Genomic DNA, 44,003 nt, shown 5'->3' with positions numbered 1-44,003 from the left:
CGACGGTGACGCGGCCGGCCCCGAGCGTCAGGGTGGCGTGGGCGACGGCGGCGCCGGCGCCGCCCGCGCCGAGCTGCACCACGCGCTCCAGCGGGGCGTCGGGCAGGCCGCGCGCGAAGGAGGCGGCGAAGCCGGTGACGTCGGTGTTGTGACCGGTGGCCCGGCCGCCTTCGAAGACGACGGTGTTGACCGCGCCGAGCGCCTCGGCCTGCGGGGAGAGGGCGTCCAGGTGTTCCAGGACGAGCTGCTTGCAGGGGTGGGTGATGTTGAGCCCGTCGAAGCCGAGGTCGCGGGCGGAGCGCACCAGGTCTCCGACCGCCTCGGGCGGGGCGCCGAGGCGGTCGATGTCGATGAGCCGGTACAGCAGGCGCAGGCCCTGCCGGTCGGCCTCCCGCTCGTGCAGCGCCGGACTGAGCGACGGGCCGATGCCGGAACCGATCAGTCCGACGAGATACGAGTCCTTGGCCACCGGGGGTCCTCCTGAGCGGGTTCTGCGGGCTGCGGGTTCTGCGAATTCTGCGGGCTCTAATGTACGAACCAGTACGTTAGCTATATCAGCCCCTCCGGCGGTTCGGGAAGTCCCGGCCTCTGCTTCTACAATCACGAGCCAGATACGCGCCCCATGCCCGAAGGACCGTGATGACCAGCGTCGAGGAACCGGCACGACCCCGCGGGCGGATCCGCGACGCCGCCCGCACCAGGGCCGAGATCCTCGACGTGGCCACCCGGGAGTTCGCCCGGGCCGGCTACGACGGGGCCCGCGTGGACGAGATCGCCGCCCGCACCCGCACCACGAAGCGGATGATCTACTACTACTTCGGCGGCAAGCAGCAGCTGTTCACGGCCGTGCTGGAGCGGGCCTACGGGGTGATCCGTGACGCCGAGCAGCAGCTGGACGTCGACCACCTGGACCCGGTCGCGGCCATCCGGCGCCTGGCGGAGCTGACCTTCGACCACCACGAGCAGCACCCCGACTTCATCCGCCTGGTGAGCATCGAGAACATCCACGAGGCGGAGCACATCGCGGCCTCCGGGAAGCTGACGGCGATCGGCTCCCCGGCGCTGGACGTGATCCGCCGGATCCTCGCCGCCGGGCAGGAGTCCGGCCTGTTCACGGCCGACGTGGACGCCGTCGACCTGCACGCGATGATCAGCTCGTTCTGCTTCTTCCGGGTCGCCAACCGGCACACCTTCGGCGCCCTGTTCGGCCGCGACCTGACCGACCCCGCCCGGCGCGAGCACTACCGCGCCATGCTCGGTGACATGGTCATCGCCTACCTGACGGCGGACCGCGCGGAGGACTGAACACCAGTCCGGTCATCAGTCCGGCATCAGTCCGGCTGATCGCACTCCACCCCTTGACAGAAGGGGAACACGGGCCGCAGCATCCCTGCGCAACCACTGCTAACTAACCAGTGGGTTAATTACCTGGCTCGCACCCCCGAAGGAGCCCCCGTGTCCGTCCCCGCCCCGTCCCCCGACGCCGCCGCCCCACCCAGCCAGCCGAAGAAGGCCGCCGCGGCCGCCTGGGTCGGCAGCGCGCTCGAGTACTACGACTTCTTCATCTACGGCAGCGCGGCCGCGCTGATCTTCCCGAAGGTCTTCTTCGACGACTCCGACCCGGCCACCGCGACCCTGCTGTCCCTGGCCACCTTCGGTGTCGCCTACGCCGCCCGCCCCATCGGCGCGCTGTTCCTCGGTCACTTCGGCGACCGGCTGGGCCGCAAGAAGATCATGGTCTTCACGCTGATGCTGATGGGCGTGTCGACGTTCCTGATCGGCTGTCTGCCCACCCGCGCCCAGGTCGGCACCCTCGCCCCGACGCTGCTGGTGCTGTGCCGGGTGCTGCAGGGCATCTCCGCGGCCGGTGAGCAGGCCAGCGCCAGTTCGATGAGCCTGGAGCACGCGCCGGGGCACCGGCGGGGCTTCTTCAGCAGTTTCACGCTCAGTGGCACTCAGGGCGGGCAGCTCATCGCCACGCTCGCGTTCATCCCGATCGCCGCGCTGCCCGAGGAGCAGTTGCTGTCCTGGGGCTGGCGGGTGCCGTTCTGGGCGAGTGTCATGGTCGCCGTCGTCGCCTACCTGATCCGCCGCAGACTGGCCGAGACGCCGGCGTTCGCGCAGCAGGCGGCCGGCGAGGGAGTGGTGAAGCTGCCGCTGGTCGTGCTGGTGCGCGAGCACTGGGCGGATGTGCTGCGGGTGGTCGCGGGCGCGCTGATCGCCTCGGTGAGCACCATCTTCACCGTGTGGGCGCTGGCGTACGCCACCAGTGACGCGGTCGGCATGTCCCGCTCGTCGATGCTGTGGGTGGGCGTGTTCGCCAACGTCGTCGCACTGGGCGCGATCCCGCTGTGGGCCGCCCTGTCGGACCGTATCGGCCGGCGCCCGGTGTTCCTGGTCGGCGCGGTGGGCAGCGCGATCACCATGTTCCTGTACCTGTGGGCGATCTCCACGGGCTCCTACCCGCTGATCCTGCTCCTCGGGATCGTCACCTTCGGTGTCGTCTACAGCGCCGCGAACGGTGTGTGGCCCGCCTTCTACGGCGAGATGTTCTCCACCCGGGTCCGGCTGTCGGGCATGGCGGTCGGCACCCAGATCGGCTTCGCGGTGGCCGGCTTCGCGGTCACCTTCGCCGCCGAGATCGCCGGCCCGGACGGCAGCGGCTGGACGGCGGTGGCCCTGTTCACGGCGGCCCTGTGCGTCCCGCCGGTGATCGCCGCCCTCTCCGCCCGCGAGACCCACAAGGTCCCCACGGAGCTGCTCGGCGAGCGCGGCGGCCGGCGGTCGTCACAGCCGCAGACGGTCTCGGCCTGACCTCGCACCCCAGGCACCGGCCCTGCACCCGCGGCCCATGTCAGGGCCGCGGGTGCGGTGGTTCGTACAGCGTGCCTCAGCCGTTGTTGGCGCCCTTCGGGATACCGTACGCCCGCTCCACCCCCAGCCGCAGCACCAGGCGCCGGTCGCGGACCATCGCGGCGCGGAAGTCGTCCCAGTCGGGGTGCTCGCCGAGGACGTCCCGGTAGAGACGGACCAGCTCCTCGACCGTCTCGTCGTGCGGGTCCTGCGCGACCGGCGAGAGGTCCGCGGTGCCCTCCGCGACCGTGTAGGCGCGGCGGTCCGGGCTGGTGACGTGGTACGAGGCACGCGGGTCCCGACGCAGATTGCGGGTCTTGGCGCGGTCGTCGGTGATCGAGACGCGGATGACCCGCTCGTCCGGGTAGTAGGCATGGCCGACGTTCGACAGCTGGGGCCGTCCGTCCCGCTTGAGGGTCACCAACACTCCTCCGTGCCCCTCGGAGAGCAGCGTGAGCAGGGCGTCCTGTCCGGGGTCGTGCGCTGTGTCCTGAGTCATACCCTGGTCAACCCTCCCGACCGGAGCATGCATTCCGCGCCGACCCGGGTCCCTGCGTCAGGACAGGTGGGCCACCGCGTCCAGGTGGGGCAGGTGGTGGTCCAGCCGCTCCCGCTTGGTGCGCAGGTAGGTGATGTTGTTCTCGCACGGCGGGATCAGCAGCGGAACCTGCTCGGCGACCTGGATTCCGTGCCGTACCAGCGACTCGCGCTTGCGCGGGTTGTTGGACATCAGCTTCACCGAGCGCACGCCCAGGTCGCGCAGCATCTCCGCGGCGGCGCCGTAGTCGCGGGCGTCCACGGGCAGGCCGAGGGCGAGGTTGGCCTCGACGGTGTCCAGGCCCTCCGCCTGCAGGGCCATCGCCCGCAACTTGGCGAGCAGGCCGATGCCCCGGCCCTCGTGCCCTCTCAAGTAGACGACGACGCCGCTGCCTTCGGCGACGACGGCGCGCAGGGCCGCGGTGAGCTGGTCGCCGCACTCGCAGTGCTGCGAGCCGAAGGCGTCCCCGGTCAGGCACTCCGAGTGCAGCCGGACCAGAACCCGGTCGGTGCCGATGTCGCCGTGGACCAGGGCGACTTGTTCGTCACCGCGGTCGTGGTCCAGGTAGCCGACCGCCTGGAATTTCCCGTACACGGTGGGCAGAGGGGCATTCACGACGCGCTCCACGCCCGTTCGCCGGGGGGACTTCTTGCCGAGTACACCGAGGTTTTCTGTCATGATCTGGTTCCTAAGCAGAGACGAAAGGCCGGAAAACAATGAGTGGTTCGGGAACGCGGCCGACGGCATACGGGGTGTTGCCGGCGGACACGACGCAAGACGTACGGACGCGGGGAGCGGACCTCTCACGGCAGGTGGCGGTCCTGCCGGTGGGCAGTTTCGAGCAGCACGGCCCGTTCCTTCCGCTGGCGACCGACACGCTGGTCGCCTGTGCCCTTGCCCGCCGGATCGCCGACACGTACCCGGTGCACCTTCTCCCACCGGTGACGATCTCCTGCTCGCACGAGCACGCGGCCTGGCCGGGGACCGTCAGCATCTCTTCCGTGACCCTTCATTCGGTGGTGCGGGACATCGCGGACTCACTGCGCCGCTCCGGTGTCGAGGCCCTGGTGGTCGTCAACGGTCACGGCGGGAACTACGTGCTGGGCAATGTGGTTCAGGAGTCCTCCGCGCGCGGTGAGCGCATCGCGCTGTTCCCGGCCGTGGAGGACTGGGAGACGGCCCTCGAACGGGCCGGGGTGCGCACCTCGCTGCTCACCGACATGCACGCGGGGGAAATCGAGACCTCCATTCTTCTGCACGCTCATCCGGAAATGGTCCGGGCCGGTTACGAGTCCGCCGATTTCACCGCGGACGACCGGCGTCATCTGCTCACCGCCGGAATGTCCGCCTATACCGAATCGGGCGTCATCGGCCGTCCTTCCCTGGGGTCCGCGGAAAAGGGGAAGGAACTGCTGGACAGCCTCGCGGCGTCCTTCGCACCGTATTTCTCGCTGCTCACGTCGGAGGACGGGAAGCTGCCGGAGAGCGGGCGCGGGTAGTCGTCGTCGGGTGCGCCGTGATGTGCGCCGTCGGGTGCGCCGTGGGATGCGCTGCCGGGTTCCGGGGCCGGTTCGGCGGTACGGGTGGGGGACCCGGCGCGCATCCCGGTGTACCAGCGGGCGACGAGGACGAGCGCGCCCGGCAGGCTCGCCACGAGGCACAGCACCCCGTACACCACCGCCACGGCCAGTCCGGTGCTCGCGCCGAGCCCGGCCGCGCCGAACGCCCAGGCGGTGGCGCCCTCCCGGGGGCCGAACCCGCCGACGTTCAGCGGCAGTCCCATCGCCAGCAGCGCGAGGACCGCCAGCGGGAGCAGCACGAGCACCGGGGCGGTGGAGCCGGCGATGTGCGCGGCCACCACGAACATCGCGACATGCCCGGTCAGGACGGTGAGCGAGGACAGGGCGACGCCCGGCCCGTTGCGGCGGGACAGCAGACCCTCGCGCGCCTCGCCGAGGGTACGGCGCAGGGCCCGGCCCCGGCGGGAGGGCGCCCGGTTCATGCGCAGGGCGAGGACGACGGCGAGCGCGCCGGCGGCCCCGAGGACGAGCAGCGGCGCGAGGTTCCGGGTCTCCTCGCGCACCGGCGACGGCAGGGTGAGCAGCACGATGACACCGGTGACGGCGAGGGCGACCTGCCCGGCGACCCGTTCGAGGACCACGGTCCGCACGCCGCGTCCCATGTCACCGGCGCTCTGCCCGTGCCGCACCGCCCGGTGCACATCGCCCAGCACCCCGCCGGGCAGCGCCGCGTTCAGGAACAGCGCACGGTAGTAGTCGGCCACGGCCGGGCCGAGCGGCAGCCGGATGCGCAGGCCGCGGGCCACCAACTGCCAGCGCCAGGCGCTGAACACGGTGGTGACCAGGCCGATGCCCAGTGCCGTGAGCAGCGTGGGCGCATCGATCCGGCGCAGCCCTTCCAGGAAGACGCCCGTGCCCAGCCGCCACATCAGGACGGCGAGGATGGCGACTCCGGCGACGGTGCCGAAGTGGGTGCGCAGGGCCGGGGTGTTGAGACGGGAGAGCAGCGCGAGCAGCTTGTGCCCGCGGCCGGACGTGCCGGTGGCACCGGTCGTACGGGACTCCCCCGCATCGGCGCGCACCCTCGGCACGTCCACCGTCTGCACGCTCATACGGCGCCGCCGGTCGGCCGGGACAGCGCCAGCAGGTCGCTGTGGTGGACGACGACGCTCAACTCCCCGGCGGCGCAAGCCTCCAGACGCTCGGTGAGGTAGCGGTCGGCGCGCTGCTTCAGCTCGGGGCGCTGTTCGACGGCCGCGCCGACCCAGCCGCGCAGCCACTGTGCGGTCAGTTCGCGCCGGTCGGGGCCGAGCCGCCAGGGGCTCGGGTGCGTCCGTACGGTGGCGCCGTGCGCGGCGAAGGCCTCGCAGGCCACGTCGACCGCGTCGGGGCCGAGCAGGCCGGTGCGGCGCTGGTGGGCGTTGAACGCCTCGGTGATCTCGGCGTCCAGCGGATCGGCCGGGGTGATCTCGACCCGGCCCACCACCGACAGGGTCAGCAGTGCCGGGCAGCCGGCTCCGGCGCAGGCGGCGGCGAGGGTGTCGATCTCCTCGCGGGTGAGCACGTCCAGCAGTGCGGAGGCCGTCACCAGCGAGGCGCCGGCCAGGGCGTCCGGGGTCAGCCGGGCCACGTCGCCGCGCCGTGTCTCCACGGTGACCCTGCTGCCGTCGGCGGCGGCGCGCGGGGAGGCGACGGCGGCGAAGTGCAGCAGGTAGGGGTCGCGGTCGTGCAGGATCCAGTGCTGGGCGCCGTCCAGCCGGGGGGCGAGCCAGCGGCCCATCGAGCCGGTGCCGCAGCCGAGGTCGTGCACGACGAGCCCGCCGTGCCGGTGGGGCAGGTTGGCGAGCCGGATCCGCAGCGGATCGAGCAGGTCGGTCGCCCGCGCGGCGGCGTCGGCCACCTCCCTGAGCTGCAGCCACTCGGGCGCGTACCGGGGTGGTTCCTCGTCCTCGTCCTCCCGGAGCCGCACGGTGGTCCGCTCCCCGGGCCGCTGCGCGGGTCCGGCGCCCGGGATCACCTCCGCGCCCCCGGAACCGGCGCCGACCACGATGTGGGGCTCGCGGTCGGCGCCGGAGACTGCGGGGTGGGGCGCCGGGGAGGCGGTGCCCTGCGGGGGCTGCGGGGGCTGCGGCATCTGCTGGGTCTGCTGGGGGAACGCGGTGGATTCCGTCATGGCCGACGGGTCCTTTCCTACGGGCGGGGACACCGACGAGGCCGGCTGCCCCGGCGCGACCGGTGCGGGGTCGGACGGCTGGTCCCCCAGGCCCGTGCCCGCCGCCTCTGCCGCCTCCGCGGCGTCGCGCGGGCCCGGCTGGGGCGGGATTCCGCCGGTCAGCCGGTCGGTCCCCGTGGAGGGCATCGCGGAGGTCGTCGCGGAGGCCGTCGTGGGAGCGGTCGTCTTCCTCATGCCGCCCTCCGGGGTTCCTTCGGCAGCCGGCCGAGGACGCCGGCCAGGCTGCGGGCGGTGTTCGCCCAGCCGTCGAGGGCTGCGCGGCGGCCGCGGGCGGCGGCCTTGAGGCGGCGCCGTACGTCGGCCTCGCCGAACCAGCCGCGCAGCTCGGCGGCGAGGGCGGCGGGGTCCTCCGGGGGGACGAGGATGCCGGGCACGCCGCCGTCGGGGGCGCGGCCGACCGCCTCGGGGACGCCGCCGACGTCCGTGGCGAGCACGGGGATGCCGCGCGCCAGGGCCTCGGTGACGGCCATGCCGTACGTCTCGGCGTAGGAGGCGAGGACCATGAGGTCGGCGGTGGCGTAGCTGGCGTCGAGTTCGGCTCCGGCCTGCGGTCCGGCCAGGTGGAAACGGTCCTGCAGGCCGTGCTTCCCGATCAGGTCGCGCAGCTCGGCGACGTAGGCCGGGTCCTGGGTGAGCGCGCCGACGCATGTGCAGGTCCACGGCAGGTCGGTGACCCCGGCCAGCGCCTCCACCAGCCGGTGCTGGCCTTTGCGCGGGGTGACCGCGGCGACGCACAGCAGCCGCGAGATCCCGTCGGTGCCGGGGGCGAGCGGCGCGATGTCGGCGCCGGGGGTGGCGGCGTGCACCCGGTCGGGGGCGAGCCCGTGGTGGGAGACGAGTCGGCGCACGGCCCAGTCGCTGGTGGCGACGACGGCGGACACCGCCCGCAGCACTTCGCGTTCACGCGCGTCCAGCTCCGCGGCCACGGCCGGGTCGAGCCCGGTCTCGTCGCCGAGCGGCAGGTGCACGAGGACGGCCATGCGCAGCCGCTCGGCCTCCGGTACGACGATCTCGGGGACGCCGCAGGCGACCAGCCCGTCGAGGAGGACGACGGCGCCGTCCGGCAACTCCCTCAGGACGCGGGCGAGTTCCGTACGGGCCTGGGCTTCCGGCCGGGGCCAGTTGCCGTCCACGGCGTGGCCCTGGACCTGCCAGCCGAAGCCGGGCAGGTCGAGGGTGACGCGGCGGTCGTAGGCGTTGCCGCCGCTCGGTGTGGCCGGGTCGTCGACGCCGCCCGGCAGGACGAAGTGCACGGTGCGCAGGGACATGGGGATGATCCCGGAGTTCTCGGAGGCCGCGCGCTGGGCGGGCACGTAGGCGAGGGACGGGCCCCGGCGGATGGTCATGGCGGTCGGCTCGGTCACAGCGCACGCTCGTAACTCGCCCACGCGATGTGCGACTCGTGGAGCGTGACGGTGAGGCCGGCCAGGCCCTTGGCGTTCTCGCCCAGGGCGCCCTTGTGGACGCGTTCGGCGAGCCGGTCGGCGATGACCTTGGCCAGGAACTCCGTGGAGGTGTTGATCCCGGCGAAGTCGGGTTCGCTGTCGAGGTTGCGGTAGTTCAGCTCGCTCACGACCGCGCCCAGCTCCTGCGTGGCCAAGCCGATGTCGACGACGAGGTTGTCGTCGTCCAGCTGCTCGCGCCGGAAGGTGGCGTCCACGAGGTACGTGGCTCCGTGCAGCCGCTGCGCGGGCCCGAAAACCTCGCCGCGGAAACTGTGGGCGATCATGAGGTGATCACGGACTGTGATGCTGAACAACGGACGACCCTCCAGGTGCGGCGCGTCTGGCTCCTCCGGCTGATCCCTGCCGGGGGATGCCGTGTAGTACGGCTCTTTGCTTCCCGTTGTTCAGCCGCCTCTCACTCTTTTCTGAGGTCAGGCGCTCTTGTCGTACCTCGCTGAACGGGCAGCCACGGTCATTCGGCGTACCTGACCCGGTGGCACAACGCCGGGATTTCCCCGGAGGCGAGCTTCGACATGACCTCCGGCAGGTCCTCGAACGCGCTCTCCCCGGTGATGAGGGCGTCCAACGCCGGGTCGGCGAGCAGTTCGAGGGCGAGGGCCAGCCGGCCGGCGTAGCCGCGGCCGGTGCGGCGGGCCGGGGAGACGGTGCCGACCTGGCTGCTGCGGATGACCAGCCGTCGGGAGTGGAAGGCCTCGCCGAGCGGGAGGGCGACGCGCCGGTCGCCGTACCAGCTCAGTTCGAGGACGGTGCCCTCGGCGGTGAGCAGTTCCAGCGCGCGGGCGAGCCCTTGCTCGGTGGCGCTGGCGTGCACGACGATGTCGCACTCGCCGAGCGCGTCCCCGGGCAGGGCGAAGCCGACGCCGAGCGCGGCGGCGACCTCGGCGCGGGCGGGGTCGGCGTCGACCAACTGCACGCGCACGCCGGGGAACCGGGCCAGCAGGGCGGCCACCGAGCAGCCGACCATGCCCCCGCCGACCACGGCGATCCGGTCTCCGATCAGGGGCGCGGCGTCCCACAGCGCGTTGACGGCGGTCTCGATGGTGCCGGCGAGCACGGCCCGCTCGGCCGGCACGTTCTCGGGCACGCGGGTCACGGCGCTCGCCGGGACGACGTAGCGGCTCTGGTGCGGGTGGAGGCAGAAGACGGTCTGCCCGGCCAGTTCCTCGGGGCCCTGTTCCACCACGCCGACGCTGAGGTAGCCGTACTTCACCGGCCCCGGGAAGTCGCCCTCCTGGAACGGCGCCCGCATGGCGCTGTGTTGGCTCTCGGGCACCTGTCCCCGGAACACGAGCGTCTCCGTGCCGCGGCTGACTCCGGAGTACAGCGCGCGGACGACCACGTCGCCCTCCGCGGGTTCCGGAAGGTCCACCTGGCGTATCTCGCCGTGGCCCGGCGAGTCGAGCCAGAAGGCACGGGCGGAGTTTTTCATCGGGCGTCCTCCTGAACGATCGGGAAGTTGCTCACGTACCGAGGTGTGCACAGGCCGCGCACAACGTACGCGGCGTTGATCGACTCTGTCACTCGGCCGGAGGGTGTGCGGTGGCCCTGAACAACCATTACGACGCGAGGCTGGTCCAGCAGGAGACCGCGGTGGGAGCGGGCGTACAGGTCCTGTTGCTGGCCTTGCTCGGCACGGCGATCGGCATGGGGCCGGTGGGCTGGGTGACCGGCCTGGTCTTCGCCATCGCAACCTGGGCGGTGCTCTCCCGGGCACTGCACCGGTCGCGGCTGCGCTCCTTCGGCGCGGCGAACCGGGTCACCCTGGGCCGGGCCACTCTCGTCGGCGGTGTGACGGCGCTGGTCGCGGACTCCTTCGAAAGCGCACCTCCGGTGTCGCTGCTGGTGGGTCTGACGGCGGTGGCGCTGATCCTGGACGGCGTCGACGGCAAGGTGGCCCGCCGCACGGGCACCTCCACCGCGCTCGGCGCCCGCTTCGACATGGAGGTCGACGCGTTCCTGATCCTGGTGCTCAGTGTGTACGTCTCGATGAGTCTCGGCCCGTGGGTGCTGCTGATCGGCGGCATGCGGTACGTCTTCGTCGCCGCCGCCCGCGTACTGCCCTGGCTGAACGCGCCGCTGCCGCCGAGCACCGGGCGCAAGACGGTCGCCGCGCTCCAGGGCGTCTGTCTGCTGGTGGCCGGCTCCGGCCTGCTGCCCCTGGTGGCCAACTTCGGTGTGGTACTGCTGGCGTTGGGCCTGCTGGTGTGGTCGTTCGGACGGGATGTGCTGTGGCTGTGGCGGACCTCTCGGGTGCGGGTCGGCACCGCCGGGATCGGCAGGGTGCTTCAGGCCGCCGCCCCGGTCGAGGACGTACTGGAGACCGCGCGCGCCGCGTGACGTCACCCGCCCTTGGGGAGCCAGGATCCCGGTGGATGTGATCCCGGTCCTGCGGGAGCTGCGGAACTGCCGCCCAGGAGGGCCGATCGGCTACTCGACGCCCGCCGCGTCGAGCAGCCGGACCAGATCCTTGCGCCCGTACCCCAGCAGCGAGGCACGGTGAGCGGCCATCAGCAGCAGGTGCGCCACGATCTGCGCCGCGTAGCCGTTCTTGTCGGCGCCGAGCCACTCCTGGGGTTTCTCGATGCCGAGGCTGTTCATCACCAGCCCGTGCTCACGGCGGATCTCGGCGACGGTGCCGGTGACGGCGTCCAGAAGCGACTTTCCGGGGCGCTCGCATTCAAGAGCGAAGCGCCCCCAGTCAGCCGGAAAGCATCCCGCGGGCGGACGCTCCCGCAGACCCGCGTACCGCTCGTCCCCGAACCCGCCGGCGTCGAACGCGTCGTCCACCAGGGAGAACCGGTGATACCCCGGCGGAACGGGAGGCGGTGGGGGCGTGTACTCCCAACCGGCGTCCTCATGCAGCAGCCGCTTGACCTCTTCCTCGTCGGCGAGGGTCACGGTGAATCCCGACTCCTCGTTCCGACCGGTGGTCGTGCCGTCCTCGTTGCGCCGGAAGTACAGCCCCATGTCGCGTCTCCTTCGATGTCGTTGTGCCGGAAGATCCCGTCACCCGTCGAACGAGCCGCCCCCACCGCCCGTGCCCACCACGCCCAACATCACCCGATCGAGCGAAACAGTCGGGACGGGTGCCTCAGACAGCCTCCCGCCCCGGTGCGCGCGCACGATCTCCGCGTACCGGCTCCCACTGCCCTCCGCCGTACGCCCGGTCGAAGTTGTCCAGCAGCAACCAGGCGAAGCAGCCCGTCGGCGGGGCGCCCTTGCGGGCCGCGGCGCACGCGGCCAGGTAACTGGACCGCCAGGCCGTACCCCAGCAGCAAGTGGCAGGAAGCACGGGCCGAGGGAGCCCGTCGTGAGTTGCTGCAAGGGGGGATCACACCGGTTGGGTGCCGACGACCGAGTCGCACATAACTCGCAAAAGGTATGAATAAGGTCACCCCGCCGGGGGACTCGTTCCCTTGACCTCCCTCACGGAACGGAGACCCATCGAATGATCATCAAGAAAATGCACGAAATGGGCATCCGTAGCGAGCACGCCTACCTCGCCGGCATCGTCTCCATCGGATTCAGCGTGGCTGCCTGGGCGGGCAGCCTGAAGATGGAGCCCGGCGCCGGTCTCGACCGCGCCGACCGCTGGGGCATCTTCGTCGGCGAATGGGCACCCACCTTCTTCGGCCTCGGCCTCGCCCTCTCCCACTACGAACAGCAGGACGGCACCATCACCGCCGCCAACGTCCACGAACTCCGTGAACGGCAGAAGGCACAGGCCGTCTGACAGAGACGGAACCAGCACCACCTCCGGCGGAAGAAGCGGGCGCAACGCACAGAACGCTCCCGCGACCGGTGTCGTGAGAGCGTTCGTGCCCAGGACTGCCGGCGATCAACGGTCAGGACCGGTCCCTCCCGAAGTGGCGCGGGAGGGACCGGCGTACGGCTAACCGGCCGGGCTGGGAGCCGGGGCCGGGCTCGGCACAGGAGCGTATCCCGCGGGGCGGGTCGTGAAGATGCCCCGGCCCCGGGTCCGGCTGCGCAGCCGGGTCGCGTAACCGAAGACCTCGGCCAGCGGAACGGTCGCGGTGATCACCGTCGTACCGGCGCGCGTGACATGATCCGAGACCCGGCCGCGCCGTGCGGCGAGGTCGGCGAGAACACCGCCCACGGCGTCCTCGGGAACGGTCACCGTCGCCTCGACGACCGGTTCCAGCAGGCGCATCGCACAGGCACGCAGCGCCTCACGGAGACCGAGCCGCCCGGCTGTGCGGAACGCCATCTCGGAGGAGTCCTTCGGATGGGTCGCCCCGTCGGTCAGCGTGACGCGCAGCCCGGTCACCGGATGACCGCCGAGCGGCCCTTCGGTCAGGGCGTCACGGCAGCCGGCTTCGACCGCACGGACGTACTCCTGCGGCACGCGGCCACCGACGACGACCGACCTGAAGGCGAAGCCGTTCCCGCTGTCGCCGGGCGCCACCGGCTCGACGTCCAGGACGACGTGGGCGAACTGCCCTGCCCCGCCGTCCTGTTTGACATGCCGGTGGAGCACGCCGGACACCCCGCGCACCACCGTCTCCCGAAAAGCCACCCGAGGCTGGCCCTCGTTGACGTCGATCCGGTGGGCCTGACGCAGCTTCTCCACGGCCACCTCCAGGTGCAACTCCCCCATGCCCGACAGCACCGTCTGCCCGGTCTCGGCGTCGGTCCGCACGACCAGCGAGGGATCCTCCTCGGTCAGTCGTGCGAGGGCGGACGCCAACCGGTCGACGTCCGTTCGCGTGCGCGCCTCGACGGCCACGGAGACGACGGGCTCGGCCGCACCGGGCGGTTCGAGGACGATCGGAGCCCTGGGATCGCACAGGGTGGAACCCGCGTGGGCTGACTTCAACCCGACCACGGCGACGATGTCCCCGGCGAGCGCGCGTTCGAGTGGCACCTGCCGGTCGGCCTGCACGCGCAGGATCCGCCCGATGCGCTCGGTGCACCGCGCGGTCGGGTTCCACACGGTGTCTCCTTTCTCGATCGAGCCCGAGTACACACGGAGGTAGGTCAGCCGCCCGGTGGCGGTGGCGTTCACCTTGAAGGCGAGCGCGGCGAAGGGAGCCGCCGGATCGGCGGTCCGCTCCTGCCCCTCGGGCCCGTCCTGCGTGCCGTACACGGCGGGAACGTCGAGCGGCGAGGGCAGGTAGGCCACGACGGCGTCGAGCAGCGGCTCGATCCCCCGGTTGCGGTAGGCGGAACCGCACAGCACGACGACACCGTCACCGGTACGGGTCAGATCGCGCAGCGCGGTGACGAGCGTGGCCGGGGACAACGTCTCCAGCTCGCAGTACTCCTCGAGTGCGACCGGATGTCGTTCGGCCACCGCCTCCTCCAGGACCCGCCGCCGGCGTACGGCCTCCTCGCGCAAGGAGCCGGGCACCGGAACGACGTCGCTGCCGTCGCCGCCGTCGTCCCAGAGCAGGCCACGCATACGCACCAGATCGACGACACCGCGGAACCCGCTCTCCGCCCCGATGGGCAGTTGCACGACCAGCGGGACCGGGTGCAACCGCTCCCGCACGGATGCCACGGCGGCGTCGAGATCCGCCCCGACCCGGTCCATCTTGTTGACGAACGCGATCCGGGGCACCCCGTGCCGGTCGGCCTGCCGCCACACCGACTCGCTCTGCGGCTCCACACCCGCTACGGCGTCGAACACGGCGACCGCTCCGTCGAGCACGCGCAGCGACCGCTCGACCTCGTCGACGAAGTCGACGTGCCCCGGAGTGTCGATCAGGTTGAGCCGGTGCCCGTCCCAGACACAGCTCACGGCCGCCGAGGAGATGGTGATGCCCCGCTCCCGCTCCAGCGGGTCGAAGTCGGTGACGGTCGTCCCGTGGTGCACGTCCCCCCGCTTGTGCGTGGTCCCGGTGGCGAACAGGATCCGCTCGGTGACGGTGGTCTTGCCGGCGTCGACGTGGGCGAGGATGCCGAGGTTGCGGAGAGCGGCGAGAGGGTTGACGGTGTTGCGCACAGCCCGTGGCCTTTCACTGATGCGGAAAAAGGGCAGCGCTATTTCCCGGACGAGGAGAGACAGACGTGCCTACTCGACCCACCCGGCCGACAGTTCGGCAGTTGGTCGGGCCGTCCTCAGCGGTACTGGCGTACTGAGTCAGATCCTCGGCAGGGACATCCGGTACCGGCCGCGCAGCGAGCACCGGACGGACCGAGACACCAGGATCACCTCGGAACGCGACGGGGGAACGACGACAGCGACGCGGTCACGCACGGCCGGGCTCCCCTCTCTGATCGCGGTGCGCGCCGCCACGGACCGGGCTACGCGCAAGGTGTGGCGACCCTAACAGCTTCGACTGCGCGAAACGTATCGAATTCCGCGTCTCTTCAAGGCACTTCCCTCGTCAGCGCTGGTGATACGCCCGGTCCCGGCGAATGACGTCGCCCGCCCGGACCGGCATCAGTACCGTGCGCTCTTCATGCGCCGCCTCCGTCGAGTCGACGTCGAGTCGACCGCGAACGCCGCCGGCAATGCGTCCAGCGTGAGACCGGAATCGCAGCCACGAGCGGCTGGTGCATGTCCGCAGGCGCCGCTCATGCGCACGGTGCCCGCTCAACGCCCGGCAGCCGAGCAGGTGCCCGCCGGCGACCGACCCGTGCAGCGAGACAGGACGCGGAACCCAACGTCGCGTCGATGTAAGTTTCTTTCATCGAATGCTAGCGATTTGGTAACTATTTTCACCCCACTCGTTGACCAGGCACGGCGCGCTGGGAACGGTAGGCCGATCAAGCCGCTCCCGTCTCTCTCCAGGAGTCCGCGTGACCGACACTGCGAACCACGGCTCGGCCGCACGTCGCCCCACCCGCCGCGTGCTGCTGCGAGCCGCAGGACTGATGGCCGGTCTGGCCGCCACGGGGTTGCCCGTCCCTACTGCCGCGGCAGCCACCGTCGACGGCACCGCGACCGCGTACCGCGACCGCGAACTGCGTGGCGAGTGGATCGCCACCGTCGCCAACATCGACTGGCCCTCACGGACCGGACTGAGCCCCGCCGCACAGCAGGCGGAGTTCATCGCGCTGCTCGACCACGCCGGATCGATCGGGCTGAACGCGATATTCGCGCAGGTCCGCCCGACGGCCGACGCCTTCTGGCCGTCACGCCACGAACCGTGGTCGCAGTACCTGACCGGCACTCAGGGCCAGGATCCCGGCTACGACCCGCTGGACTTCATGGTCGAGGCCGCGCACGAGCGCGGACTGGCCCTGCACGCGTGGTTCAATCCGTACCGCGTCTCGCAGCAGTCCGACGTCACCAGGCTCGTGCCCAGCCACCCGGCGCGGCTGCATCCGGAATGGATCGTCTCCTACGGCGGCCAGCTGTACTACAACCCCGGCATCCCAGCCGTCCGCGCCTTCGTCGAGGACGCCATCATGGACGCGGTAGAGCGCTACGAGATCGACGGCGTCCACTTCGACGACTACTTCTACCCCTACCCGGTGAGCGGCCAGGACTTCCCCGACGACGACGCCTTCGCCGCGTACGGCGCGGGCTTCACCGACCGGGCCGCCTGGCGCCGGCACAACGTGGACCTGCTGGTGCAGGAGATGCGCGACCGGGTACGCGAGGTCCGGCCCGAGGCGGCGTTCGGCATCAGCCCTTTCGGCATCTGGCGCAACGCCTCGAGCGACCCGCGGGGCTCGGCCACCAACGGCACCCAGTCCTACGACGCGATCAACGCCGACACCCTGGGCTGGGTGCAGAAGGGCTGGGTGGACTACATCGCCCCGCAGCTGTACTGGAACATCGGTCTCCCGGTGGCCGACTACGCCGTCCTCGCTCCGTGGTGGGCGCAGGCGGTCCGCGGCACCGACGTGCAGCTGTGGATCGGCCAGGCCGTGTACAAGGTCGGCAACCCCGCCCAGCCGGCCGCCTGGCAGGACCCGGCCGAGCTCTCCCGGCACCTGACGATGGACAAGGGGCTGCCGGAGATCAACGGCGAGATCCTCTTCAGCGCCACGGACGTGACCGCCGACCCGATCGGCGCGATCACCCAACTGACCGCCGACCACTGGCAGCGGCCCGCGCTGCCACCGGTCCTGCCGAGGCTCGCCCGTGGGCCCGCGCCACTGCCCCCGCTCGCGTCGGCCGCCCGGACGGCCGACGGCGGGCTCCGGATCGAGGTGCGCTCCCGCGGCAACCACGTCCCCGCGCTGTACGCACTGCGGCAGCACACCGCCGGCGACGACGGCCTCGTGGCGGTGCTCCCGGGCGCCCGCCACACCCAGTGGACCGTTCCGACGGCCCCGGAAGGCGCGACGTACACGATCACGTCAGTGGACCGCGCCAACCGCGAGAGCTCCCCGATCACCGTTCGAATGCCCCGCCGCTGACACGGCATCACCACCCGCAGCCCGGCCCGGTCCCGGCCGCTCAGGGCCGGGCCGGGCTGCGGAAGAACCTCGGAATCCGGGAGGCACACCGCCGCACCTGGGCGGCCCACGGGCGGCTTGCTCGCCGAACCGCTACGCCTTCGACCGCCGCCCGTGCCACCTCCGCGACCGCTGATGACCAGTCCAGGACGCACCCCGGACGAGCCCGTGAGCGAGCGTCAGCAACCCTCCGGCATCAACGGGGCCATGACACTCATCGCGAGATCGCGATACGGCAGATCCACTGTCGGGCAGTCCGTGATACCCAGTTCCTTCTCGACCCGCTCCACGACCGCCGCCGCGGCAACCGGGTCCGCGCTCAGCACCTCGGTCTCCACGAACACGCCGAGGTCGGCCACGGTGTCGATGCTCACCGTCACCTCCGACTCGTCCTGGTGCCTGAAGGACGTGCGGTGCTTCTCGACACGCACCAGCAGGCGCATGCCGACCGCCTCCAACAGTTGGTCTGCCATCGCGGCCTGTCCGGCGTCGGCGAGCAGCAGGTTCGTCTCCGGTTTCGAGATCACGTCGTCCGCGCGGTGCGTGGCCGACGTCGACGGCGGCTTGTACGTGACCTCCGCGAAGTCCCCGCGGCGCCGGACCCGAAGGCACTCCACGGTCTCCATGAAGTCCACGTCCGGGCGGCTGTAGTACGTGTCGACCTCAGTCACCGTCTCCGCGGCCTGCCAGCCCAGCTTCATCAGCAGCTCGGTCAGACGCCCCCCGGTACCGGGCAGTCGCCGCTTCCGCTCCACCTCGATCACTTTGCCGTCCATCTCATCCTCCGTTGATCGCCGAATACACCCGCGCCAGGCTCGACTTGCTGCACCACTGCTGCAGGCACTGCATCCCCTGGCTCAACGAGTCGGAGTCGTCGACGGAGACGTTCGTGAAGAGCACCAGCTGCTTGGCGTCCCTGAGCGGGTTCGGGATCGCGCGCCGTAGATAGCGCTGGTAGTACGCCCGGTCCCGGCGAATGACGTCGTCCACCCGGACCGGCACCAGTACCGTGCGCTCTTCCAACGCCGCCTCCGTCGAGTTGACCGCGAACGCCGCCAGCAACGCGTCCAGCGTGAGATACGCGTAGGTCTCACGCCCTTCTCGCGTAACCCAACTCCGCCAGACTTCGCCGCACACGCCGTCATCGCGCTCCGCCAGCTCGAGGAACGCGTTCAACGCGATGTCTGTGCATTCGTCGAAGACATCCCCGTCCACGGTCCAGTGGTCCATGTACTGCTCGCTCAGCGCGAGCAGCATCCCTTTCTGCGAGGCCGGCAACCAATCGGTGTCCGTCAGGAAGAAGTGGACCCGCTTGTGCCCGTACCTCGCGTCGATCCAATCCCCGGCCAACGGGCCCTCGAGGAACGGCGTGAATCCGAGCACACCCGACCGCCACACGTGATCCCGCAACGTTATGTAGTGGCGCTGCACCTCCCGGAATACCCCCACTGGCGCCGAAGCGACCACACCCGTCCGCTCGCACAACCGCTCCACCGGCACGATCCGCGAATCCTGCCGGAACACGACCAGGTCGGAGGCACTGTGGTACGGGTGCGTGCCCTCGCCGAGATACTGCGGGACGAACATCCGCAGGAACCGCAACCATGAGCGGCTGGTGTACGTCTGCAAGCAACGATCGTGCAGTGACGGCGCCTTCACCGCGTACACGTCCCGGTAGGCGAACATCCCGCCCGGGCGTAACACCGTGGGAATGGTGCGGATCATCGAATGAAGTCCGTTGTAGCCACCCCCGTACGAGTACACCTCGTGCAACAGCGCCGAGGCGCTGACCACATCCACCGGTCCGTTGAGAATGTTCGCGATGTCCTGGGCGAAACCGGTGACGAGCTCACACCGGCCAACCCGGCTGAAGTCGTCCATCGCCTGCTCCAGCGATGTCGACACCACCCCTGGAACCTCTACCAACGTGAGGCGGACGTCCCGAGCCCGGTCTTCACCGGCGGCCAGTTGGGAGGCCAAGAACGCGACTGAGGAGCCGCCGCCCGGCCCGATCTCCACCAGGTGTGGGCGATCGGACCGGACACGCTCAAGTGCCCGCAGCGCCAGGTGTCCCTTCTCCTCGCCATGCGCGTTCGCCGCGACGTCGATGTAGCCAGCCGCCGTCTTCAGGCTCGTCGAGAACGTGGCTCCAGCCATGTCCTGCACCAGCCTCAGATCTCGGTGGTGACGAACGGCGCCGACAGTGGCATGTCGACATCGAAGACCTGGGCGAGGAGGTAGCGGGCCATCGTGTCGTGCTCCAGCTCGCCGCGCCCGGCCGGCACGGTCGACAGCCGGTCGCCGTTCTTTCGCCGGTTGTTCTCAGGTGCGAGACATGTACTCTTCTGCATGAGCAGTCCTTTCGTGATGGTGAGGACTCACTGATCGCGAGTGGCGACTCGCGATTGGCAGAACAGGCCGGGCGTGGCGACGCCTGGCCGTTCGTTTTCTCCTGCTCGGCCGCCTTGCTCTCTTCTTCTACGAAGTTGAAGGGCATGGCGCTCCTCACTGAGTGTGTGGCCTCGGCCACCCTCGCGAGCAACTGTAAGAGGTTTGTTGAGGAGTTCGCAATGCTCGTGTCTGCGCCGAACACACGCAAGCCCCGGCGCGTGGTCGCCGGGGCTTGCGATTGGCCTGGTCAGAACTCGTACTGCACCTCATACAGATGACCCGCCTTGGCCATGATCTCCGCCTGGATCGGCTTGTCACCCACGCTGTACGTCACGCGGAGCTGGCGCAGCACAGGCAACTTCGTCGGCATCCGGAGCGCCCGTGCCTGCTCCGGGGTAGGCCAGCGCGCCGCCACCTTGTCCACGCAGCGCAACGGCGGGAAGCCCGCCTGCAGAAGGACACGCCCGGCGCCCCCCTTGATCTTCCGGTTCTCCGCGATCGGCGTGCCCCGCGCCAAATCGAGCGGGAAGTAAACCTCGACCAGCTCGCACGGCTGGTCGTCCAAGAACAGCACCTGACGTCGCAGCAACGCCTTCCCGTTCTCCTCCAGCCCGAACACCTCGCGGACGGCGGCTGGCGGAACGACTTCTTCTACGGCCAGCAGCTCGGACCTGCCGGTCACCCCCTTCTGCTCGACAGCTGCGATCCACTGGTACTTCCCGCCATCTGTCGGCGGGTTCTTGTAGTTGGCCGGGGCCATCGTGCGCTGTCGATGCTGCCGCGCATACACACCGGCTCCTTGCCGCGTGTAGGCCAGCCCTTCTTTCTCCAGGATGGTGACGGCGTTCCGGATCGTCTGGGCTGCGGCGCCGAACATCTCGGTCAGCTTGCGGCTGGATGGGAGTTTCTGGCCTGGTGGGAAGTCGCCGTTGAGGATGCCGTCGCGCAGGTAGGCGGCGATCTGGTCCTGGACCGGCCAGACGCTCTCTTCCTCATGCAGATCTGCCATGTCAGTCGACCTTCATTGAGTAGTGGAGCCGCCCAATGCGGCCAGGGCTGACCATGACCGACACCTCATAGGGGCGGCCGCCGGCAGTGCTGATTGTCCGAGTGAGGGTGAGCACCCATTCACTGTCGTCGGGGAGGTGCAGGGCTTCCGCTTCCTCATTCGTGGGCCGCCGGGTCTGGATCTCCTCGGTGACCTCGCCGGGGCGGTGGCCGAGTTCGGCGAGCAGGGATACGGTGCCGCCGCGGATCCTGCCGGTTCCCGCCAGAGGTGTTCCGGCTGCGACGGCCGTTGGCCAGTAGGAGTTCGCCAGCTCGATCGGCTGCCCGTCGAGAAGGATCAGGCGCTGCCGCGCTATGACACTGGCCCCTGCTGTGAGCCCCAGCGCGTCCGTGACGGCTCGAGGTGCCGGGGTTTCCTCCGCCTTGAGGATGCGTTGCGTGCCGGTGCGGCCCTGGTCTGCTGCTTCTTTGCCCCAGGTGTCACCTTGGCCGCTCTGGATGTAGGGCGTTGAAGATCCGGTCCAGCGGTCGTCTGTCACTCGCGCTCCTCCAGTTGCCGACTTCTCTTGAGATGTACATCAGCTTTCCAACCATAAGCCGACGTTACGACGGGCGGCGGAGTGCACGAGAGCCCTTGGACCGGGCGAAAACGTTGCCCGGCCATCCACTTCGGCCGGCCCAGGCGGGAGGGGGCGTTAGGCATGGGAAGCCATCCGAATCCTGTTGGATGTCGTCGTAGCGCTCCGCATCACCGACCTCGGCAACTGGACATCCACGACGTGACCACCCCTCAGGCTGTGCATGCGGATGCGGGCCGCCGACTACGACCCGGACCTTCCGCACTCCATCGGCACCCTGGCCTGCGTGGCCGGTATTGACACCTGGCTGACTGCCGTCCTGCCGTACGAGGAGGCAGTGAGGGCCGCCGAGACGCACCGCGTCCAGCACGATGCGGACCTGCTCGTAGAACGCTGCTGTCGGCGGTCACGTAATTACGTGACCGCCGACGCTCCGAAGCGGGGTGGCACGGTGACCTCCTCGATGGAACAGGTCGGGGAACGGTCAGCGGTGGCGCCAGAACTGGTAGGCCTGGAAGACCTCCATCCGCCAGTGCATTTCGAGAGACACGTCCGGCACTCGGGGTCGGCCGAGGCTGTAACGGATGTGACGATACAAACCGTGGGGCGAAAGGTCCGCACCGGCGACCAGCGCGGACAGCAGGGGCTCGTCAGCCGACGTGTTCCGGTCGACGGCCACGAGGATCTCCCCTTGGTCGTCCGGATGGAGGTAGGGCAGCGCCCCTTCCATCCGGCGGCGCAGTTCTCCCCACGTGATTGTGGTCCCCGCGCGCGCCGCGTCCTCGAGAATGGTGCGCACGCAGTCGGCCAGTGAACGGATGACAGTCGCGTCCAGGCGAGAAGCGGCCCGACTGTCGTCTTGCGGGGTCAGGAGGTCGTCGGCGTTGCTCTCCTTCGTCTGCAGCCGATGCCGGAGGTTGCCGCGCCAGCGTCCCAGCCGTTTCTTCTCTGCCTCCGGCAAGGGGCTGGAGAGGCGGTGGCGCAGCCGGTCGATCTCCGCCAGGGCAGAAGCGAGTTCGTCGGCTGTCAACGCGGCCCTTCGGATCCCGAGATCCTGGAGGACGCTCCGGATGGCTCGCAGCGAGGGGTCCACCACGGGCTTCGGTTCCTGGTCGCGAACCCATTGCTTGAACTCGCGCACTAGTCCGGTGGCCGCTTCACGGTCCTGGGGCGAGAGACGCAGGGCGTAGACGGGTCCCATGCTGCTGCGGATGCGCTTCGCCCGCACGAGGTCTCCTGCGTCGCGTGCGGCACGAAACTCGGCGACCATCCCGTCGAACACCCGACGAGCCTCGGCGTCACGCGCTTTGGTCTGCTCGGGATCCTCCCGGTTCTCCTGCTCCCGCAAGGAAGGAACCTCCTTGCGGGAGCTGAAGACAGTGCGCCAGTGCTGCAGTCGATCCTTGGTAAGCCTCGGCAGGAAAGGATCCCCGATCCGCGACACCAGATGGTCCGCCTCATGCATGATCCGATAGAGATCCAGGAACGGGAGCTCGGCGCCCTGGTCGTCGAGATACCGGAGGATGACTCTGAGACGCACTCGCGGTTCCTCACCCGGACGGGCGGGGGGCAGATCTGAGTGCTTGGTAACCGGCTTCGATGCCGCACGGAGTGCACGGTGCAGACGCTGCTGGTGCTCCCTCCAAATGTCGGCCGCCCGTGCCGCGTCGGTCCAGTGGGGCCAGCCGAGCGCCAGGAGCACCTGGCGGAAGAAGGAGGGCGGTGCGCTGTTCGGCTGTGCCTGGGGGGAGAAGGTGACCAGGCTGGACAGCAAGGGGCGATGTGTCTCGGCGCGAGGTGCGTCAACGGCGGTGAGCAGCCGGAGCCGACGCTCCTGGCTGACGTCCTGGGCACGTATCAGGCACTGTTCGAGCAGCTCGTTCCACGTAACGGTGGCGCCCTCTCGGGCGGCCTTGAGCAGGACGTCACGCAGTTCGGCTGCGAGACGGTCATCCGGGATGGGCGTGACGGCCGCTGATCCTGCGGTGAGCGACGCCGACGTCTTCTCCGTGCCTGTGTCGGTTCTCGGAGCCGTACTCTCCCGCACGGCGGGAGACGCTGCCGTAGCCAAGGGGCTCTCCTCCACGGGCACCGGGCTGGGTGGCTTGAGCAGCTCCCATTCCGCGGCCTTGCCTGCGGTGAGGCGGGTGATGCCTTCGGCCCGTAGGGTCCACCGCGAGGCGCGGTCGTCGTCCTGCGGGCCGCGGAGCACTGCCGCTCGCTCGGTCAGTACGTACACATGGTGCGGCTTCAGAACCACACTCTCGGCCGGCAGGGAGATCCGGGCGCGGAACACGGTCGATCCCAGAGGCTGCGCGTCCGCGTCGTAGAGGCTGCGGCCGTTCTCCTCGGACGACAGTGTGGCACCAGTGAAGGCGACACGTCCGGGCACGAGTGGGAGGGCGGGGCCGTCGGCAGGAGTGGCCGGGGCCTGCTTTCGTTCTGCTGCGGGCCGGGGCAACTCCTGCGGTGACTGCGCCTTCTTGCTCCGAATCCCGGCCGGGGTCTCTTCCAGGGATGGTGTGATGATGCCGGCGGGGACCAGGCGGCAGTGCTCAAGCTTCGTCCACTCGACCTGATGACCGGGGAGCTGTGTTCCGACGGAGACGACGCGAGTGCCGTTCGCGGTCTCGCACCGGAAGCGCAGGGCATGTCCACTGGCCTCGACTTCGTACGCAGCGAGTTGGCTCTCCGGCCCGTACATCCGAATGGTGGACGGTTTGCCACTGGGCGCGGCGAGACGTTCTCCGTCGGCTCGCCATTCGGTGAACGACCGCCGAGCCATCTGAATGTGAATCAGGCGCCGCTTCTTCTGCGAGCCGAAGCGGATCTCGATGGCGTCGCTACGGGCGTTCTTCTGCCTGACGTACTCGACACTGACTTTCGAGTGGCCTCGGCTACGAAGCCAATTGCTGATGGCCTGGCCAATGTACAGGTGGTCCGCGCTGCTCTCTCCCAGGGCGGTGCGGCTGCACCTGACCGGCGGCCGGTGGGCGAAATGCGACTTCTTGTCGTCGCAGGCACGCAGAGTGAGCAGTTTTCCGCACCCGCCGAGGAGCACACCACAGGTGAAGGCGTTGGCACCGTGTTCCTGACGGAGCCGGGCTGCGGCTTGTTTCTCGTAGGGCAGGAAGAGAGGGAGATGGCCGTTGGGGCCACCCAACACGGCGGTTTGAACCTTGCGGGTGTCCTCTTCATGACCGGATGAGAACATCGGAGGCCGTCTCCTTGTTACACGTACCAAGCATCGAGGGATCAGGGGCGACGAACTGCCGGTCGGGTCGCGCTCCGATCACGACTGCCGTCGGAAGATCATGAGCGCCGCGATTACCCGTTCGACCATCCGGCGATGCCGTCTTGAGATCACTCGTGGAGAAGTGTGCCATCTACATATGGATCATGTCGATGGCCCGGGATGGGCTCCCCGTCCCGGACATGGAAGTACGCGGAGACAAGCCCGTTACGTACTCGGCACCCGGTTGACGGGATCAGTTGTGGTATTCGAAGCGCACAGGCGCGTCCAGTACCGCACGGGCACCCTCGAAGTCGGCCAGTCGTGCCGCGACCGTGGCGACGGCGAGGCGTTCGGGAAGAGCGGCGGAGAACTTCAGTCCACGCACCGCGCGGCGGTCCACGTCGGGCAGGACGAGGTTCTCGCCGACGTTCTCGCGGGCTGCGCGCCAGGCGGCCGGGGTGAGGTCTTCGCGCAGGCGGAGCCAGCAGTCGGTGGGACGTTGCAGGGGATCGCTGATCGACTGCAACGTGGCCGCGAGGGTGGCGTTGGCGCGGTAGCCGGCCCAGGTCCACCAGCGGACGTCCGCGCCGACACGGGTGATCAGAGTGCCGCCCGGGTGGACGGTGTCGGGTGCGTCGCTCTCACGTTGCTCGGCCAGGCAGGCCTCGGCGCGGCGGGTGAGCGAAACGGGTGGGTCCTCGCCCAACAGAACCTCGCGCATGGCGCGCGTGAGGGCGTAGGAGAGTCCGGCGATGCCGCCGTTCATCCACTTGGCGATGCCGCCGCCGTCGGCGGGTTCGACGAAGACGCGTTTGCGCAGCCAGTCGATGTAGGTGACCTGCCAGCTGCGGCCGCCGAGCAGCAGTCGGCGGGGACCGGGGCGTTCCTCCGTCAGGACGCTCGGGTCCATGCGGCCGATCTCCGTGCGGCCCGACAGAACCGTGAACTGCGGGGGCGCGGTGAAGGACGCCGTGAGTTCGATGAAATGCCGCTTGCCGAAGCGTCGTTCTGCCTCGGGGCCGACGAACAGCATGCCTCCGTCGGTGTCCAGGAAGCCTTCGTCGGTGAGGTGGCGGAGGAGGGGAGCCGCGGATCGGTCGAAGGGGGCGAGGCCGTTCCACTGCTGGTCCCACAACTGGTCGCCCAGTTTGTGCTGTTGCAGGGTGACGGCGAGCAGTTGCTGGGCCACGAGGTGACGTGGCTCGGGGGGCGGGAGAACCGGCTCCACCCAGCCGCGTGCCCACAGCAGGAGCAGCCCGGCCGCCTGCAGCAGCGTGTCCTTGCGCGTGGTGAGGAACAGGCAGTTGCGCACGGTGCCCGCGCGCCGGCCGGTGCGGCCGATGCGTTGCAGGAAGGAGGCGACCGTGTCCGGTGAGTCGATCTGAATAACGCGGTCCAGGTCACCCACGTCGATGCCGAGTTCGAGGGTGGAGGTGGAGACGATGACGCAGTCGCGGGCCTCGGCGAAGGCCTGCTCGGAGCGGGTGCGCTCGTCGACCGAGAGGGAGGCGTGGGACAGGAAGACGGTCACCTCGCGGGCGCGGAGCGCGGCGCCCAGTTCCTCGACCTGGCGGCGCGAGTCGCAGAAGACGAGCCGCTTCTCCCCTCGGTGCAGGGCCGCGATCAGTTTGGCGGCGTTCTCCAGGGAGCCGACGTAGTCGAGTTCGACCTCACCGGCCGGCCTGGGGAGCTGTTCCACGGCGGCCTTTTCGCTGTCGTCTCCTGTTCCGCCGCCGAATGCGGGCAGCCGGACCCCGGGGGCCACGACTCGCCCGGTACGGCTTCTTGCACGGGCGCCTTGCAGCCAGTGCAGCAACTGCTCCGGGTTGCCGACGGTCGCGGACAGTCCGATCCGCTGGATGGGCCGTCCGGTGACGCGTTCCAGCCGTTCCAGCACCGCCAGCAGGTGCCAGCCCCGGTCGTCTCCGGCGAAGGCGTGCACCTCGTCGACCACGACGGCCCGTACGCCGCCGAGCAGCCGCGCGTGGTCGGTCTTGACGCCGATCAGCATCGCCTCGAGCGACTCGGGCGTGGTCAGCAGGATGTCCGGCGCCTCGGTGCGGATGCGCTGCCGCTGCGACTCCTTGGTGTCGCCGTGCCAGAGCGCCGCGCGCCGTCCCAGCCACTGGGCGTACGTGTCGACGCGGCCGGCCAGGTTGTTGAGGAGCGCCTTGAGCGGGCACAGGTACAGCACCGAGGTGCCGTTCCACTTCTGCTCGGCCATGGCCGACAGCAGGGGGAAGCAGGCGGCCTCGGTCTTGCCGCCCGCCGTCGGCGCCAGCAGCACGGCGTCCTCGCCGTCCATGAGCGGTGCGATGGCCTCCCGCTGGAGGGGGCGCAGGTCGGGCCAGCCGAGGGTGTTGACGATGTGGTGCAGGACGACGGGGTCGAGACGGTCGATCACGTCGGCCGGGCCGTCGCCCTTCGTCGTGTCCTCGACCGGGCTGTCCTCCCCCGCCATCACAGCTCCAGATCGAAGTCGTCGGCCGAGACGGGGCCGCCGGTGACCGAGGCAGCCAGGTTCCGCTCGACGTCGGTGAGTTCGCTGCCGACGACCGTCAGCCGGTAGTGCTGCCGGGGGTCGAAGTCCTCGAACTGGTCCACCCGGTCCAGGACATCACCGACGAGCTTCTTCAGAAACAGCCGGGGTGCCACGCCGACCTTCCCACCCAGCGCCCCGCCGACAGCCCGCGCGAGGTCGGCGACATACGCGTCGTCGACCACCGTCTTCACGCGCTCGTGCGCCTCGGCGGCCTCCGCGTACAGGTCGCGGATGGTGACGCCGAGGCCGACCAGGGAGTCCTGGTTGAAGCCGGGCAGCCGGATCTGGACGGCGCGGGGGTTGTCGAAGCGCGGGTCGGTGGTGAAGTCGGTGGCGAGCCGCTGGGCGAGCGGGGCGAGGCGTTGGACACCCTGCTGTCCGTCGTAGAAGGCCGGAGTGCCGGTGATCACGAGGTACAGGCCCGGGAAGCGGCCGGAGTGGACCTCGTCGATGAGCTGGCGCAGCGCGTTGAGCGCCTTGTCGCGGGCGTCGGACCGCACCCGTTGCAGGGTCTCCACCTCGTCGAGGACGACGAAGAGTCCGGTGTGCCCGGAGTCGCGCAACACGGTGAGCAGGCCCTGCAGGAAGCCGAGCGCCCCGAAGTGGTCCAGGTCCCCGCGCACCCCGGCGGACCGGCGCGCGGCGGCGGCCACGTGCGGCTGGCCACCCAGCCAGGCCAGCACGGCGGCGGCGGTGGCCTCGTCGCCCTCGGCGAGCGCGGCCCGGTAGCCGCGCAGCGCGGTGGCGAAGGACGGCGCGTGCCGGGACACCTCGGCGAGCCGGGCGACGAGCAGCTTCTCGACCTCCGCCGGCAGCTCCTCCTCGCTCGCGCCGGCGGCGAGGGCGTCCTCCTCCAACGCGTAGAACCAGGCGTCCACGACGGGTCGCAGCGCGCTGGGCGGGAAGCTGGACGTGGTGAGCCGTTCGGTGAGCCGCCGGTAGACCGTCTCCAGCTTGTGCAGCGGCGTCTCGTTCTCCGAGACCTGGATCTCGGCCACGGCGAAGTTGCGCCGCTTGGCCCGCTCCCCCAGCCACCGGGTGAAGAACGTCTTGCCGGACCCGTACTCACCGCGCACGGCCTTGAACACGGACTCGCCGGAGGCGACGGCGTCCAGCTCCGCGTCCAGAGCGGCTTCGAAACGGCCGAGTCCCGAGGCGAGCAGGTCGAGTCCGCTCTCGGGCACGGCTCCGCGCCGCAGCGCGTCGATGACGGTACGGCGGCGGGCAGCTGAGACGGGTGTGGTGCGGTGGTGGATCACCGTGTCAGTCTCCCATCCGAAGACGCACCCCGGACGGGCTACTGTCAGTAAGCGGGACGCACGTACTTGACCCCCGCCACCGGGTCCTGCACGACGGGGCAGCTGTGACTGCCTGAGCAGTACAGCAGGCGGCCGCCCGCGTCCGTGAGGGCCATGGACTTGACGGCACTTTGCTTGTTCTTGCCCTCGTGTGTCTTGACCAGTACAGGCTCACGAGGCGGCCGCCACTGGTGGCTCGCATTCTTGCAGTCGCCAACGAGTCCCTTCTTCGTGTCCACACTGATCACCGGCTGGCCGGTGCCCGTGTACTCTCTGGCCCGCTCGTTGATGTAGCGGAACTGGGCATCACGGTCCGGGTGCTGCTTGCCCTCGATGGTCTTGGTGCCAGCCTGCAGGCTGAAGCCCTCCTCACACTGCAGGTCCCCGACCGTGCCCGCGCTCACCCCGTGCCCCTGATGGGTTAGCTCGGCCGCGAGGTTCCTGGTCGACTTCACCGTCCAACGCAGCGGCGACGTCGGGAGCGCCTCGCTCGTCAGGACACAAGATCACTTCTCAAAGTCCTTGCCTATACAGTGCGGCCGCAATGCGGACACGCTTTCCAGGTTGCTTGGATCTGCTCGCCACACGCCTCGCAGTCCCGCCGCCGCAACTGTCCGCAGTGCGGGCACGCTATCCAGCTACTGTCCTCGATGTGCTTAGCGCATCGTGAGCACCGTAAGGTCTGCTGCGGCCGCTCGCGCTGTAGCCACTCCAGGATGTCGACGGTTACAACGTAGGCTGTCTCCGCATACTGGACAGCCTCTCGACCACGGTGGGCGGAATCGTTGCGCAGATTCCGTAGCCAGTGTGCGGCCGCGGCGACACGAGTGGGCATCATGCCGAGCTGACTGAACTCCTGAATGGTGGCGCTGATGACCTTCGGTGGGGTGCGATTGAAGCTTCTCTCATAAAGTTCGAGCATCTCCTGCTCGATGATCTTGCCGGCTTTCACCACGGCCAATTCTGGTTCCGTGCTCAGTAGTGACCGAATACTACGGAGGGCCTTACGGTACTCGTCGTTCAAGGCTGCCACCCGTTCCACGATTCGACTCTCGCTGTCGGTGTCATCGAGACCATTCTCAGAGAAGAGTCGTGAGTGACGGCCCAGCAGAATCGGTGCGCACATGATGGAGTCGGAGTATCCGACTCGAAGCGCATGGCCCTCCTGTAAAGCAGGGGTTCCTTGGGTCGAATAATCGAGAGTTACTAGCGCCTCCGACAGATTGGGCATGTTTCCGGCGAAGAGACCTGACGCTGTCAAGAAATCCCACGCAGCCTGCAGGGAGTTTACGATCTCTTCTCTCTCCTGCTCCACGGGCACGTCGGAAGGGTCGACCCACTCGATCCGATGGCGCAGGATGCTGTCGCACTCTGTGTACGAAAGCCCCTCCCCGAAGACGCCTTGCAGAAAATGCAGTTCGCTTGCCGAGACCCCCGCACTGAGCTTGCGCGTAGCATCAATGTGGGTCTGCAGCAGAGAATGTACAGCGGCTGCTTTTTCTCGTGCGGCGTCGCTGCTCACACACAGCAGATTGAGTTGGCGGTTGGAGTCTCTTGCGGTGAATACACGTTTGCCGCCGATACGGACGGCCATGGTGGTAAAGGGTTCCCAGCAGGAAATCCCGTCGATGAACCCGGCCTTGAATGCCAGCACTTGGTCGATAGGGGGAAGATCGACGAAGACCGGCGTATGATCGGTGGCCTGCGCCCAGGCGTGGGCAATTTCATGTCCAGTACTGCCTGACACTGTGCCGATACGGGGGCGAGAAGATATACCAGTGCGGGTGACGACCGCGTGTCCTGTGCCCAGACGCTGGGCTACCCCAATGATTCGCATCGGCAGACCATAGGCATAGCCAAGCAGGAAAGGCGTTGATCCGAAATAGGCTGCATCCAGAGCGCCTGTGAAAAACTTAAGCATTGACTGGAGGCCGGATGTAGCGAAGGTGAAATTGACAGGTGTTGTCACGTTACCCCCCAGTCCCCGCAAATGCATTGTAAGCGGCTAAGATAATGGAGATGGCGACAATCGAGCTGTTGATGCCAGCCAGTCTCCTGGGTGAGGTCTTCTTCGCGAACCTGCTTCCGATGAGCAAGCCAACCAGTTGCGTTGGCAGGCATACAAGCGTCAAGATCATGGCTTCCGCGATGTGGTTGCCCACGAAGAAGAAGGTGATGACTCGAACCACTGCTGACACGAGCAGAACGCGCGTGAGGACAATGCGCTGATCATGTGGACTCAGGACCCGCTGCAGGTAGATGACAAGCGGGGGACCGTTGATACCAGTAATGCCGCCGATGGCTCCGGCAAGGAGTCCCACCAGGCCGCCCCGAGGACCGATCTTCCGCGAGGTCTCGACAGGACCCTTGCGTTGGGCATCGACAACCGAGATCAAACCAATGACGACAGCGGCTACCAGGACGCCGGCCGAGACCGTGCTGGGAATGCGACTCAGGGCAACAACCCCGGCAGCCGTCCCCAAGGCCATCGCGGAGCCGATGAAGAATCCTTCATGGCCACGCCTGATCTGCGGGTCCGTGGCGGTGAGGGCTGCCCCGGACGTAACGTCGAGTGCGCCGGAGGCGGCCACGGCGAGGGGTTGACCGAACAGCGCGGAGGCCAGCGGAACGAACAGGAGTGCCGGTCCGAAACCTGTGAGCCCTTTTAGGCTGTAGGGGATAAGGGACAGGAGGGAGATGACCGCCAAGTACTCCGCACTGAGGCTCATGCCATCCTTTCTGGAAGGAAGCACCGAAGGTCCCGGCGAGGCGGAAAAGACATCTACGACAGGTCGAGACCAGTTTACTCCATGCTTTATGCGCCCGGCCAGTAGGCTCTCACCAACCAGGAAAAGTCAGTGCCTTCTGAGCGAGCCTGTGCAGTTATGGTTCCGCCACAACTAAGGTGCCGACCTCTGTCCGTTCGAGCCTCGCAGCGAAGAGAGCACCAGGCGGCCATATCGGGTGGTGAAGGCGGCTGCTGTGGCGACGATAGACGAACCGAGGGCGATAGCGAGGTGGCTCAGCGAGTCGTCCCCGAGCACTTGGAGGATGCCAAGCGCGGTACCCAGCGGCAAGCCAAGGATGGTGATGACGCCGAGAGCACCGCTGATCTGTTGGCTCTCCTGCGTCTGCACCAACCGACTGTAGTCGGCGGTCTCAGCTAGGATTTCAGCGAAGCGCATGGGCATCCGATGCTGGTCCTGGAAAGCGATGAGGAGATTGTTCGCTGGTCCGTGCGCGGTGAGATGCTGCCGCCAGTAAGTGCTTCGGAAACGGGCAATGTTCCTCTCGAGCGATGCGACCCGGGGTGCCAGGCGGCCCACGTTGAAGACGTCTGAGAGTTCGTCGGTGAGTTCGTCGATGTGATCACGCTGGAGAGAACCAAGCAACAGAGCATCAAGGTAGACGGTGCGGGCGTGCAGAGCTGCGAATTCATAGAAATCGCCGTCGCCGCTGTCGGCGCGGTGCCCTAGAAAAGCAGCCCCGTGGCGCAGGACCAGCGCGCTCCAGTCAGCCGATATCCGCAGTGCACTGGCGAATTCATCTGGGGCGCTTTCAGGCGCCAGCGGAAAGTCTGCTGGTGTCGATCGAGAGGCAAGCTGCCAAAGCCACTGATCTGCGGTAACCGGCAACTCAGTTTTGTGGTCGGGGCGCAGTGCCGCTGTGTGACTGCTGTCCAGCGTCAGGAAGGCGATGGTGTACGGGCGGGCGATAGCGGATGCTCCGTCGGCGACGCGAACGCCTGCCACGCCCTCGAGGAGATCCACGGGGGAAAAGGGGCCAATCAGCGGATCCGGTGGAGAGCCCGGCCGGTGGGAGATCGAGCGGAGCACGGACAGCAGCGGCCGCTCCACGGTGAAGTGCATGACGGCCAGAGCGGCCTGCGGATCACGAGCCGTGGCCGTGCGTAGCAACTCCATACCCATCAGATGCATCCCGTCATGGGCGGCCGCCACCATGCGGTGCCAGCGACAGGGGCGCTCTGGTGTGCCATACAGAACGCGGGCGCAAGCTGCGGTGAAGTAAGTTGCTCGGGTGGCAGTATCGGTGCGACGGTTACCCAGTTCGAACGGGAACGGACCTTCTGCCCAGGCAGGCTCGCGCAGGAGCCGCACAGGAACGACAACTGTCATGGCCTGACGTGCTCCGGTGACCGTTTCGAGCGGGCGGTCCGCCGAGCTCACTGAGCGGTCCCGTCAGGCTCAGGCACGTCGAAGCACATGAAGCTCGTTGGCTGCTCGCGATCGAAGATGTGCAGCCCGGCTTCCATCGCCGTATGAAGCGAACCGTCCATTGCTACAGCGCCCACACCGCGGCTCCCGTCCCCGTTGGTGACCTGCTCGGTCCTATGCGTTACAACTCACTAGCCTAGCGCCCGTAGTTGGCGAGAGCATGGTAGTGCTCGGCGCTTGTGCAACGTGCGTCACCGTTTCCGAACTCCCTCAGCGCCCCACCGCTCGCCTGGGACGGGGACGGTTCACCCACTGCCGTGCGGCGCCTGGTGGGCGTCCGACCGACGCGACAAGCCCCTCAAGCACGCCCCAGCCTGGCTGAACTGCTCCTGCACGGTGCCTTACGAGACGTAGACACCATCTGCTCACCTCGGTGAGTCATGCCCTTTTCGGGTGAGCAGGGCCCAGCAGGCGGGTACGGCGGCGGTACACGTTCGGGGCGCGGGGCGGTCACTTCGATGCGGACGTGACCCGGGAGCCGTAGCAGCAACAGACGGAAGTCCCGGCCGAGCAGCCGGCCGTGGGCAAGTACTGGTAGGCCACGCGAGGCTTCCGCTGGGCGGCCCCTTGATCTCGTTCTTCGACGAACCGGTTGACGGTTACCGGAGAGCGCTGATGGAATCACTCTCCGTACAGGCGGCAAGTCGAAAGTGGAGTCACATGGCGGCGCTCGACAACGTGAAGCTGAGGGATGTACTGGCGGACGTCGCCTCGGGCTCCTTACAACTGCCAGACTTCCAGCGGAACTGGAAGTGGGATGACGACCGGATCCGGGCGATCATCGCGACGGTCACGCTGGACTACCCTCTCGGCGTCGTGATGACGCTGCAGACCGGCGGCGCCACCCGGTTCCGCTCCCGGACCCTCACCGGTGCCCGGCCGGACGGAGACCCGACGGCCGACCTGCTGCTGCTGGACGGCCAGCAGCGCCTCACTTCCCTCTTCCAAGCCCTGTGGCTGGACGCACCGGTGGAGACTGCGGACGCCCGGAGCAAGCCCATCCAGCGGTGGTACTACGTCGACATCGCGAAGGCCGTCGGGCCATCCGCGGACCGCGACGAGGCCATCGTGTCCGTCCCGGCCGACAAGGTGCTCCGGACGGACTTCAACCGCACCGTGGTGCTGGACCTGAGCACCACGGAGGCCGAGTGCGCGGCCGGCCTCTTCCCCCTGCACTTCGTCTTCGACGCCCAGCGCGTGAACGAGTGGAAGAAGGCGTACATCAAGGCGGACGAGGACCGGAACTGGGACCTGTGGGGCCAGTTCGACGAGGCGGTCCTCCAGCAGGTCCGTGCCTTCCAGGTCCCGATGATCCGGCTGGCCGCCTCCACCTCCATGGACGCCGTCTGCGCGGTGTTCGAGCGGGTCAACACGGGCGGTGTGCCCCTGAACGTCTTCGAACTGCTCACCGCGACCTACGCCGGAGACCGCGAGTACGTGGAGCGGACCGGTGACTACTACCAGCTTCCCGAGGTGTGGCGGGAGATCAAGCAAGGGCTCGCGAGTAAGTACCCGGTCTTCGGCCGTCCCGAGAGCGGCATCGAGAACGGGCTGAGCAGCATCGACTTCCTGCAGGCCATCGCACTGGTGCGCACCTGGGAACGAAAGCAGGCGGGCGCCGGCGCGACGGTGTCCTGCAAGCGTCGCGATCTGCTGGAGCTTCCCTTGGCCGATTTCGTACGCCTGGCGCCCAAGCTCGCCGACGCCTTCGCGTGGGTGGGCGACTTCCTGGAACGGCAGTGCATCGTCCGCCCGGCCGACCTGCCGTACAAGACGCAGCTCGTCCCGCTCGCGGCCGTGCGTGCCGTCCTCGACTCCGCGACGGACGGCATGGGTGCGGAGGAGAAGATCGAGCAGTGGTTCTGGTGCGGCGTGCTCGGCGAGATGTACGGCGGCTCCACGGAGACGCGCTTCACCCGGGACGTCGAGCAGCTCGTCCCGTGGATCGGGCAGGACGAGAAGGCGCCCGAAACGGTTACGGAAGCGTTCTTCTTCGCCGAACGCCTCGATACCCTCACCACCCGCAACAGCGCCGCCTACAAGGGGGTCTACGCCCTGCTGATCAAGCAGGGGGCGGTGGACTGGCACTACACGGATGCCCCACTCAGTCCCGGCAGGCTGGACGAGTACGGCGTGGACGTGCGGCAGATCTTCCCCAAGGCGTGGTTCCGGCGGGGCAACAGCCAAGGCCTGCCCACGAATTCGATCGTGAACAAGAGCCCCCTCTCCTACCGTGCCGCGATGGACATGACCGGCGCGCCGTCGTCGTACCTGTCCACCATGATCGCCGCGTCCGACATGCGGCCCGAGTGGTTCGACGATGTCCTGTCCACCCATCTGATCGATCCGGACGCCCTGCGCGAGAACGACTACGAGCGCTTCTACCACGATCGTTCCAAGCAGTTGCAGGACCTGGTGCACTCCGCCATGGGCAAGAAGACCATGCTGCGTGACCTTCCGGAGGGCGACGTCCGATGATGACCGGACCGCACGAGCGGGATGTCGCCTCGCTCAAGGGCAGAACCGTGTCCGTGCAGGAGATCCTCGACCTCTTCCGGGTCAGGGTCCGCGACCACAGGTCGGTGCACCACATCTCGCAGGCACTGACGGACGCCGGACTGACGACGCTGCCGGACTTCGCCGTGTGCGGCCTGCGCAGCACCGTCGACGTCGTGCCACTCACCTCCATTCCCGCACAGCGCGCAACCACCGATGCGGCCGAGGGGACGGACGAGACGGAGGAGGCACTGCCGTCGCACGCCCTGCCGCAACGGCTGCTGCTCGGCGACATCCCCGCGGCGCGGCGCGGCCTGGTGTCCGTCGGTCCTAGCACCCCCCTGTCACACACGACCTTTCTCATGCGCACGAAGGGTCTCTCCCAAGTGCCGGTGACCACCGGCATGGCGCAGGTCCACGGTGTCGTCACCTGGGGGTCCGTGGCCAAGATGTACGAGGCGGGGAAACAGCCCACGCTGGACAACGCGATGGAGAAGGACTCGCTACCCGTCGCCGACGCCCGTCAGGAGTTCTTCGCCGCCCTCCCGGTCATCCGCGAGCACGGCTATCTCCTCGTCCGCGGCGACGACGGCTGTCTTTCGGGCAGCGTCACCGCCGCCGACGTCACGGAACGCTTCGAGGGGGCGGCACGGCCCTTCTTCATTGTGGGAGAGATCGAGTCGCTGCTGCGCCGCTGCCTGGGCGCGGCCCTGGACCCGGAGACCATCAAGACGGTCCAGACCAACAGGAAACCGGAGCACCGCACCGGGCAGGTTTCAGACCTGATGTTCGGTGACTATCTGAGGCTCCTGGACAGCAGCCAGACAAAGCAGACCCTGGCGAAGCAGGCCGACCTCAACTGGGAAGCACTGAAGTGGCCCAACATGCCCCGCGAGCAGTTCATCGGCCGCTTGAAGCGGGTGAAGGACATCCGCAACCGGATCGCCCACTTCGACGAGAAGCCGCTCCCGCAGGAGATGCTCGACGAGCTGACGACCTTCGCCAAGGTGCTGCGGGCCTTTGTCTCGTAGCCCTGCTCCCGCTCACCCGGCTCCCAGGTCGAACTGGTCACGGAGCAGGGCCGGGTGGAGCCGGAGGGTGCGGCCGTCCGGGAGGGTTTCCAGGACCTGGACCCCGTCGTAGTTGAGGAGTTGCCGCAGGACCGCCGCGAAACCGTCGCCGCGCGTCGGCGGCAGGCCCACGCGCTGGGCGAGGGCGGTGACCGGGAGGGTGCCCGCGTCGACGAGTGTCGCGAGCGCCTTCCTGATCTGTTCCTGCGGCGGCTTGCGGGCCAGGAGACCGAGCTGGGCCTGGTAGGTCTCCGAGTCGAGGAGCCCGTTGACCAGGGTCTCGTCCGGGGAGACCAGGGTGGGGGTGACGAGCGTGTCCTCGCCGCCCGCGGCGACGGTCACGTCGAAGAGGGTCTTATGGTTCTCCGGGAGTTCGGCCTGCTTCTTCTTCGGCTTGGGCGCCAGCTTCTTCGCCGGAGCGGCGACCGGCGTTCCCGGTCCGGCGAGAGCGGAGGCGGCCCGCGTCCCGGGGAGCCACCACTCCGGGCGCTGGTCGCCCAGCTCCCGCCATCCCTTGGGCGGTTCCGCCTCGAACGGCAGGAACGCCAGCACCGGAATCGTGAACTCGGCGAGTGACGCACCGCCGTGGTAGCCGGCCTTGAGCGTGGTGTAGCGGGAGTCGGCGTCCCACAGGGCGACGATGGCCGCACCGGGCTCGGGCCAGACGACCCGGGGGCCGGACAGCCGGATCTCCTGCTCGGCGAGCGGGCCGCCGCCGGGCAGGCGGTGCCGGGCGGACGGCGGCTCGGCGGCGTCCACCTTCACGCCGTGCCGGTCGACGACGTGCCCGTGGTCGCTGGTGAGGACGACCGCCATGCCCTGGTTGGCAGCCACCCGCAGCAGGTCACGCAGCCCGGCGACGTGGTCGACGCGCCAGGCGCCGTCGCCGAGCTTCTGCTCCTTGGCGAGGCGGTCGTCGATGGTGTTGAGGACGACGGCGACGTGCGTCCTGCCGCCGCCGAGCGCTTCGGTGAGGGCCGGGCCGAAGGTGTCCCCCGCGTGCTCGGTGCGCAGGTCGTCCTTGTGGAAGACGGCGGCCGGGGCACCGCCCCACAGCTTGTGCGCGGGGAACAGCCGCTTCTCGTCGGCCTGGGTGCCCTTCATCAGCCGGCCCGCGAAGAGGGAGGTGCGGGAGACGGCGGTCAGGGTGGGCAGTGCGGCGGCCATGGCTCGGCGCTGCGGCGCGTCCTCGGGCAGCGGATCGAACTCGGCCCAGGTGCGGCGCAGTTCCTCGCCGAGTTCGTCCGCGATGGCGGCGCTCATGCCGTCGAGGACGAGGAGCAGCACGCGCCGCCCCTCGCCGTGCCGGACGACCGGCTTCACGACCTGTTCGAGGAAGCTCTCCACGGTCAGCGTCGAGCCGAGCTGGGTGCCGGACTCGGTCCAGAGCGCGAGTTCGCGGGCGAAGGAGGCGTCGATCGCACGCCGCCGCTCACGGACCCGCGTACCGAGGGTGTCGTACGCGGCCTTCAGCACCGGGTCGGGGTCGCCGCCGGCCTCGATGTGTTCGAGGGCCAGGTCGACCCAGCCGGTCTCGGCGATGTGCCCCTTCATGGCGTCGGCCACCGTGGGCGGCTCGGCGGGCAGCTCAGTGGCCAGCCACTGGGCGAGCCGCCGGCCCATGCGGGCCCGTTCGATACGGGCCGACTCCTCCGGGTCACCGGCCAGTTCATGGTCCGCCAGGTGCCGTACGGCGTCCGCCACCGCGGCCGTTCCACCGGCGGCGAGCGCGTGCCCCACGGCGGTGAAGCGGGCTTCCAGCCCACCCGTCATGACGGGGCTGGACGCGACGGCCTTCTCCGCGCCGAACTGCCGGGCCAGCGCCGCCGCCCGGTCGAGGACGATGCCGCTCAGGCGGCGGGCCTCGCGCGCCCGGTCCGGGTCCGTGCCGCCGGTCCGGTGGCCGGTGGCCAGCAGTGCGACGACGTACTTCTCTGCGGCCCGGCTGAAGACGGACACGAGTGCGTCGAGCTGGTCGACCGTCGCCGGGGGCTGGTCGCCGAAGTAGCGCTCGGCCCGCCCGCGTGCCTGGTACGTCTCGGGGGCGGGCTCGGCGTGCTCCCACAGGGCCGCGCACACCAGGCCGAAGGCGACGGCGTCGGCTCCGCGTTCGGCGTCGACGAGGGCGAGCAGGGCACGCCCGGCGAGTCCGGCCTGGTCGTCCTCGCCGAGGAAGGCGGCGAGTCCGGTACGTTCCGGGCCGCGCAGTGCGAGGAGCCGCTCGGGGCCGCCCGCGCGGGTGGACCAGTGCAGCAGGGCCTGCGCGTCGAGCCGGTCGTCACCGGGCCGCTGTACGGGGGCGACGGCGGTGTCGGTGTCGTAGCGGCCGAGGCGCAGCCGGCGCTGGACCAGGGCCGTGAGGGCGTACTGCCGGGACAGCCAGCCGCCGGGCGGGGTGGCGTCCAGCAGGGCCTCGGCGGCCCAGTTGGCGTCCTTCAGGCGCGGGTCGACCTGCCGGGCGCCGAACGCCTCCCGGACCACGTCCCAGCCGTCGACGGTGTCGATGGCCTTCTTGTGGACACGGGCGAGGATCGCCGGGTCGAGTTCATGCTGTTCGCGGTCGGTGAGGACGACGAGCACGGCGGGGCCCGGAGTGCGGCCCGCGAGGTGGTCGAGGACCAGTTCGTGGACGGCGAGCGGGGACGGCGCCGCCGCGATACGCGCGGTGCGGCCCTCGGCCCAGGCGGGCTCGGCGGGGCCGTCCCACTGGGGCGCGGAGCGCAGCAGGACGACCCGGCGCCGGTCCTCGCCTCCCGGCCGGAGGGATGCGGCGAGCTGGGGCTGGGAGGAGAGGTACTGGGTGACGGTCGCGGTGTTCAGCCGGACCGCGCCCGGTACGGCGGCGGAGTCGGCGGGGGTGGGGATGGGGGTGGTGGTACTCATCAGTCGACGACCCGCCAGCTGATCTCGATGGTGGCGCCCGGGTTGTTCTTCGCCAGCTCGGCCAGCTCGGACTCCAACGCCTTGGCCGCCTGGGCGGCGGTGGTGGTGCGGCGGCCGGCGGACTGGCGTGCCGCGCCGGTGTCCTGGGGTGCGGCGGGCTGCTGGGTGAAGGGGATGCGCGGGTCGCTCGTCGGCGTGTTCAGGGACAGGTCGTCGGCCGTGGCCGTCGTGGGCGTGAGGGGCGCCTGCGGCGGGGCGGCTGCCGCCTGGTTGCGCTTGATCAGGGCCACGATTTCCTGCCCGGTGCGCTTCAGGGCCTCGCGCAGGTCTGCGGTGCGCTGGTCGCCCCGGGCCACGTTGCGCAACGAGTCGAGCAGTGCCGCGCCCTCGACGCCGAGCCCGGTGGCAAGTTCCAAGGTGTGCCAGGGCGCTTCGGTCACAGCCCGCGCGACGCTGCCGGCCTGCTTGACGGAGGTGCCGTACCGGTCGGCGCTGACCGTGCCCAGGTCGAAGCCTGCGAGGGCCTCCACGGTCTTCTTCGCCCCGGCCCCGCCGCCCTGCGCCGCGCCGCCGGTGAGCGTCTCCAGGAGCTGGAGGGAGCGCCGGGCGAGGGCGAGGCGTCCGGTGTCGTCGGTCTCGTCGAGGCCGAGGAAGGTGGCGTGCTCCTCCAGCCGTCGTACGAGTTCGGCGGCGTCCTCCCTGAAGGTGCGGGCGGACTCGGTGATCTGGCGGGCGAACTGGTTGACCATGCGTCCGCGGCGCAGGGTGGGCGCCTTCTGCCCGAAGATCGTCTCGTAGCGCTGCCGCGCGGTGTCCCAGTCGTCCTCGCCGGGCAGGGGCTGGCTGCGCAGCGCGTCGTGGTCCTTGACCGCGGCCAGTTCGGGCGCGGGGTCGAGGACGGTGCCGCCGCGCACCCACACCCGGTCGTCCATCTCGGCGAAGGAGGCGACGACGAGCCGGGCGAGGAAGTCGGGCAGGCCGCGCGGCTCGGGCTGGTCGGTCCAGTCGGTGAGGGTGATCAGCGAGAAGTCACCGGTGACGCCCTGCGCACTGGCGAGCTGCCGGAAGTGGTCGCTCCAGTAGCGGGACAGCTCGAAGTACGCCTCCTTCTGCTGTCCGAGGCGTAGCGGTCCGGCGATGCGTTGCATCAGCTTGCGGTCGCCCGCCGGGACCTCGACGCGTCCGTCGCGTGCCTCGGCGGCGGCCCGTACGTGGGTGAACACCTTGCGTGCGTCGGTGGGCTTGACGGCGGTGCCGGTCGCGTCGGGGTCGAGGTCGGGGTGGGCCGGGTACTGGTGGGCGAGCAGCTTGCCCGCCACGTGCCGGATGCCGTCGTGCAGGGACTGCCCGAAGGACAGGGTGAGGTCGTCGACGTCGGGCAGCGCCACCAGGTGGTCGTCGAAGTCGACCACCACGTCGGCGGCCTGCTTCTGCGCGAGCCCGTACGCCTGCTTGAACGCGGCCTTCACCTGCTTGAGCAGGGCGTCCCGCTGGGTCTCCAGCAACCCCTTGGCGCGGCTGCGGTTGTCGGCGTTGAGGTGGCCGGCGTACTGGGTGTCGAAGCGGTGCTCGTCGGCGAGGGCCTTGTCGATGACGACGAGCCGCCGGAAGTCGGCGAGGCGCTGCGCGGACAGGTGGGCGGGCAGCCAGGCGACGGTACGGGACCGCTCGCCCTGCTGCCGCTCACGCAGCCGCTGCATGCGGTTGGCGTCCTCGACGGGCCCCCACTCGCCCTCGTCGAAGGGGAGGTCTATGGCGATCCGCCAACGGCCGTCCTGCTGCGGCATCAGGTCGTGGTCGGGCAGCTCGTCCTCGTCGGCAACGTTGCCGAAGACGACCTCGGCGGTGCGGGCGGTGCCGCGCCAGGTGAAGTTCAGCTCGTCGGCGAACTGGCCGTGCTCGACGCCGAGTTCCTCCGACAGCAGCCGCCGGGCGAGGGCGCCCCGGTTGCCGGGGTTGTCGTTGACCTGGGCGTTGGCGATGACGGAGTCGACGTCGACGCCGGACAGTTCCAGCCGGACACCGGGGTTGGCGTCGGTGCCGGTCTCCTTGATCTCCGGGAACCGGGCCGCCCACTCGGCGACCTTGTTCTTGATGATGCCGACCTCGCTGCCCGGGATCGGCGCCGTGACCGACCCGTGGTTCAGCGCGCCGAGCCGACGGATCGTCAGCTCGGACAGGGCGGGCACGCTGGGCGCGAGGGCGGAGAGCAGGAGCGTGCAGACGAGTCGGTTGTCGCCGACGAACAGATGGCAGCGGTTGGCGAGTTGCGGGTCGTCGAGGGTGTCGGGCCGGTGCAGGTACTGCTCGACGTCGTCCTCGGTGATGTCGTAGGTGCTGAGCAGGTACGGCCGCAGCTTGGTCTTGTACAGCTTGTCGGCGGCCTCGAAGACCACCTTGAGGCTGTCGGTGAACGGCTTGTCGCCGCCCTCCGCGATCACCGGGTACAGGTCACCGACCGGGATGAGCTGGCCGAGGCGGATATCGTCGCGGTGGTCGGCGAGGAGCTGGCCCATCAGCTTCAGACCGGTGCGGGAGCGCTGCAGCGCGGAGGAGATGTGGACGAGGGTGTCCATGAAGGCGGGCGAGAAGGGGTACGTCAGCCGGAACGACTCCGCGTCCGCGCCGGTCGTCCCCTTGTCGGAGCCGAGCAGGGTGTCCCACACCTGGCTGCCGACCCGCTTGGTCTGCTCGAAGGCCGCGTCGATGAGGCGCTCCGCCTCGGCGTTCTTCGGCTTGAGGAGGCGGGCGTGGGCGATCTGCGGGAGGTTGCGGTCCTCCAGGGTGATCTTGTCGAACCGGCCGGAGGCCAGGTTGAGGGTGTCCTGGATGGAGGACTCGGCGGCGCCGGACACCTCCTCGCCGACCAGCTCGCGCAGGTCGCGCTGGCGGGCGATGAACGACACGACGGGGATGGCGCGGCGGGCGTCGCCGCCCTCCACGAAGTTCGTGATCTTACTGGCCTCGCGGGCCACGAACTTCTGGTCGTGGATGAGGGTGGCGAGCCAGAGGATCAGCTCGTCCATGAAGAGGATCAGCCCGTCGTAGCCGAGCGACTTGGCGTGCTCGGCGATCACGGAGAGACCGGCGTCGAGGGAGATGAACCCGTGCTCGTCCTCGGCGGCGTTCTTGGCGAAGCCGGGGAGAAGATTGGTGCTGGCGTCGCTGACCAGCTTGGCGCGCAGTTCGACCGGGGTGGAGGGGTTACGGAGGTCGAGGGAGACGCCAGCCTCGTGGTTCTCCTCAGCGGCGAGGGCGGCGTCGAGGAGGGCCGGGGTCCAGGCGAAGCCCTCGCCCCACTCGTCCTCCTCGTCGTCGGTGACACCGAGCCCCCGGATGACGGCTTCGTCGCCGATGTTGGCGCGCATGGCGCGAATGTCGGCGAAGAGGGAGTCGGTGCGGTAGACCTGCGGGGTCGGCGCGTCCGGGTGCAGCTTCTTGACGTGGCTGACGTAGCCGCCGAGCACGCGCTGTTCGAGGGCCTTCGCGCCGAGCATGTGGTACGGCACGAGCAGGAACTTCTTGCCGTCCGTGTCGAGCCACTCGTGCTTGGTGAGGACCGGGTCGAACTCGGTGCGGGCGCGGGCGGCCGGGTTGCCGCTGAGCAGCGCGTACAGCACGGCCATGAAGTGCGACTTACCGGAACCGAAGGAGCCGTGCAGGTAGGCGGCCTTCGAGCGGTGGCCGTCCCGGGCGGCCTTGATGAGGTCGAGCGCCTCGTCGAAGTTCTCCAGCAGCCGCTCCGTGACGACGTAGTCCTTGAGTGCGTGTTCGGCGCCCTCGGGGGTCGTCGCCTCGGCGAGGGACAGCACGAAGTCCGAGGTGGAGATGGACTTCTTGATGTCGATGACATCGCGGAGGAGCGGCTGCTGGGCCATGGTGTCTCGCTCTCCTTACGGGTGCGGCATGGAGCGGTTGAGCGGGTGGGGTGGTCGGTGGCGGCGGGCGGAGCGCCGCCAACAGCTCGGGTTACTTCTTGGCGGTGGCTCGGCGGCCCCGGGTGGCGGCCGGGGGACGCCAGGTGCGCAGGTCGTCGTCGGTGAGGCCGTGCTCGCCCTGCTGGGTCTGGCGGTAACCGGCGAAGAAGGCCGCCGGGGAGCCGCTGTAGAGCATGTCGAATTCGTTGTGCCACTGGGACAGCCACGGCTGCAGTTCCAGCAGGCCGGCGAGGAACGGCGTGATCTCCTCGGTGGTCAGCGCGGTGTTGGTGAAGTACGTCGCCAGGGCCTGCGCCTGCTCGCGGTGGTCCCATCCGGCCCAGCCGTACAGCTCGGGGGTGGCGGCGTTGGTCTGCCCGTAGGAGATGAACCGCTCCTTGGGCACGTCCAGCTTGCCGCGCGCCTTCCAGTAGGAGGGCGCAGGAAGTCGGCCGAGGTGTACTTCGGCGGTACGGGGATGGAGTCCCGGATCTTCCGCTTGGCCGGCTCGTCGGGCGCGGCGTCCTCCTTGCGCTGCAGGTCCCACACCTCCTCCCAGTCCGCGCGCTTCTTCAGCCCGGAGGGCTTGTAGCGCAGGGCGGCCAGGACGAGGGCCGCGGCGGCGATCTTGGTGATGCGGCTGGGGTCGAGGCTGACCCGGCGCAGGGCCTTGAAGGTCGTCTTGAGCAGGGCGTTGGCGCGCTCGCAGACGCCGTGGACGCCGCGGATGACCTTGTTGTACGTCTGCTGGGCGTCGGTCAATTCGCCACCTGCGGGCTTCTTGTGCGGGTGGCGGAAACCGTCGCCGGCGTTCTCGTAGCCGAGGTCGACGAGGGTCGGCATGCCCAGCTCGGCCGCGATCCGGTTGAGGGCGTCGATCAGACCGTGGTGGCGGGCGCAGGTGGTGTCGTGCTCGCGGCCCGGGCGGACCGGTGAGACCCAGATCGGCCAGCCGTCCGGGGTGGAGATCACCTGCACGTTCCCGCCATGGTGCTTGTGTTTTCCGGACCACCACAGGTCCGCGCCGTTGGGGCCGGGGGGATGCTTACGGCGAAGCCATCCAAATACCTGCTTCCAGGTGTAGGCCCGGAGGTAGTTGAAAGTCGCCTTCGACGAACCATGCCTGAAGTAGGCGGTCCAGCCCCGCAGCACCCGGTTGAGCTGGTGCAGCAGGGCATCGAGCGGCAGATTCACGTCCTGCCAGCACAACTTCTTCACCTTGGCCATGATGGAGCGAAGCGCCTTCTTGGCCGGATAGAGGTAGACGAAGCGTTTACTGGCGCCTCGCTTCCGATGACGTTGGATACGCCAGCCGAGAAAGTCGAGACCGTCCTCGATATGGGTGATCAGCGTCTTCTCCCTCG

29 protein-coding genes and 7 pseudogenes are annotated in these 44,003 nt (G+C 69.3%); 8 read left to right on the top strand and 28 right to left on the bottom strand.

All coding sequences use genetic code 11. From position 1 onward, the window contains the following. Nucleotides 1–469, bottom strand: a 469-nt coding sequence (locus DEP02_RS18145) for a shikimate dehydrogenase (RefSeq protein WP_117434529.1), incomplete at its 3' end; no start/stop codon positions are given. Between the two features lie 170 nt (nt 470–639). Here DEP02_RS18145 and DEP02_RS18140 point away from each other — a divergent pair. Both DEP02_RS18140 and DEP02_RS18135 read left to right on the top strand, forming a co-directional pair. Beyond that, entirely contained in the window at nt 640–1,305 is a 666-nt protein-coding gene (locus DEP02_RS18140; protein WP_112468650.1) for a TetR/AcrR family transcriptional regulator, read from the top strand. 150 nt (nt 1,306–1,455) lie between these two features. Next, nucleotides 1,456–2,814: an MFS transporter gene (locus DEP02_RS18135; protein WP_112468648.1), complete on the top strand. Its 1,359-nt coding sequence runs from the start codon at nt 1,456–1,458 to the stop codon at nt 2,812–2,814. Nucleotides 2,815–2,890: 76 nt separating this feature from the next. Here DEP02_RS18135 and DEP02_RS18130 read toward each other — a convergent pair whose 3' ends face one another. Next, nucleotides 2,891–3,352 (bottom strand): PPOX class F420-dependent oxidoreductase, encoded by a 462-nt coding sequence (locus DEP02_RS18130; RefSeq protein ID WP_112468646.1) that lies wholly within the window; start codon nt 3,350–3,352, stop codon nt 2,891–2,893. 57 nt (nt 3,353–3,409) lie between these two features. After that, entirely contained in the window at nt 3,410–4,069 is a 660-nt protein-coding gene (gene ribA, locus DEP02_RS18125; protein WP_112468644.1) for a GTP cyclohydrolase II, read from the bottom strand. A gap of 38 nt (nt 4,070–4,107) precedes the next feature. Here ribA and DEP02_RS18120 point away from each other — a divergent pair. Beyond that, a pseudogene (locus tag DEP02_RS18120) lies at nt 4,108–4,770 on the top strand (creatininase family protein); the annotation flags it as partial. Here the strand turns inward: DEP02_RS18120 and DEP02_RS35880 are convergent. The 5 genes from DEP02_RS35880 to DEP02_RS18095 form a co-directional block, all read right to left on the bottom strand. Next, complete coding sequence (locus tag DEP02_RS35880; protein ID WP_232839172.1) at nt 4,740–6,023, bottom strand: lysylphosphatidylglycerol synthase transmembrane domain-containing protein; 1,284 nt, start codon at nt 6,021–6,023, stop codon at nt 4,740–4,742. The pseudogene DEP02_RS18120 and the gene DEP02_RS35880 overlap by 31 nt on opposite strands. Next, entirely contained in the window at nt 6,020–7,045 is a 1,026-nt protein-coding gene (locus DEP02_RS18110; RefSeq protein ID WP_438947775.1) for a methyltransferase domain-containing protein, read from the bottom strand. The genes DEP02_RS35880 and DEP02_RS18110 overlap by 4 nt, the downstream gene beginning before the upstream one ends. Before the next feature lie 269 nt (nt 7,046–7,314). Beyond that, nucleotides 7,315–8,490, bottom strand: a complete 1,176-nt coding sequence (locus tag DEP02_RS18105; RefSeq protein ID WP_112468656.1) for a glycosyltransferase family 4 protein — start codon at nt 8,488–8,490, stop codon at nt 7,315–7,317. Between the two features lie 14 nt (nt 8,491–8,504). Continuing rightward, nucleotides 8,505–8,903: a 6-pyruvoyl trahydropterin synthase family protein gene (locus tag DEP02_RS18100; RefSeq protein ID WP_112468639.1), complete on the bottom strand. Its 399-nt coding sequence runs from the start codon at nt 8,901–8,903 to the stop codon at nt 8,505–8,507. Between the two features lie 158 nt (nt 8,904–9,061). Further along, nucleotides 9,062–10,039 (bottom strand): zinc-dependent alcohol dehydrogenase, encoded by a 978-nt coding sequence (locus DEP02_RS18095; protein ID WP_112468637.1) that lies wholly within the window; start codon nt 10,037–10,039, stop codon nt 9,062–9,064. A 110-nt stretch (nt 10,040–10,149) separates the two neighbouring features. On the opposite strand from DEP02_RS18095, the gene DEP02_RS18090 reads away from it, so the two are divergent. After that, entirely contained in the window at nt 10,150–10,947 is a 798-nt protein-coding gene (locus DEP02_RS18090; protein ID WP_112468635.1) for a CDP-alcohol phosphatidyltransferase family protein, read from the top strand. 90 nt (nt 10,948–11,037) lie between these two features. On the opposite strand, the gene DEP02_RS18085 is transcribed toward DEP02_RS18090, so the two are convergent. Continuing rightward, complete coding sequence (locus DEP02_RS18085; RefSeq protein WP_112468633.1) at nt 11,038–11,577, bottom strand: hypothetical protein; 540 nt, start codon at nt 11,575–11,577, stop codon at nt 11,038–11,040. A 39-nt stretch (nt 11,578–11,616) separates the two neighbouring features. Next, nucleotides 11,617–11,857: pseudogene (locus DEP02_RS34815) on the bottom strand (hypothetical protein); the annotation flags it as partial. Nucleotides 11,858–12,058: 201 nt separating this feature from the next. On the opposite strand from DEP02_RS34815, the gene DEP02_RS18075 reads away from it, so the two are divergent. Further along, nucleotides 12,059–12,343 carry a hypothetical protein gene (locus tag DEP02_RS18075; RefSeq protein ID WP_112468630.1) on the top strand — a complete coding sequence of 95 codons (285 nt, stop codon included), beginning with the start codon at nt 12,059–12,061 and terminating at the stop codon, nt 12,341–12,343. Between the two features lie 159 nt (nt 12,344–12,502). Here the strand turns inward: DEP02_RS18075 and fusA are convergent, their stop codons facing one another. Further along, nucleotides 12,503–14,575 (bottom strand): elongation factor G, encoded by a 2,073-nt coding sequence (gene fusA / locus DEP02_RS18070; RefSeq protein ID WP_112468628.1) that lies wholly within the window; start codon nt 14,573–14,575, stop codon nt 12,503–12,505. Between the two features lie 875 nt (nt 14,576–15,450). On the opposite strand from fusA, the pseudogene DEP02_RS18065 reads away from it, so the two are divergent. Next, nucleotides 15,451–16,629 (top strand): annotated as a pseudogene (locus DEP02_RS18065) (glycoside hydrolase family 10-like protein); the annotation flags it as partial. A 536-nt stretch (nt 16,630–17,165) separates the two neighbouring features. Here the strand turns inward: DEP02_RS18065 and cyaB are convergent. From cyaB to DEP02_RS18005, 12 genes and pseudogenes are all read right to left on the bottom strand, one after another. Next, entirely contained in the window at nt 17,166–17,762 is a 597-nt protein-coding gene (gene cyaB / locus DEP02_RS18060; protein WP_112468626.1) for a class IV adenylate cyclase, read from the bottom strand. 1 nt (nt 17,763) lies between these two features. Next, a complete protein-coding gene (locus tag DEP02_RS18055) occupies nt 17,764–19,143 on the bottom strand; it encodes a class I SAM-dependent methyltransferase (RefSeq protein WP_112468652.1) in 1,380 nt (459 codons plus the stop codon). A 14-nt stretch (nt 19,144–19,157) separates the two neighbouring features. Continuing rightward, nucleotides 19,158–19,337: a hypothetical protein gene (locus DEP02_RS18050; RefSeq protein ID WP_112468624.1), complete on the bottom strand. Its 180-nt coding sequence runs from the start codon at nt 19,335–19,337 to the stop codon at nt 19,158–19,160. Nucleotides 19,338–19,624: 287 nt separating this feature from the next. Further along, the gene (locus DEP02_RS18045) at nt 19,625–20,386 is read right to left on the bottom strand and encodes a GntR family transcriptional regulator (protein WP_112468621.1); all 762 of its coding nucleotides are present in this window, start codon (nt 20,384–20,386) and stop codon (nt 19,625–19,627) included. 1 nt (nt 20,387) lies between these two features. Beyond that, complete coding sequence (locus DEP02_RS18040) at nt 20,388–20,924, bottom strand: GntR family transcriptional regulator (RefSeq protein ID WP_112468619.1); 537 nt, start codon at nt 20,922–20,924, stop codon at nt 20,388–20,390. Between the two features lie 523 nt (nt 20,925–21,447). Then, the gene (locus tag DEP02_RS18035) at nt 21,448–24,177 is read right to left on the bottom strand and encodes a hypothetical protein (RefSeq protein ID WP_157977478.1); all 2,730 of its coding nucleotides are present in this window, start codon (nt 24,175–24,177) and stop codon (nt 21,448–21,450) included. 274 nt (nt 24,178–24,451) lie between these two features. Then, nucleotides 24,452–26,659, bottom strand: a complete 2,208-nt coding sequence (locus DEP02_RS18030) for a DEAD/DEAH box helicase (protein WP_112468615.1) — start codon at nt 26,657–26,659, stop codon at nt 24,452–24,454. Then, complete coding sequence (gene brxD, locus DEP02_RS18025; protein WP_112468613.1) at nt 26,659–27,999, bottom strand: BREX system ATP-binding protein BrxD; 1,341 nt, start codon at nt 27,997–27,999, stop codon at nt 26,659–26,661. The genes DEP02_RS18030 and brxD overlap by 1 nt, the downstream gene beginning before the upstream one ends. Before the next feature lie 170 nt (nt 28,000–28,169). Next, nucleotides 28,170–28,536, bottom strand: a pseudogene (locus tag DEP02_RS18020) (ISAzo13-like element transposase-related protein); the annotation flags it as partial. 28 nt (nt 28,537–28,564) lie between these two features. Beyond that, entirely contained in the window at nt 28,565–30,007 is a 1,443-nt protein-coding gene (locus DEP02_RS18015) for a DUF4145 domain-containing protein (RefSeq protein ID WP_157977476.1), read from the bottom strand. Between the two features lies 1 nt (nt 30,008). Continuing rightward, the gene (locus tag DEP02_RS18010) at nt 30,009–30,767 is read right to left on the bottom strand and encodes a sulfite exporter TauE/SafE family protein (RefSeq protein WP_112468607.1); all 759 of its coding nucleotides are present in this window, start codon (nt 30,765–30,767) and stop codon (nt 30,009–30,011) included. Nucleotides 30,768–30,938: 171 nt separating this feature from the next. Continuing rightward, the gene (locus DEP02_RS18005) at nt 30,939–32,225 is read right to left on the bottom strand and encodes a hypothetical protein (protein WP_112468605.1); all 1,287 of its coding nucleotides are present in this window, start codon (nt 32,223–32,225) and stop codon (nt 30,939–30,941) included. Between the two features lie 708 nt (nt 32,226–32,933). On the opposite strand from DEP02_RS18005, the gene DEP02_RS18000 reads away from it, so the two are divergent. Further along, on the top strand, nt 32,934–34,751 hold the full coding sequence (locus DEP02_RS18000; protein WP_112468603.1) for a DUF262 domain-containing protein: 1,818 nt from the start codon (nt 32,934–32,936) through the stop codon (nt 34,749–34,751). Next, the gene (locus DEP02_RS17995) at nt 34,748–35,800 is read left to right on the top strand and encodes a CBS domain-containing protein (protein ID WP_112468601.1); all 1,053 of its coding nucleotides are present in this window, start codon (nt 34,748–34,750) and stop codon (nt 35,798–35,800) included. Before DEP02_RS18000 ends, DEP02_RS17995 begins: the two co-directional genes overlap by 4 nt. A gap of 12 nt (nt 35,801–35,812) precedes the next feature. Here the strand turns inward: DEP02_RS17995 and pglZ are convergent, their stop codons facing one another. The 5 genes and pseudogenes from pglZ to DEP02_RS34810 all read right to left on the bottom strand — a co-directional run. Beyond that, nucleotides 35,813–38,722 carry a BREX-2 system phosphatase PglZ gene (gene pglZ / locus DEP02_RS17990; RefSeq protein ID WP_112468599.1) on the bottom strand — a complete coding sequence of 970 codons (2,910 nt, stop codon included), beginning with the start codon at nt 38,720–38,722 and terminating at the stop codon, nt 35,813–35,815. Further along, on the bottom strand, nt 38,722–42,600 hold the full coding sequence (gene pglY, locus DEP02_RS17985; protein ID WP_112468596.1) for a BREX-2 system ATPase PglY: 3,879 nt from the start codon (nt 42,598–42,600) through the stop codon (nt 38,722–38,724). Before pglY ends, pglZ begins: the two co-directional genes overlap by 1 nt. Before the next feature lie 91 nt (nt 42,601–42,691). Next, nucleotides 42,692–43,245: pseudogene (locus DEP02_RS17980) on the bottom strand (DUF7008 domain-containing protein); the annotation flags it as partial. After that, a pseudogene (locus DEP02_RS34065) lies at nt 43,228–43,677 on the bottom strand (HARBI1 family protein); the annotation flags it as partial. The pseudogenes DEP02_RS34065 and DEP02_RS17980, both read right to left, overlap by 18 nt. Nucleotides 43,678–43,734: 57 nt before the next feature. Then, a pseudogene (locus DEP02_RS34810) lies at nt 43,735–43,866 on the bottom strand (group II intron maturase-specific domain-containing protein); the annotation flags it as partial. Nucleotides 43,867–44,003 lie beyond the last annotated feature (137 nt).

Origin of the sequence: Streptomyces triticisoli (assembly GCF_003270085.1) — a bacterium.
Lineage (GTDB): Bacteria > Actinomycetota > Actinomycetes > Streptomycetales > Streptomycetaceae > Streptomyces > Streptomyces triticisoli.
The sequence above is the reverse complement of the archived record's forward strand: the minus strand, read 5'-3'. Positions and strand labels throughout refer to the sequence as shown.

What these genes read in the sequence shown, in the direction of transcription:
- cyaB (WP_112468626.1), bottom strand. Translation starts at nt 17,762, where the DNA reads ATGGACGGCAAAGTGATCGAGGTGGAGCGGAAGCGGCGACTGCCCGGT.
- DEP02_RS18030 (WP_112468615.1), bottom strand. Translation starts at nt 26,659, where the DNA reads ATGGCGGGGGAGGACAGCCCGGTCGAGGACACGACGAAGGGCGACGGC.
- pglZ (WP_112468599.1), bottom strand. Translation starts at nt 38,722, where the DNA reads ATGAGTACCACCACCCCCATCCCCACCCCCGCCGACTCCGCCGCCGTA.
- DEP02_RS18000 (WP_112468603.1), top strand. Translation starts at nt 32,934, where the DNA reads ATGGCGGCGCTCGACAACGTGAAGCTGAGGGATGTACTGGCGGACGTC.
- DEP02_RS18105 (WP_112468656.1), bottom strand. Translation starts at nt 8,490, where the DNA reads ATGACCATCCGCCGGGGCCCGTCCCTCGCCTACGTGCCCGCCCAGCGC.
- DEP02_RS18075 (WP_112468630.1), top strand. Translation starts at nt 12,059, where the DNA reads ATGATCATCAAGAAAATGCACGAAATGGGCATCCGTAGCGAGCACGCC.
- pglY (WP_112468596.1), bottom strand. Translation starts at nt 42,600, where the DNA reads ATGGCCCAGCAGCCGCTCCTCCGCGATGTCATCGACATCAAGAAGTCC.
- DEP02_RS18035 (WP_157977478.1), bottom strand. Translation starts at nt 24,177, where the DNA reads ATGTTCTCATCCGGTCATGAAGAGGACACCCGCAAGGTTCAAACCGCC.
- DEP02_RS18010 (WP_112468607.1), bottom strand. Translation starts at nt 30,767, where the DNA reads ATGAGCCTCAGTGCGGAGTACTTGGCGGTCATCTCCCTCCTGTCCCTT.
- DEP02_RS18055 (WP_112468652.1), bottom strand. Translation starts at nt 19,143, where the DNA reads ATGGCTGGAGCCACGTTCTCGACGAGCCTGAAGACGGCGGCTGGCTAC.
- DEP02_RS18130 (WP_112468646.1), bottom strand. Translation starts at nt 3,352, where the DNA reads ATGACTCAGGACACAGCGCACGACCCCGGACAGGACGCCCTGCTCACG.
- DEP02_RS17995 (WP_112468601.1), top strand. Translation starts at nt 34,748, where the DNA reads ATGATGACCGGACCGCACGAGCGGGATGTCGCCTCGCTCAAGGGCAGA.
- DEP02_RS18110 (WP_438947775.1), bottom strand. Translation starts at nt 7,045, where the DNA reads ATGCCGCAGCCCCCGCAGCCCCCGCAGGGCACCGCCTCCCCGGCGCCC.
- DEP02_RS18140 (WP_112468650.1), top strand. Translation starts at nt 640, where the DNA reads ATGACCAGCGTCGAGGAACCGGCACGACCCCGCGGGCGGATCCGCGAC.
- DEP02_RS18050 (WP_112468624.1), bottom strand. Translation starts at nt 19,337, where the DNA reads ATGCAGAAGAGTACATGTCTCGCACCTGAGAACAACCGGCGAAAGAAC.
- DEP02_RS18045 (WP_112468621.1), bottom strand. Translation starts at nt 20,386, where the DNA reads ATGGCAGATCTGCATGAGGAAGAGAGCGTCTGGCCGGTCCAGGACCAG.
- DEP02_RS18085 (WP_112468633.1), bottom strand. Translation starts at nt 11,577, where the DNA reads ATGGGGCTGTACTTCCGGCGCAACGAGGACGGCACGACCACCGGTCGG.
- ribA (WP_112468644.1), bottom strand. Translation starts at nt 4,069, where the DNA reads ATGACAGAAAACCTCGGTGTACTCGGCAAGAAGTCCCCCCGGCGAACG.
- DEP02_RS35880 (WP_232839172.1), bottom strand. Translation starts at nt 6,023, where the DNA reads ATGAGCGTGCAGACGGTGGACGTGCCGAGGGTGCGCGCCGATGCGGGG.
- DEP02_RS18095 (WP_112468637.1), bottom strand. Translation starts at nt 10,039, where the DNA reads ATGAAAAACTCCGCCCGTGCCTTCTGGCTCGACTCGCCGGGCCACGGC.